This window comes from Mycobacterium sp. NPDC006124, assembly GCF_040614235.1.
Lineage (GTDB): Bacteria > Actinomycetota > Actinomycetes > Mycobacteriales > Mycobacteriaceae > Mycobacterium.
In genome coordinates, this window is record NZ_JBEXUA010000002.1 from 167,917 (window position 1) to 224,205 (window position 56,289).

General features: G+C 67.7%; 55 protein-coding genes and 1 pseudogene (2 of these 56 cut by a window edge). 30 read left to right on the top strand and 26 right to left on the bottom strand.

The window, feature by feature from the left end:
- A protein-coding gene (gene sfnG, locus ABZ195_RS04460) for a dimethylsulfone monooxygenase SfnG (protein WP_355215266.1) crosses the window boundary here: on the bottom strand, positions 1–689 show its 5' portion. Its footprint begins 442 nt before the window's first position; 689 of the gene's 1,131 nt are visible here — the first part of the coding sequence; it begins with the start codon at positions 687–689; its stop codon lies off the left edge, out of view.
- Positions 690–803: 114 nt separating this feature from the next.
- Here sfnG and ABZ195_RS04465 point away from each other — a divergent pair, with 114 nt between their 5' ends.
- Entirely contained in the window at positions 804–1,652 is an 849-nt protein-coding gene (locus tag ABZ195_RS04465; RefSeq protein ID WP_355215268.1) for an LLM class F420-dependent oxidoreductase, read from the top strand.
- Between the two features lie 38 nt (positions 1,653–1,690).
- Positions 1,691–2,467, top strand: coding sequence for a class I SAM-dependent methyltransferase (locus ABZ195_RS04470; protein ID WP_355215270.1), 777 nt, complete (start codon positions 1,691–1,693; stop codon positions 2,465–2,467).
- Here the strand turns inward: ABZ195_RS04470 and ABZ195_RS04475 are convergent.
- A complete protein-coding gene (locus ABZ195_RS04475) occupies positions 2,445–3,983 on the bottom strand; it encodes an acetyl-CoA acetyltransferase (protein ID WP_355215271.1) in 1,539 nt (512 codons plus the stop codon). The two genes, ABZ195_RS04470 and ABZ195_RS04475, sit on opposite strands and share 23 nt — an antisense overlap.
- A gap of 172 nt (positions 3,984–4,155) precedes the next feature.
- Between ABZ195_RS04475 and ABZ195_RS04480 the strand changes: the two genes are divergently transcribed.
- Both ABZ195_RS04480 and ABZ195_RS04485 read left to right on the top strand, forming a co-directional pair.
- Entirely contained in the window at positions 4,156–5,286 is a 1,131-nt protein-coding gene (locus ABZ195_RS04480) for an AAA family ATPase (protein WP_355216054.1), read from the top strand.
- Positions 5,283–6,455: a MarR family transcriptional regulator gene (locus ABZ195_RS04485; protein WP_355215273.1), complete on the top strand. Its 1,173-nt coding sequence runs from the start codon at positions 5,283–5,285 to the stop codon at positions 6,453–6,455. The genes ABZ195_RS04480 and ABZ195_RS04485 overlap by 4 nt, the downstream gene beginning before the upstream one ends.
- Positions 6,456–6,516: 61 nt before the next feature.
- On the opposite strand, the gene sucD is transcribed toward ABZ195_RS04485, so the two are convergent.
- Both sucD and sucC read right to left on the bottom strand, forming a co-directional pair.
- Positions 6,517–7,419 carry a succinate--CoA ligase subunit alpha gene (sucD, locus tag ABZ195_RS04490; protein ID WP_355215275.1) on the bottom strand — a complete coding sequence of 301 codons (903 nt, stop codon included), beginning with the start codon at positions 7,417–7,419 and terminating at the stop codon, positions 6,517–6,519.
- A gap of 12 nt (positions 7,420–7,431) precedes the next feature.
- Entirely contained in the window at positions 7,432–8,595 is a 1,164-nt protein-coding gene (gene sucC, locus ABZ195_RS04495) for an ADP-forming succinate--CoA ligase subunit beta (RefSeq protein ID WP_355215277.1), read from the bottom strand.
- 344 nt (positions 8,596–8,939) lie between these two features.
- On the opposite strand from sucC, the gene ABZ195_RS04500 reads away from it, so the two are divergent.
- The 7 genes from ABZ195_RS04500 to ABZ195_RS04530 all read left to right on the top strand — a co-directional run bounded on the left by ABZ195_RS04500 (position 8,940) and on the right by ABZ195_RS04530 (position 15,206).
- On the top strand, positions 8,940–9,914 hold the full coding sequence (locus tag ABZ195_RS04500) for a M23 family metallopeptidase (RefSeq protein WP_355216056.1): 975 nt from the start codon (positions 8,940–8,942) through the stop codon (positions 9,912–9,914).
- Positions 9,915–9,953: 39 nt separating this feature from the next.
- A complete protein-coding gene (locus tag ABZ195_RS04505) occupies positions 9,954–10,544 on the top strand; it encodes a hypothetical protein (protein ID WP_355216058.1) in 591 nt (196 codons plus the stop codon).
- 125 nt (positions 10,545–10,669) lie between these two features.
- Entirely contained in the window at positions 10,670–11,629 is a 960-nt protein-coding gene (locus tag ABZ195_RS04510; protein ID WP_355215279.1) for an ABC transporter substrate-binding protein, read from the top strand.
- The gene (locus tag ABZ195_RS04515) at positions 11,626–12,486 is read left to right on the top strand and encodes an ABC transporter permease (RefSeq protein WP_355215281.1); all 861 of its coding nucleotides are present in this window, start codon (positions 11,626–11,628) and stop codon (positions 12,484–12,486) included. The genes ABZ195_RS04510 and ABZ195_RS04515 overlap by 4 nt, the downstream gene beginning before the upstream one ends.
- Positions 12,483–13,220, top strand: a complete 738-nt coding sequence (locus ABZ195_RS04520) for an ABC transporter ATP-binding protein (RefSeq protein ID WP_355215283.1) — start codon at positions 12,483–12,485, stop codon at positions 13,218–13,220. Before ABZ195_RS04515 ends, ABZ195_RS04520 begins: the two co-directional genes overlap by 4 nt.
- A complete protein-coding gene (locus ABZ195_RS04525) occupies positions 13,204–14,805 on the top strand; it encodes an FAD-binding protein (protein ID WP_355215285.1) in 1,602 nt (533 codons plus the stop codon). Before ABZ195_RS04520 ends, ABZ195_RS04525 begins: the two co-directional genes overlap by 17 nt.
- The gene (locus ABZ195_RS04530; RefSeq protein WP_355215287.1) at positions 14,802–15,206 is read left to right on the top strand and encodes a ferredoxin family protein; all 405 of its coding nucleotides are present in this window, start codon (positions 14,802–14,804) and stop codon (positions 15,204–15,206) included. Before ABZ195_RS04525 ends, ABZ195_RS04530 begins: the two co-directional genes overlap by 4 nt.
- Here ABZ195_RS04530 and pcrA read toward each other — a convergent pair.
- Positions 15,203–17,521: a DNA helicase PcrA gene (pcrA, locus tag ABZ195_RS04535; protein WP_355215289.1), complete on the bottom strand. Its 2,319-nt coding sequence runs from the start codon at positions 17,519–17,521 to the stop codon at positions 15,203–15,205. The genes ABZ195_RS04530 and pcrA overlap by 4 nt on opposite strands.
- A 227-nt stretch (positions 17,522–17,748) precedes the next feature.
- Here pcrA and ABZ195_RS04540 point away from each other — a divergent pair, with 227 nt between their 5' ends.
- On the top strand, positions 17,749–18,054 hold the full coding sequence (locus ABZ195_RS04540) for a chorismate mutase (RefSeq protein ID WP_355215291.1): 306 nt from the start codon (positions 17,749–17,751) through the stop codon (positions 18,052–18,054).
- 123 nt (positions 18,055–18,177) lie between these two features.
- On the opposite strand, the gene ABZ195_RS04545 is transcribed toward ABZ195_RS04540, so the two are convergent.
- Positions 18,178–19,626 carry an NAD-dependent succinate-semialdehyde dehydrogenase gene (locus ABZ195_RS04545; RefSeq protein WP_355215293.1) on the bottom strand — a complete coding sequence of 483 codons (1,449 nt, stop codon included), beginning with the start codon at positions 19,624–19,626 and terminating at the stop codon, positions 18,178–18,180.
- Positions 19,627–19,675: 49 nt separating this feature from the next.
- Between ABZ195_RS04545 and pgi the strand changes: the two genes are divergently transcribed.
- A complete protein-coding gene (gene pgi, locus ABZ195_RS04550) occupies positions 19,676–21,343 on the top strand; it encodes a glucose-6-phosphate isomerase (RefSeq protein WP_355215294.1) in 1,668 nt (555 codons plus the stop codon).
- A 67-nt stretch (positions 21,344–21,410) separates the two neighbouring features.
- On the opposite strand, the gene ABZ195_RS04555 is transcribed toward pgi, so the two are convergent.
- The 7 genes and pseudogenes from ABZ195_RS04555 to ABZ195_RS04585 all read right to left on the bottom strand — a co-directional run bounded on the left by ABZ195_RS04555 (position 21,411) and on the right by ABZ195_RS04585 (position 27,219).
- Positions 21,411–22,160, bottom strand: a complete 750-nt coding sequence (locus tag ABZ195_RS04555) for an SDR family oxidoreductase (RefSeq protein WP_355215296.1) — start codon at positions 22,158–22,160, stop codon at positions 21,411–21,413.
- A 31-nt stretch (positions 22,161–22,191) separates the two neighbouring features.
- The gene (locus ABZ195_RS04560) at positions 22,192–22,665 is read right to left on the bottom strand and encodes a zinc finger domain-containing protein (protein ID WP_355216060.1); all 474 of its coding nucleotides are present in this window, start codon (positions 22,663–22,665) and stop codon (positions 22,192–22,194) included.
- 141 nt (positions 22,666–22,806) lie between these two features.
- A pseudogene (locus ABZ195_RS04565) lies at positions 22,807–23,049 on the bottom strand (DNA-formamidopyrimidine glycosylase family protein); the annotation flags it as partial.
- 9 nt (positions 23,050–23,058) lie between these two features.
- Complete coding sequence (locus ABZ195_RS04570; RefSeq protein WP_355215298.1) at positions 23,059–25,209, bottom strand: xanthine dehydrogenase family protein molybdopterin-binding subunit; 2,151 nt, start codon at positions 25,207–25,209, stop codon at positions 23,059–23,061.
- Between the two features lie 14 nt (positions 25,210–25,223).
- Positions 25,224–26,201 (bottom strand): xanthine dehydrogenase family protein subunit M, encoded by a 978-nt coding sequence (locus ABZ195_RS04575; RefSeq protein ID WP_355216062.1) that lies wholly within the window; start codon positions 26,199–26,201, stop codon positions 25,224–25,226.
- Between the two features lie 5 nt (positions 26,202–26,206).
- Positions 26,207–26,791 (bottom strand): (2Fe-2S)-binding protein, encoded by a 585-nt coding sequence (locus tag ABZ195_RS04580; protein ID WP_355215300.1) that lies wholly within the window; start codon positions 26,789–26,791, stop codon positions 26,207–26,209.
- Positions 26,792–26,838: 47 nt separating this feature from the next.
- Positions 26,839–27,219, bottom strand: a complete 381-nt coding sequence (locus tag ABZ195_RS04585; protein ID WP_355215301.1) for a phage holin family protein — start codon at positions 27,217–27,219, stop codon at positions 26,839–26,841.
- 94 nt (positions 27,220–27,313) lie between these two features.
- Between ABZ195_RS04585 and ABZ195_RS04590 the strand changes: the two genes are divergently transcribed.
- Together ABZ195_RS04590 and ABZ195_RS04595 are read left to right on the top strand one after the other, a co-directional pair.
- Positions 27,314–28,528: a cytochrome P450 gene (locus ABZ195_RS04590; protein WP_355215303.1), complete on the top strand. Its 1,215-nt coding sequence runs from the start codon at positions 27,314–27,316 to the stop codon at positions 28,526–28,528.
- Positions 28,513–29,151: a TetR/AcrR family transcriptional regulator gene (locus ABZ195_RS04595; protein WP_355215305.1), complete on the top strand. Its 639-nt coding sequence runs from the start codon at positions 28,513–28,515 to the stop codon at positions 29,149–29,151. Before ABZ195_RS04590 ends, ABZ195_RS04595 begins: the two co-directional genes overlap by 16 nt.
- On the opposite strand, the gene cobF is transcribed toward ABZ195_RS04595, so the two are convergent.
- Positions 29,120–29,872 carry a precorrin-6A synthase (deacetylating) gene (cobF, locus tag ABZ195_RS04600; RefSeq protein ID WP_355216063.1) on the bottom strand — a complete coding sequence of 251 codons (753 nt, stop codon included), beginning with the start codon at positions 29,870–29,872 and terminating at the stop codon, positions 29,120–29,122. The genes ABZ195_RS04595 and cobF overlap by 32 nt on opposite strands.
- A gap of 114 nt (positions 29,873–29,986) precedes the next feature.
- On the opposite strand from cobF, the gene ABZ195_RS04605 reads away from it, so the two are divergent.
- The gene (locus ABZ195_RS04605) at positions 29,987–31,210 is read left to right on the top strand and encodes a diiron oxygenase (RefSeq protein WP_355215307.1); all 1,224 of its coding nucleotides are present in this window, start codon (positions 29,987–29,989) and stop codon (positions 31,208–31,210) included.
- A gap of 61 nt (positions 31,211–31,271) precedes the next feature.
- Complete coding sequence (locus ABZ195_RS04610; protein WP_355215309.1) at positions 31,272–32,150, top strand: LLM class flavin-dependent oxidoreductase; 879 nt, start codon at positions 31,272–31,274, stop codon at positions 32,148–32,150.
- Here the strand turns inward: ABZ195_RS04610 and ABZ195_RS04615 are convergent.
- Complete coding sequence (locus tag ABZ195_RS04615) at positions 32,147–33,304, bottom strand: ROK family transcriptional regulator (RefSeq protein ID WP_355215311.1); 1,158 nt, start codon at positions 33,302–33,304, stop codon at positions 32,147–32,149. The two genes, ABZ195_RS04610 and ABZ195_RS04615, sit on opposite strands and share 4 nt — an antisense overlap.
- A gap of 100 nt (positions 33,305–33,404) precedes the next feature.
- On the opposite strand from ABZ195_RS04615, the gene ABZ195_RS04620 reads away from it, so the two are divergent.
- The 6 genes from ABZ195_RS04620 to ABZ195_RS04645 all read left to right on the top strand — a co-directional run bounded on the left by ABZ195_RS04620 (position 33,405) and on the right by ABZ195_RS04645 (position 37,244).
- A complete protein-coding gene (locus ABZ195_RS04620; RefSeq protein ID WP_355215313.1) occupies positions 33,405–34,631 on the top strand; it encodes an MFS transporter in 1,227 nt (408 codons plus the stop codon).
- Positions 34,621–34,746 carry a hypothetical protein gene (locus tag ABZ195_RS04625; protein ID WP_355215315.1) on the top strand — a complete coding sequence of 42 codons (126 nt, stop codon included), beginning with the start codon at positions 34,621–34,623 and terminating at the stop codon, positions 34,744–34,746. The genes ABZ195_RS04620 and ABZ195_RS04625 overlap by 11 nt, the downstream gene beginning before the upstream one ends.
- A gap of 40 nt (positions 34,747–34,786) precedes the next feature.
- Complete coding sequence (locus ABZ195_RS04630; protein ID WP_355215316.1) at positions 34,787–35,458, top strand: cutinase family protein; 672 nt, start codon at positions 34,787–34,789, stop codon at positions 35,456–35,458.
- Between the two features lie 187 nt (positions 35,459–35,645).
- A complete protein-coding gene (locus tag ABZ195_RS04635; RefSeq protein WP_355215318.1) occupies positions 35,646–36,296 on the top strand; it encodes a glyoxalase in 651 nt (216 codons plus the stop codon).
- Positions 36,293–36,751 (top strand): ribonuclease HI, encoded by a 459-nt coding sequence (gene rnhA, locus ABZ195_RS04640; protein WP_355215320.1) that lies wholly within the window; start codon positions 36,293–36,295, stop codon positions 36,749–36,751. Before ABZ195_RS04635 ends, rnhA begins: the two co-directional genes overlap by 4 nt.
- Positions 36,752–36,812: 61 nt before the next feature.
- A complete protein-coding gene (locus ABZ195_RS04645; protein WP_355215322.1) occupies positions 36,813–37,244 on the top strand; it encodes a VOC family protein in 432 nt (143 codons plus the stop codon).
- Positions 37,245–37,249: 5 nt separating this feature from the next.
- Here ABZ195_RS04645 and ABZ195_RS04650 read toward each other — a convergent pair whose 3' ends face one another.
- From ABZ195_RS04650 to ABZ195_RS04700, 11 genes are all read right to left on the bottom strand, one after another.
- Positions 37,250–37,630: a DUF202 domain-containing protein gene (locus ABZ195_RS04650; protein ID WP_355215324.1), complete on the bottom strand. Its 381-nt coding sequence runs from the start codon at positions 37,628–37,630 to the stop codon at positions 37,250–37,252.
- A 31-nt stretch (positions 37,631–37,661) separates the two neighbouring features.
- Complete coding sequence (locus ABZ195_RS04655) at positions 37,662–37,961, bottom strand: hypothetical protein (protein ID WP_355215326.1); 300 nt, start codon at positions 37,959–37,961, stop codon at positions 37,662–37,664.
- Positions 37,962–37,963: 2 nt separating this feature from the next.
- Entirely contained in the window at positions 37,964–38,332 is a 369-nt protein-coding gene (locus ABZ195_RS04660) for a heme-binding protein (protein ID WP_355215327.1), read from the bottom strand.
- A 231-nt stretch (positions 38,333–38,563) separates the two neighbouring features.
- Entirely contained in the window at positions 38,564–40,831 is a 2,268-nt protein-coding gene (locus ABZ195_RS04665) for an ATP-dependent DNA ligase (RefSeq protein WP_355215329.1), read from the bottom strand.
- A 44-nt stretch (positions 40,832–40,875) separates the two neighbouring features.
- Positions 40,876–42,318, bottom strand: coding sequence for a DUF222 domain-containing protein (locus ABZ195_RS04670; RefSeq protein WP_355215331.1), 1,443 nt, complete (start codon positions 42,316–42,318; stop codon positions 40,876–40,878).
- 63 nt (positions 42,319–42,381) lie between these two features.
- On the bottom strand, positions 42,382–43,647 hold the full coding sequence (locus ABZ195_RS04675; RefSeq protein WP_355215333.1) for a DUF4032 domain-containing protein: 1,266 nt from the start codon (positions 43,645–43,647) through the stop codon (positions 42,382–42,384).
- A 2-nt stretch (positions 43,648–43,649) separates the two neighbouring features.
- Complete coding sequence (locus tag ABZ195_RS04680; RefSeq protein ID WP_355215334.1) at positions 43,650–44,738, bottom strand: ABC transporter ATP-binding protein; 1,089 nt, start codon at positions 44,736–44,738, stop codon at positions 43,650–43,652.
- A 13-nt stretch (positions 44,739–44,751) separates the two neighbouring features.
- Positions 44,752–45,621 carry a carbohydrate ABC transporter permease gene (locus tag ABZ195_RS04685; protein WP_355215336.1) on the bottom strand — a complete coding sequence of 290 codons (870 nt, stop codon included), beginning with the start codon at positions 45,619–45,621 and terminating at the stop codon, positions 44,752–44,754.
- Positions 45,622–45,623: 2 nt separating this feature from the next.
- Entirely contained in the window at positions 45,624–46,598 is a 975-nt protein-coding gene (locus ABZ195_RS04690) for a sugar ABC transporter permease (protein ID WP_355215338.1), read from the bottom strand.
- On the bottom strand, positions 46,598–47,971 hold the full coding sequence (locus ABZ195_RS04695) for a sugar ABC transporter substrate-binding protein (RefSeq protein WP_355215340.1): 1,374 nt from the start codon (positions 47,969–47,971) through the stop codon (positions 46,598–46,600). Before ABZ195_RS04695 ends, ABZ195_RS04690 begins: the two co-directional genes overlap by 1 nt.
- A 51-nt stretch (positions 47,972–48,022) precedes the next feature.
- Complete coding sequence (locus tag ABZ195_RS04700) at positions 48,023–48,973, bottom strand: sugar-binding domain-containing protein (protein ID WP_355215341.1); 951 nt, start codon at positions 48,971–48,973, stop codon at positions 48,023–48,025.
- A 286-nt stretch (positions 48,974–49,259) separates the two neighbouring features.
- Here ABZ195_RS04700 and ABZ195_RS04705 point away from each other — a divergent pair, with 286 nt between their 5' ends.
- The 7 genes from ABZ195_RS04705 to ABZ195_RS04735 form a co-directional block, all read left to right on the top strand.
- A complete protein-coding gene (locus ABZ195_RS04705) occupies positions 49,260–50,678 on the top strand; it encodes a mannitol dehydrogenase family protein (RefSeq protein WP_355215342.1) in 1,419 nt (472 codons plus the stop codon).
- Positions 50,675–51,589 (top strand): carbohydrate kinase, encoded by a 915-nt coding sequence (locus tag ABZ195_RS04710; RefSeq protein ID WP_355215344.1) that lies wholly within the window; start codon positions 50,675–50,677, stop codon positions 51,587–51,589. The genes ABZ195_RS04705 and ABZ195_RS04710 overlap by 4 nt, the downstream gene beginning before the upstream one ends.
- 21 nt (positions 51,590–51,610) lie before the next feature.
- Positions 51,611–52,549 carry a Ku protein gene (locus ABZ195_RS04715; RefSeq protein ID WP_355215346.1) on the top strand — a complete coding sequence of 313 codons (939 nt, stop codon included), beginning with the start codon at positions 51,611–51,613 and terminating at the stop codon, positions 52,547–52,549.
- 106 nt (positions 52,550–52,655) lie between these two features.
- Entirely contained in the window at positions 52,656–53,744 is a 1,089-nt protein-coding gene (locus tag ABZ195_RS04720) for a LacI family DNA-binding transcriptional regulator (RefSeq protein WP_355215347.1), read from the top strand.
- A 22-nt stretch (positions 53,745–53,766) separates the two neighbouring features.
- A complete protein-coding gene (locus ABZ195_RS04725) occupies positions 53,767–54,801 on the top strand; it encodes a substrate-binding domain-containing protein (protein WP_355215349.1) in 1,035 nt (344 codons plus the stop codon).
- The gene (locus ABZ195_RS04730) at positions 54,801–55,772 is read left to right on the top strand and encodes an ABC transporter permease (protein ID WP_355215351.1); all 972 of its coding nucleotides are present in this window, start codon (positions 54,801–54,803) and stop codon (positions 55,770–55,772) included. The genes ABZ195_RS04725 and ABZ195_RS04730 overlap by 1 nt, the downstream gene beginning before the upstream one ends.
- Before the next feature lie 11 nt (positions 55,773–55,783).
- On the top strand, positions 55,784–56,289 hold the 5' portion of the coding sequence (locus tag ABZ195_RS04735) for an ATP-binding cassette domain-containing protein (RefSeq protein ID WP_355215353.1). 265 nt of this gene lie beyond the right edge of the window; 506 of the gene's 771 nt are visible here — the first part of the coding sequence; the start codon lies at positions 55,784–55,786; the stop codon falls past the right edge of the window.

Sequence of the window (56,289 nt, forward strand, 5' to 3'; positions counted from 1 at the left end):
CGAACCTCCACGACCTGTTCGGTGATGCCGTCGAAGTCCTTTCCGTTGGAGAAGTACCAGTCCGAGTAGAGCCCGCCGTTGCGGCGGGCGGCGGTCGAGTTGCCACCCTGCAAGATCTCCGGGTTGGGACGGTCGGGCGTGTTGAGCGGCTTCGGCTTGAGGGTGAAGTCGTGGATCCGGTAGAAGTCGCCGCGGAAGTCCACGTCGTCCTCGGTCCAGATCTTGCGCAGCACCTGAAGGAACTCCGCACTTCGGCGGTACCGCTCGTCGTGTTCGAGCCACGGCTCACCGAGGTGGGTGAATTCGTCCTTGAACCAGCCGGAGACGACGTTGACGGCGAAGCGGCCGTTGCTGAGGTGATCGGCGGTCGCGCCCAGCTTGGCGAGCACCGCGGGCTGCCACAACCCGGGGTGGACGGCGGCGATGACCTTCAGCCGTTCGGTGGCCAGCAGCAGCGCCAGGCTGAAGCTGGTGGACTCGTGCTGGTACTCGGCGCCGTAGCTGGCCTCGTAGCGGACCTGGCTCAGCGCGTACTCGAAGCCGTTGTTCTCGGCGGTCTGCGCCAGCTTCTTGTTGTACTCGTAGTTCCAGTCGGTGCGTTGCTCGATGTCGCTGGTCACGAGGCCGCCGCTGACGTTGGGCACCCAGTAGGCGAACTTGACGTGGTCGGCGATGCGTTCGGTCGTCATGGGTGTCATCCCAGCCCGGTAGTCGATCCTGGTCACGGGTATCGATCCGTCAGATTTCAACACCGGCCGCGTCCGCCTTGCGCTCGAGGACTAGAACACGTTCTAATTCTGCTCATGGACTACGGGCTCGTTCTCTTCACCAGCGATCGTGGGATAGCTCCGGCGCCCGCCGCCAAGCTCGCCGACGACCACGGCTTCCAGACGTTCTACGTGCCCGAGCACACCCACATCCCGATCAAGCGAGAAGCCGCGCACCCGACCACCGGTGACGAGTCGCTGCCCGACGACCGCTACATGCGCACGCTGGATCCGTGGGTCAGTCTGGGCACCGCGGCCGCAGTGACGACGAAGGTGCGGCTGTCGACGGCCGTCGCGCTGCCCGTCGAGCACGACTGCATCACGCTTGCCAAGTCCATCGCCACCCTCGACCACCTCTCGGGCGGCCGCGTCAGCCTCGGCGTCGGATTCGGCTGGAACACCGACGAGCTCACCGATCACAACGTGCCACCGGGCCGCCGTCGCACCATGCTCCGCGAATATCTGGAGGCCATGCGCGCCCTGTGGACGCAGGAAGAGGCCGAATACGACGGCGAGTTCGTGAAGTTCGGCCCGTCGTGGGCGTGGCCCAAGCCGGTCCAGTCCCACATCCCGATCCTCGTCGGCGCCGCGGGCACCGAGAAGAACTTCAAGTGGATCGCCAAGTCGGCCGACGGCTGGATCACCACGCCGCGCGACTTCGACATCGACGCACCCGTGAAACTGCTGCAGGACACCTGGGCCGCCGCCGACCGCGACGGGGCTCCGCAGATCGTCGCGCTGGACTTCAAGCCCGACCCCGACAAGCTGGCTCGCTGGGCCGATCTCGGCGTCACCGAAGTGCTGTTCGGGTTGCCGGACAAGTCCGAGGCCGAGGTCGCCGGCTACGTGGAGCGGTTGGCCGGCAAGCTCGCCGCCCTGGTCTGACTCAGAGGCTTCTCAGCCGCGGAGCGCATCCTGGTGTCATGGCCGAGCCAACCCCCGTCTTCACCGACCGACGTCGCGCCGAGTCGTTCGGCTCGGTCGCCGACGACTACGACCGCTACCGTCCGCGGTACCCGGCTGCGCTGATCGAGCGGCTCGTGCGCTCACCCGGCCTCACCGTTCTCGACGTGGGGGCGGGTACCGGCATCGCCTCGGTTCAGCTCGCAGCCGCCGGAGCCGACGTGCTGGCCGTCGAGCCCGACGAGCAGATGGCGGCGCTGTGCGCCGCGAAGGGAATCCCCGCCGAGCGCAGCACGTTCGAGGGGTGGCAAACCGGTGGCCGGACGTTCGACCTCGTCACCTTCGGGCAGTCGTTTCACTGGGTGGATCCCGACGTCGCCTTACCGAAGCTGGCGTCGCTGCTGACCCCCGGTGGCCGGCTGGCGTTGATGTGGAATCGCATCACGGCAAGCGATTCGATGAGACGGGGCATCGAACGCATCTCCGCGGAATACGGCGTCACCACACCCGCCTCGACGTCGGGCAACAACGCCGAGACCGCCTTGCAGTCCCTGCTGCGGCGCACGGAGTTGTCCGCCGAGCGCGTAGAGGTTCGCGAAGAGTTGCACTACTCCACCGAGGACTGGCTCAGTCTGGTGTTCACCCATTCCAACCACGTCGTCCTGGAGCCAACCGCCAAGGCCCAGTTGCGTACCCGCCTGCGGGACCTCATCGGTGACGACGGGGTCAGCGCGGTCAACGACGCGCTGGCGCTGATTTGTACGCGGTCGGCGGTCAGGCCAGCGTCGCGCGGTTGACTCCGTCCTCGGTCGCCTTCACGACGATCGCGGCGCCGAGCGGGTCTCCCCCGGTCATCAGCGCCACCAGGTCGTCGTCCTCGGTCAGCGCCATGAAGCGGGTGTCGTCGGCGTCGAGCCGCCCGATGATGACGCCCGTGGTGACCGGCCAGTCGTAGCGCACCGAGTACGTCTCGATCGTCCCCGGCCCGTCGGCGTGACGGGTGACCGCAACCGTGGGCAGTGCCGCGATGTCGGCCTGCAGCGCCGCGCTGCGGTCGGCTGCCCATTCGGCGGGCTCGGTGGAGTAGACGCCCACGGAGTACTTGCTCATGACGCCGCCGTTGGCGCCGACGAGGCCGAATGCTCCTGGGCGATCCTGCATCTGGGCCACGGTCTCGGCGATGCCGTGCAACGAATAGCTGTTGCCGGGGCCGCCGAAGTACGGCAGCCCGCCGGTGAGTGTGAGCCCCCGGGGGTCGTCGGCTCGAAGTCCGAAGTCGTCGCACACCGCGAACACCGGGAACGGGAAGCAGCTGTAGAGATCGAAGGTCGCCACGTCGTCGATGCCGATGCCCGCGCCGCGAAGCGCTTCAGCCACTGCCTGTTTCGCGGCAACGCTGATGCTCGGGTCGACGCGGTCCAGCAGGTCCTGCTCGACCTGGTCGGCATGCCCGCGCAGGTATACCCACTTGTCCTCCGACACGCCGAGGCGCCGGGCGGCGGCCACCGACATCACCAGTGCCGCAGCGCCCTGGTTGACGGTGTCGCGGGCCACCATCAGCCGCGGATAGGGGTCGCAGATCATCCGGTTCTCGGCGGTGACGGTCTCGATCTCGTCGACTGACCGCTCCACCGGCGATGACGAGAACGGGTTCTTCGCAGCGACTTTGGAGAAGGGCGCGAACAGCTCGGCCATCTGATGCCGATAGTCCTCGACGTCGAGACCGAGTCGGCCGCGGCGCGCGTTGTCGAGCAGCCCGTACTGCACGGGCGCACCCGTCAGTCCGTGCGTGGCGGTGTACTCGGACATGTATTGCTCGAAGCCGTAGCCGCGGTCCTCGAGTTGGCCCCCGACGTTCTCGCCGTGATCGGGTCGGTCGACTTCTCGCCCCGCGAAGGTCTTCAACGTCGAACCGTTCTCCGACCCGAGGATCAACACCACGTCGTGCTCGCCGGCGGCGATGGCGCCGGCGAACTCGGTCATCAGGTGCTGCGGGCCGTTGCCGCCGATCGGTTCGAGGATCGCGCGCACCGGGTCGGCGCCGACGCGACGGGCCACCGATCGCACGTAGTTGTCCGAGGCGCCCAGCGCCGGGTCGTCGAACGGCGTGCAGATCTCGAACTGCCGCAGCCCGGCGAACACCTCGACGGCGCCGGCGACGGTGGACACCTCGGCGCCGGTGTCGGCCAGCGCGGCACGTACCGCCTCGGTGGCGAGGTCGACCGACGACATGCCCCGGTAGTCGGGATCGTCGATGCGTTCGGTGAACTGTCCGACGCCGACGACGACGGGCGTGCGTGGGTCGACCGGCATGCGAACCTCCTGGCGAGTACTGATTCGTCAGGCTAATCGAATCTGTAACGTGTTCCAATTCCGGGACTCGGCACTTTCGCCTGCGTGACGTACATCGGAATTGACGTACATCATCGTTGACGTACGACAGGCGCGGCGTAAGAATGGTGCGATGTCCTATCCCGCCCGCCCGATGTCCCTCGTCGTCGGCGGAATCGTCCGTCCCGAGGACGTCGTGGGACGCTTCCGCGACGCCGAGGCCGTGGCCGCGTCACTCCCGCACAGCGGCGCCGTGCTCGTCGGCGACCGCAGGCACGGCAAGACGTCGTTGGCGCGGGTGGTCCAGCAGAACGTCGCCGCAGCTGGCGCCGTCGTCGTCGCCACCAGCGCCGAACGTGAGACCTACGCCGACTTCGTGGCCGCCCTGGCCGCCGAGCTCGCCCGGCTCGAGCCCACCTGGGCCTCCGAACTGGCCAAGCTGCGCCTCACCCTGTCCGCCGGCCCCGTGAAGATCGAGCGCGACGCCCGTGCGGCGGCCGCCCTGGACGACCTGCTGAGCCGGGCCGTCGACCGCGCCGACGGGCGCCAAGTCGTGCTGTTCATCGACGAGGTGACGGTTCTCGCCCGCAACCTGGAGCGCCGCGAGCCGGGAGCCGGCGACAACTTCCTGCACACGCTGCGCCGGTTTCGCCGAGAACACGGCGGACGGGTCGCCACGATCCTGTCGGGCTCGATCGGCTTCCACCACGTCTCGGCCGACGCACCGAGCACCGTCAACGACATCAGGAAGATCACCGTCGGGCCCATCCGCGACGATCACGCCACCTATCTCGCCGAGTGCCTCCTGCTGGGCGTCCGGGTGAACGCGGCCGACGCCCACCTCATCGCGCCAGCCATCGCGGCGGCCGCCGAGAACGTCCCCTATTACATCCAGCATCTGGTGGCCGCCTCCGTAGCCGCGGCACGCGACACCCGCGTGCTTCCGCGGCCCGACCAGATCGCCGGATTGGTCACCAGCGCGATCGAAGACCCCACCGACCCGTGGGATCTGCGCCATTACCGAGACCGATTGAGCCACTACTACGGGCAGGACGCCCCCTCGATCGCCAAGGTCCTCGACGTCTACGCATACGCCAACGGTCCCCTCGGCATAGACGAGGTACTGGCGTTGCTGCGTGGGGAGGGCAGCCCGATCGACGATCGCGACCAATTGGTCTCGCTCGTCGAACGTCTGGAACTTGACCACTATCTGATTCGCGAGGCCGATGCCGACAGGTTCTCCTCGACTCTCATCCAACGTGCCTGGCGAATGTTGCGCCGATGAGCGTGCACCCGAACTTCACGCCGTCGGCCTCCCGCCCCGAGGATCTGGACGCGATGACGGTGGGCCGTGAATCGCTGTTCGAGACCCTGGTGCACCGCATCTCCTCGGCTGCCCGTGACGGATCGCGGCCACACACGCTGCTCGTCGCGCCGCGCGGCGCCGGCAAGACCCATACGCAACACGTCGTGGTTCGACGCAGTCTCGTCGATCCGTCGAACACCAAGGCCTTTCTCCCGGTGCTGATTCCGGAGGACTCCCTGGCAATCGGGTCCTACCTCGACCTGCTGGTCGAGATGGCGAGGACCATCGACACGGACCTTGCAGAGACCGCCCGCGGGTTGCGTCGCGACGGTGACGCCGTCGGCATCGAACAGGCCATCGTGGCCCACGCCGACGGTCGGATGGTCTTGCTGGCCGTCGAGAACCTGGACCGGGTGTTCGACGCGTTGGGCGGGGCGGGTCAGGGCAGTCTGCGCGCGTGGGTCGAAACGTCCACCGCCGTCATGGTCTTCGGGACGGCCCCGGCTCTGTTCGGCGGCGTCTCGTCGCGCGACATGCCCTGGTACGGCTCCTTCATGGTGGAGACGCTGCCCGAGTTCGGAGTCCCCGACGGCGCTTCCATCCTGCGGCGCGCGGCCGAGAAACGCGGGGACGACGCCCTCGCGTCATTCGTCGACTCCCCCTCCGGTCGCGAGCGACTCGGGGTGATCCACCGCCTCGCAGGCGGCTTGCCGCGCACCTGGCACATCCTCTCCGACTTCGTCGACGCGACGTCGCTGGACGCGCTGGTTCCCGTGGTCGGGGCGCTGCTGGACCGAATGACGCCTCAGTATCAGAACCAATTGTGGGAGCTACCCTCCGGCGAACAGCGCCTCGTCGTGGAGTTGGCCCGGCACTGGGAGCCACGCACGGTGAGCGATCTCGCTGCCGCCGTCGGCGTGTCGAATCAGTCTGCGGCCACGGCGCTCGGACGACTGGTGTCGGCGCGATGGGTCACCTCGGCCAAGTCGCGCGACGGGGACAGGCGCGCCTCCTGGTACGACCTGACCGAGCCGCTGGTGAGGTATCAGCTCAGGTACCGCGAAGAACACACCGACGCGGTGGTTCGCGAGATCATCGCGCGGCTCTCCGACGACGGCCACGCAAACGAGTGTGCGGCCAGATCGTGAATTCCGAAGGATTCGCGATCTGACCGCACACTCGACGCTGCGTATGACAGGTTGTTGCGTGTTACAGGCTTTCGAAGATCTCGCGAGCTAGCTTGGCCGTCTCCGACGGCGTCTTGCCGACCTTGACACCGGCAGCCTCGAGGGCGACCTTCTTGCCGTCGGCCGTGCCGGCACCGTCGGACACGATCGCGCCGGCATGGCCCATCGTCTTGCCCTCCGGCGCGGTGAAGCCCGCGACGTAGCCGACCACCGGCTTGGAGACGTTGGCCTTGATGTAGTCGGCGGCCTTCTCCTCGGCGTCGCCACCGATTTCGCCGATCATCACGATGACCTTGGTCTCGGGATCCTTCTCGAACGCCTCGATCGCGTCGATGTGGGTGGTGCCGATGACGGGATCGCCGCCGATGCCGATGGCGGTCGAGAAGCCGAGATCGCGCAGCTCGTACATCATCTGGTAGGTCAGCGTGCCCGACTTGGAGACCAGGCCGATCGGACCCTTGCCGGTGATGTTGGTGGGCGTGATGCCGACCAGCGCCTCACCGGGGGTGATGATGCCGGGACAGTTGGGCCCGATGATGCGGGTCTTCTCACCCTTGTCTACGTTGTAGGCCCACGCATAGGCGCTGTCCTGCACCGGGATTCCCTCGGTGATGACCACCAGCAGCGGAATCTCGGCGTCGATGGCCTCGATGATGGCGTCCTTGGAGAACGCGGGCGGCACGAAGGCGATCGACACGTCGGCGCCGGTCTCCTTCATCGCCTCGGCGACGCTGCCGAAGACCGGCAGCTCCACGTCGTTGCCGTCCTTGTCCTGGTGCGAGACAGTGGTTCCCGCCTTGCGTGCATTCACGCCGCCGACGACCTGCGTGCCCGCCTTCAGCATCAGCGCGGTGTGCTTGGTGCCCTCGCCGCCCGTGATGCCCTGGACGATGACCTTGTTGTTCGAGTTCAGAAAGATCGACATGTGCAGCGCCCCTTACTTGTTCGCCAGCTCGGCGGCCTTGTCGGCCCCGGCGTCCATGGTGTCGGCCTGGATCACCAGGGGATGGTTCGCCTCGTCGAGGATGCGACGACCCTCTTCGACGTTGTTGCCGTCCAGCCGGACCACCAGGGGCTTGTTGGCGCTGTCGCCGAGCTTCTTCAGCGCGCCGACGATGCCGTTGGCCACCGCGTCGCACGCAGTGATCCCACCGAATACGTTGACGAAGACGCTCTTGACCTGGTCGTCGCCCAGGATCACGTCGAGACCATTGGCCATCACCTCGGCCGAGGCGCCACCACCGATGTCGAGGAAGTTGGCGGGCTTGACGCCACCGTGCTTCTCGCCGGCGTAGGCGACGACGTCCAGGGTCGACATGACCAGCCCGGCGCCGTTTCCGATGATGCCGACCGCACCGTCGAGCTTGACGTAGTTGAGGTCGTTCTCCTTGGCCTTGAGCTCGAGCGGATCCGTGGCGTCCTTGTCCTCGAACTCCTCGTGCCCGGGCTGACGGAAGTCCGCGTTCGCGTCGAGGGTGACCTTGCCGTCGAGCGCGAGGATCTGGTCGTCCGGCGTGCGCACGAGGGGGTTGACCTCGACCAGCGTGGCGTCCTCGCCGACGAAGACCTCCCACAGCTTCTGGATGGTCACCGCGGCCGCGTCGAGCACCTCGGCGGGCAGGTGACCCTGCTCGGCGATGGAACGGGCGAAGGCCAGGTCGACACCCTTGACGGCGTCGACGGGAACCTTGGCGAGCCGCTCGGGCTTCGTCGCGGCGACTTCTTCGATCTCCATGCCGCCCTCGACGGAGCACATGGCGAGGTAGGTGCGGTTGGACCGGTCGAGCAGGAAGGAGATGTAGTACTCCTCGGCGATGTCGCTGGCCTCGGCGACGAGCAACTTCTTCACGACGTGGCCCTTGATGTCCAGGCCCAGGATGTTCTGCGCGTGGGTGAAGGCGTCGTCGGGGGTGGCCGCGTACTTCACGCCGCCGGCCTTACCGCGCCCGCCGACCTTGACCTGCGCCTTCACCATCACGGGCTTGCCGATTTCCTCGGCGATGGCCTTGGCGTCCTCGGCCGAGTCGGTCACCCGGCCCGGAGTGGTGGGTACCTCGTGCTTGGCGAACAACTCCTTCGCCTGGTATTCGAATAGATCCATGCGTTTCCCCGGATCTCCCTAGTCTGTCAGCGTCGACTGATTGGTTGTTTCTCTACGTTTCGGCCAGAATGGCTCGGGAGGAACTTTATCCACACACCCCAATGTGATCCGCACCGCCCACCGTCATGTGGTACATCTCACCGGCCGCCCTGTAGTGATACAAGTCACAATATTCGGCGGAATATGGCCACGGGTTGCCACCAACATTGGATTTTGGTTAACGTGCCTCTGGTCTAAGTAACGGTACGGTCACGGCGCGAAGGACATTTCGGTTGGCTGAGCAGGGTTCATCACGGGTATCTCGTGAGACCTCGACGACCCACTTCGACGCCACCACCACCGACATCATTCCGTTCAACGAGTTCGGCGATCTCGACGAGCTGGACTTCAGCAACACCTGTGCCTTCGATCGCGAGTCACTGGTCATCCGCGCACCCGAGCTCGACGACCTGCACGACACCGACGACCTGACGCCCCTGCGGCTCGCCGTCCCCGCGCAGTTCCGGCCGGCCGGAGACGAGCTCCGCTCACGCCACGCCTACCGCGACAGTCACACCGACGTCAGCAACGGCATGGAGGACACCGACGTCATCGACATGTCGGCCCGCCGCGGCCTACATCGCAAGGTCGGCGACGGCCACGTCAAGGCTCGTCTGGTCGCCGCCGCCATGGCTGCCGGCGCCACCGCAGCCGCGGCCTACTCGATGGTCAACGCCTCCGACAAGGCGCCCGCCGACCAGATGGTCGCCGCCGGACCCAACGCCTTCGTCGACGGCGCTGCCATCTCCGGCTCCTCCGACGGCATGCAGATCGTCACGGTCGCCCCGGCGGCCAGCGAGGCCGTGCACAGCCAGGAACTCGCCAACGGCGCCGCGTTCGCCGCCGAGCGCGCCGAACGCGAGGCGCGCCTCGCGAGGCCCATGTACGTCATGCCCGCCCGTGGGGTGTGGACGTCCGGCTTCGGGTACCGCTGGGGCGTCCTGCACGCGGGCATCGACATCGCGAACTCGATCGGCACGCCGATCGTCGCCGCCGCGGACGGCGTGGTCACCGACGCCGGGCTCACCGCCGGCTACGGCGCCTGGGTCAAGATCCGGCACTCCGACGGCACCGTCACGCTGTATGGCCACGTCAACACCTGGCTCGTCACCCCCGGCGAACGCGTCATGGCGGGCGACCAGATCGCCACCATCGGCAACCGCGGCCAGTCCACCGGCCCGCACCTGCACTTCTCGGTCCTCAAGAACGGCACCGACTTCGTCGACCCCGTGCCGTGGCTCGCCGCCAAGGGCCTGAGCCCCGGCAACTACGTCGGCTGACAGGTGACGTCCGGCGGCCCTCCGTCCGAGGAGACCCGCATCATCCGGCGGCAGCCCGAGGCAGGCCCGCCACCGCCTCCCGACTTCCCGGAGCAGCAGACCGGAATCATCCGCCGCCACCCCACGGGCGCATTCCCGGCCGCACCCGAGCCGCAGACCAGCTTCATCCCGCAGGCCGCACCCGAGCTGCAGACCAGCTTCATCCCGCAGGCCGCCGCCGTCCCGTCGATGGCCCCACCGCCGGCGCCGCGGCCGACCACCAACCGTGAGAGCCCCCTCGCCGCGTCTGCCGCCGCCACCGTCAGCATCATCAGCGGCTGGGCCACCGCCGTCATCGCGACGTCGCTCATCAGCGGCTGGTGGGGTACCGACGAATTGTTTTGCATCGCAATCGGATTCCTCACCGCGGTGTCCGCCGCGGCCACCATCGGCGGCTTGATCTCACTGCTGCTGCGCCAACGCATCGGCCGGTTGCTGATCGTCGTCGGCTCCATCGTGGCGCTAATGATCTTCGCCGGGCTGTTCGTCGCGGGAGCGGACCTGCCCGAATTGGTCTACGGCATCCCGGTCTTGCCCGTGGCCGCCATCACCCTGGCGCTGCTCCCGGCCACCGGCCGCTGGTGCGACTGAGCCATACCGGGGTCCCGGGGGCGTTCCGGTCAACACGAGCGTAACGATCGACCCCCACCTGTGAATCGGCTGTAGTGAGGGTCCTGACTCTCTGTCACAGATCCGAATCCGGAGGCTCCACTCCAATGTTCAGCCGAATCCTGCGTGTCCTGACCGTCGCCGCGCTGGCCGCCACGGCGGTTGCCTGCAGCAGCGGCCCCGCCGACTCCGGCGGCTACACCCTGCGGATCGGCGCGACGTCGGTGACGGGGACACCCGCGGGATCGCTGGGATGGGGCGACCGTCAGGGCATCCTGAACGAAGAATTGAAGGCGGCCGGGGTCGACCGGATCGAATACTCGTTCTTCCAGTCCGGCGGAGACGCGGTCTCGGCGCTCATCGCGGGCGCAGTCGACGTCGCCGCGGTCGGTGACAACCCCGCCCTGCGGGCGCGAAGCCGCGACCCGAAAGTGGTTCTCCTGTCGTTTGATTCGGTCAACAGTGACATGCAGCTCGTCGGCGCGCGGGGCGGGCCCACCACCATCGAGGGGCTCGTCGGCAAGAATGTGACCGCCCCACAGGGCACCATCCGTGACCGGGCCGCCCGCCAGCTCATCGAAGCGGCCGGCCTCACCGGCAAGATCGACGTGAAGGACGTGCCCACACCCGAGTCCATCGCGGGGCTGAGCTCGGGCCAAATCGACGCCACGGTCCTCAGCGGCGCCAGTTCGGTGGATCTGCAGAACAAGGGTTATCCCGTCATCGACAGCCTCTCCCAACACGGCATGGGCAGCACCGGCACCAACGTCGCACTCACCTCCTTCACCGAGGCCCACCCCGACTTCCGCGACGCGTGGCAGCGGGCGGTCACCGCGGTCAACGCCGACATTCAGAAGAACTTCGACGACTACCTGCACTGGGTCGCCGACACCGACGGCACCAAGTTCGAGGACGTGAAGCAGTCCACCCAGGCCGACGAGTTCAACACCGAGCCGTTCCCCCAGATCGGCGTCAAGCAACTGCAGGACGCCTACGACTTCCTTCAAGCCGACGGTTCGCTCGCCAACCAATACTCCGTCACCGAGTGGATCGGCGCCACGAAGTGACCACCGCTGCGGTCCCGACGACGCCGACCCGCCCCGCACCCGAATTGGTCGAGGTCGTCACCGAACACCGCACCAGACGCGGACTTTGGGCGCGGACACCCCGGACGGTCCGCCGGATGGCGGGCCCCGGCGCACTTCTGTTCGCCTGGGCCGTCGGGGCGGCGACCGGGTGGCTCGACCCCGACCTCTTTCCGCCGCCCGCCCAGGTCGCCGCCACGGCGTGGCGGCTCCTCGACGACGGCCAATTGGCCACCCACGTCGGCGCATCGGCGATCCGCGTACTGACCGGCACGGTCCTGGGCATCTTCATCGGTGCGGCACTCGCTGTCGTCGCCGGACTCACCCGAACGGGAGAGGACCTCCTCGACTGGACCATGCAGGTCTTCAAGGCCGTGCCCAACTTCGCGCTCACCCCCTTGCTGATCATCTGGATGGGCATCGGCGAGGGACCCAAGGTCGTCCTCATCACCACCGGTGTCGCCATCGCCGTCTACATCAACACCTACGCCGGAATCCGGGGCGTGGACCGTCAACTCGTCGAAATGGCGCAGACCTTGAAGGCGCCGCGCCACACGCTCATCACACAGGTCATCCTGCCCGGGGCCATGCCGAACTTCCTGGTGGGATTGCGGCTGGGCCTCTCGAGCGCCTGGCTCAGTCTGATCTTCGCCGAGATGATCAACACCACCAAGGGCATCGGCTACCTGATGTCCCGTGCACAGACCAATCTGCAGTTCGACGTCTCGTTGCTCGTCATCGTCATCTACGCCGTCGCCGGATTGCTGTCCTATGCGCTGGTTCGGCTCCTGGAGCGATTGATGTTGTCCTGGCGCAACGGGTTCGACGGCGTCTCGTGACGCAGTCGGTCGTGACGATCCGAGCGCTGCGGCGCAACTTCGGATCCCAGCAGGTACTCGACGACTTCGAGCTCGACATCGCCGACGGCGAATTCGTGGCCATGCTAGGCCGCTCGGGTTCGGGCAAGAGCACGCTGCTGCGGGCGGTCGCCGGACTCGACGAGGAAGTCACGGGCTCGGTCGTCGCACCCCGTTCCCGCGCCGTCGTCTTTCAGAGTCCCCGGTTGCTGCCGTGGCGTCGCGCCCTGGCCAACGTCACCTTCGCCCTGCCCGACGGCGGACCCGACGCGGCCGACCGTGACGCGCGCGGCCGCGCCGCACTCGCCGAGGTAGGTCTCGCCGACAAGGCCCGGTCGTGGCCGCTGCAGCTCTCTGGCGGTGAAGCGCAACGCGTTTCGCTAGCTCGAGCCCTGGTTCGCGAACCCGACCTGCTCTTGCTAGACGAGCCGTTCGGTGCACTCGACGCCCTGACCCGACTGAAGATGTACCGCCTGTTGCACGACCTGTGGTCGCGGCGGCACATGGCGGTCCTGCACGTCACCCACGACGTCGACGAGGCAATCCTGCTCGCGGACCGCGTGGTGGTGCTCTCCGGCGGCCGGGTGTCCCTCGACCGACGGGTAGACCTGCCCTTTCCGCGCAGCCGGGGGGACGACGGATTTGACGAGTTGCGCCGCACCCTGCTCGCCGAACTTGGCGTGCACGAAGAGGTAGGCCATGAGCAGCCCTCCTGACGCCGACCAACTGACGACCGACGTCCTGGTGATCGGTGGCGGCCCCGCGGCCACGTGGGCGGCGATCTCCGCCTCCGAGGCAGGAAGCCGAGTCGCTCTGGTGGACAAGGGTTTCTGTGGTACCACCGGCGCCACGGCGTCCGGCGGCAACAACCTGTGGCTGATTCCGCCCGGACCACGCCGCGAACAGTCGATGCGCGAGTCCGAGCTCGCCGCCGGCGGACTCACCGACGCCGAGTGGATGTCGCGGGTTCTGGCCACCTCGTGGGACCGGGTCGAGCTGCTGGCCCGGTGGGGGTATCCGTTTCCGACCACACCCGACGGACAGCCGCTGCGCAGTAGCCTGCAGGGCCCGGAGTACATGCGGCGGATGCGCCGCAAGGCCCACCGCAGCGGGGTCCGCATCTTCGACCACCATCCGGCACTGGAACTCTGCACCGACCTCGACGGGGTCGTCGACGGGGCCCGGGGCGTGGCCCGACAGGACGACGGACGGCCGTGGCGAATTCGTGCCGGGGCCGTCGTACTGGCCACCGGTGGCACCGCCTTCATGTCGGGCACCTTCGGCACCAACGTCGACACCGGGGACGGGCTGCTGATGGCCGCGGAGCTTGGCGCCAGCCTGTCCGGCATGGAGTTCTCCGGCGCCTACGCCTTGGCACCGGAGTGGGGCGTTCACACTAAGGGACGGATGTTGCAGTGGGGCAGCTTCTACGACGAGCGCGGCCGACCGCTGCCCACACAGCTGGGACTGGGTGGACGACAGGACGCCCAGCGCGCCTTGGCCCGCGGGGAGCGGGTCTTCGCTCGGCTCGACCGGGCCCCCGCCGACATTCGCCAGACGATGCGCGACGCACAGCCGAACTACTTCCTACCGCTGGACAAGGCGGGCGTCGACCCGTTCACGACCGCCTATCCGATCCGCATGATCCACGAGGGATCGGTCCGCGGGACGGGCGGCCTGCGACTGACCGGACCCGATTGTGCGACGACGGTTCCCGGCCTGTTCGCCGCCGGTGACGCCGCGACGCGCGAATTGATCACCGGATCGGTCAGTGGCGGGGGCAGCCGCAACGGATCGTGGGCGATCGCCTCAGGGACGTTCGCCGGTCGCGGGGCCGCGGAGTTCAGCCGCAGACGCACGGCGCTCGTCGGACGTGACACCACCGAACATCAGGGCCTACGGGCGGGCGGCGTCGGCGCACCGACCGTCGACGAGGTCGTGCGCGCCACCCAAACCCACGTCCTGCCACCGTCACGTAGCTACCTGAAGTCGGCGTCCCGCTTGGCCGAGTCCGCCGCGGCGCTGGACGCCCTATGGCAAGAGGTCTCCGGCGGTCTGGCCCCGGTGCCGCGTCGGGCGTCCTACAAGCCCCGCGAGGCGGTCGCCATGCTCGCCGTCGCGCGATGGACGACGGCCGCGTCGCTGGCCCGCGCCGAGAGTCGCGGCCTGCACCGTCGGGAGGACGTCCCGGCCCGCGACCACCGGTTCGACCACCGGATCCTGGTGGGCGGCCTGGACTCCGTGTGGACCGCGCCAGACGCGGTGCTGCCGCGGCTCGTCTCCGCCGAGCCGGCCGCATGATCGAGATCGTCAGCACCGCGGCGTGCATCGCCTGCGACCTTTGCGTGAAGGTCTGCCCCACCGACGTGTTCGACCGGGGCGCCGACGGGGTGCCGGTCATCGCCCGGCAGTCGGATTGCCAGACGTGCTTCATGTGCGAGGCGTACTGCCCAACCGACGCCTTGTACGTCGCACCCACGTCGACCCCGGCGGGACCGGACAGCCCGCACGCCGATGAGGACGCCGTCGCCCGGTACGGCCTGCTCGGCAAATACCGCGCGATGCTCGGCTGGGGCCGAGGCCGCACCCCGGGGGCGCGCCTGGACCGGAACCCCGTTCTCAGCGCAGTGCCGCCGCTGTCCGAACCGCGGCTACCGGCACCCGCCGAGCTAGCCGACGGGCCGTGGAATCACCCCGATTAGAGCTTCTGGATGGGCGCGTGGTTGTGCATCAGCTTGACCCGGCCGGCGCTGCCGAAGTCGATGAGCGACATGGCGGATTCGCCCATGCCGGAGACCTCCTCGACCCGACCGAGACCGTACTTGTCGTGCGTGACGCGGTCGCCGGGCTCCAGGGTGATCGCCGGCCGGTTGCGCGCAGCCGTGGTGCGGGCGGGTGACGGCCGCGGCGTGCCGAAGCGGCCCGCCCCGCTGACGGGGGCGCTGAACGACGACTGCGGGGCCTCCACCCGCCGCCAGTCGATGAGCTCCTGCGGAATCTCCCGCAGGAAACGGGATTCCGGGTTCAGCATCGGTTGTCCCCACGACGAGCGCACCTTCGCTCGGCTCAGGTACAGCCGTTGCCGGGCGCGGGTGATGCCGACGTAGGCAAGGCGACGCTCCTCGGACAGTTCCAGGGGGTCGCCGAGGGCTCGCATGTGCGGGAACATGCCGTCCTCCCACCCGGTCACGAAGACCATGGGGAACTCCAGGCCCTTGGCGGTGTGCAGCGTCATCATCGTCACCACGCCCGACCCGTCGTCGGGGATGCCGTCGGCGTCGGCGACCAGCGAGACCCGCTCCAAGAACTGAGCCAGAACGCCGGTGTCCGGGACGTCCTCGTCGACCGGCTCGCCCTCCTCCTCACGCAGGGCGGCGGCGTTGGCGAGGTCGATGCTGAATTCGTGTGCGACGCTGACGAGTTCGTTGAGGTTGTCCAGCCGAGCCTGATCCTGCGGATCGTTCGACGCCTCCAGCTCGCGGCGGTAACCGGTGCGTTCCAGCACGGCCTCCACCAGGTTGCCCAGCTCGTCGTCGAGCAATCCGCGCAACTCGTCGAGCAAGGCGACGAACGCGGCGATCGCCTTCTCCGACCGAGTGTTGAGCATGGGCACCCGCCCCTCGGCGGCGGCCTGCAGGCTGTCGTTGAACGACCCACCGGTGTTCTCGGCGTGGACCGCGACGCAGGCCTCGGCACGGTCGCCGATGCCGCGGCGCGGGGTGTTGAGGATGCGTCGCATGCTGACGGCGTCACCGGGGTTGTCGAGCACGCGAAGGTAGGCGACGATGTCGCGAATCTCCTTGCGCTCGTAGAAGCGCACTCCCCCAACGACCTTGTACGGAATGCCCGCCCTGATGAAGACGTCCTCGACGGCGCGCGAGGAGTTGTTGGTGCGGTAGAAGACGGCGACGTCGGAGTAGTTCGCGTCCCCGCGGGAGGTGAGCGCGTCGATCTCCTCGGCGATGAACCGCGCCTCGTCGTGTTCGTTGTCGGCGACGTACCCGACGATCAGCTCGCCTTCCCCGGCGTCGGTCCACAGCCGCTTCTCCCGGCGCCCCGAGTTGCGGGAGATGACGGAGTTCGCGGCCGAGAGGATGTTCTGCGTCGACCGGTAGTTCTGCTCCAGCAGGATCGTCGTCGCGTTGGGGTAGTCGCGTTCGAAGTCCTCGATGTTGCGGATGGTGGCGCCGCGGAAGGCGTAGATCGACTGGTCGGCGTCACCGACGACGCACAGTTCGGCGGGCGGCACCCCGTCGGCGCCCTCTTCCAGATCGTGCCCGACCAACTCCCGCACCAACGCGTACTGGGCGTGGTTGGTGTCCTGGTACTCGTCGACCAGGATGTGCCGGAACCGCCGCCGGTAGTACTGCGCGATCTGCGGGAAGGCCTGAAGCACGGCGACCGTCTCACCGATCAGGTCGTCGAAGTCCAGGGCGTTCGCGGCCCGCAGCCGGCGCTGGTACTCGGCGTAGGCCTGGGCGACGATGCGCGCGAGGTCGTCTTCACCCTCCGCCGCCTCGAAGGCGGCCTTGTCGGGGTCGATCAACTCGTTCTTCAGGTTCGAGATCGACGTGGCCAGCAGCCGCGGCGAGTACCGCTTGGTGTCGAGGCCCATGTCCTTGGCGATCATCATGAGCAGCCGGCGCGAGTCGTCGGAGTCGTAGATCGAGAAGTTGGAGTTGAGCCCCGGCAGCAGCGACGCCTGGTTGCGCAGGATCCGCACGCAGGTGGAGTGAAACGTGGAGACCCACATCGACCGGGCGCGGGGCCCGACCAACTCCACCACCCGTTCCCGCATCTCGGCGGCGGCCTTGTTGGTGAAGGTGATGGCCAGCACCTGTCCCACCCCGACGTCACGGGCGGCCAGCAGGTAGGCGATGCGGCGCGTGAGCACAGCCGTCTTGCCCGACCCGGCGCCCGCGACGATCAGCAAGGGCGTGCCCTCGTGCAGCACCGCCTTGCGCTGCTGGGGGTTGAGCCCGTCCAGCAGTTGATCCGTCTCAGTCGCAATCGTCATGTCGGAAATCAACTTACCGCCGACGGGAGACACCCGGCGGCACCGCGCGTCGGACGGGTCCTTTGCGCGGACGTGGTCCTCGGTGGCACACTCGATGCGTGCTAGCTCGGCATGGACGATTTCTCTACGGGTACCGGCCTGCGGTGCCCGTGGTCTAGCTGTTCGTTCAGCCCCGCGGTCCGCAATTGCGATCCGGGGCTCGTCTCTCGTGTGAGGCCCGATTGCGGATGACATCAGAACCCACACGAGACGACGAGAAGACGGAGTCAGAACCGATGAGTACCGAGATCGAACCCACCATCGACGACCTGCGCTTGGAGATCGACCGGCTGGACGCCGAGATCCTGGCGGCCGTGCAGCGTCGCGCCGAGGTGTCGCAGATGATCGGCAAGGCCAGGATGGCCTCCGGCGGGACGCGCCTGGTGCACAGCCGCGAGATGAAGGTGATCGAGCGGTACAGCTCGCTGGGTCCCGAGGGCAAGGATCTCGCGATGATCCTGCTGCGCCTGGGCCGCGGCCGGCTCGGATACTAGAGACTTCGCACAGCGCAGCCGGTTGCGCCAGTCTCGCGAAAGAACCTTGCCATCAACGGGTTTCGGTCTTCGAGACATCGCTGACGCACCGACTGCGCCGGGCGGTCGGGGTCGCGCCTCCCCCTAGTTGGTCAACGCGATGTACTTCGTCTCGAGGTATTCCTCGATGCCCTCGGAGCCACCTTCGCGACCGAAGCCGGATTCCTTCACGCCGCCGAACGGCGCCGCCGGATCGGAGATGACACCGCGGTTGACGCCCACCATGCCGGCCTCGATGGCCTCGGCCGCACGCAGCGCACGGTCCAACGACTGCGTGTAGATGTAGGCCGCCAAGCCGTACTCGGTCGCGTTGGCCGCGGCGATGCCCTCCTCCTCGGTGTCGAAGCCGATCACCGGTGCGACGGGGCCGAACACCTCCTCCTTGAAGATGCGGGCCTCGGCGGGCACGCCGTCCAGCACCGTGGCCGGGTAGAAGTGGCCCGGCCCCTCGGGCTTGACCCCGCCGACGGCGACGGTGGCGCCCTTGGACACCGCGTCGGACACCAGGTCCTCGACCGTCGCGATCTGCTTGGCGCTGATCAGCGGTCCCAACGTCGACGACTCGTCGAGTCCGTTGCCGAGCTTGAACTCGCTCATCCGGGTGACGAGCTTACGGGTGAACTCCTCGCGCACCGCGTTGGCCACGTGGAATCGGTTCGACGCGGTGCAGGCCTCGCCACCGTTGCGCATCTTGGCCAGCAGGGCACCCTCGACCGCGGCGTCGACGTCGGCGTCGTCGAATACGACGAAGGGTGCGTTGCCGCCGAGTTCCATCGACAGGCGCAGCAGCTTGTCCGCGCTCTGCTTGACCAACGCCTTGCCCACGCCCGTCGACCCGGTGAAGGTCAGCTTGCGCAGCCGGCCGTCGTCGATCAGCGCCGTGGTGAGGTCACCGGGCTTGCTGGTCGGCAGGATCGACAGCACGCCCTTGGGCAAGCCCGCGTCGTCCATCAGCTTGGCCAGCAGCAGCATCGTCAGCGGCGTCTCCTGCGCGGGCTTGACGATCATCGTGCAACCCGCAGCCACTGCGGGGCCGATCTTGCGAGTGGCCATGGCCAGCGGGAAGTTCCACGGCGTGATCGCCAGACACGGACCGACGGGCGACTTGGTGACGATGATGCGGCCCGTGCCCGCCGGCGCCTTGGTGTAGCGGCCGCCGATGCGGACCGCCTCCTCGGAGAACCAGCGGAAGAACTCGCTGCCGTACTTCACCTCGCCCATGCTCTCGGAGAGGACCTTGCCCATCTCCAGGGTCATCAGCGTCGCGAACTCCTCGGCGCGGGCCGTGATCGCCTCGAACACCGCACGCAGGATCTCACCGCGCTCCCGAGGCGCCGTGGCGGCCCACTCGCCCTGGACCGCCGCAGCCGCGTCGAGCGCCGCGATGCCGTCCTGCGGGGTGGCGTCACCGATCGTGGCCAGCACCTCGTCGGTCGCGGGATTGAGCACGTCGAAGGTCGACGACGCGGCGCGTTCCTCACCACCGATCCACAGACCGGTGGGGACGGCTGACAGGAGATTCTCGATGTCCATGCATCCATCATTTACTCCCTCGAAAGCAACACCGCACTAGGGTCGAGGAATGTCCTCCGACGAGATCTCGATCCCCGACATCACCGCAACCCCGGCCTGGAATGCACTGGTCCGCCACCGTGACGAAATCGGCGGCAAGCATCTGCGGGAGTTCTTCGCCGAGGACCCCGACCGTGGTCGAGAACTGACGCTGACCCTCGGCGATCTCTACGTCGACTACAGCAAGCACCGGGTCACGCGGGAGACCTTGAAGCTGCTCGTCGACCTCGCCAAGGCCGCCGATCTCGAGGGCAAGCGCGACGCCATGTTCGCCGGCGCGCACATCAACACCTCCGAGGACCGCGCCGTGCTGCACACCGCGCTGCGGCTGCCCAAGGGCGCCGAGCTGACCGTCGACGGCCAAGACGTCGTCGCCGACGTGCACGAGGTGCTCGACGCGATGGGTGAGTTCACCGACCAGCTGCGCAGCGGCGAGTGGACCGGCGCGACGGGTGAGCGCATCACCACCGTGGTCAACATCGGCATCGGTGGCTCGGACCTGGGCCCGGTGATGGTCTACCAAGCATTGCGGCACTATGCCGACGCCGGCGTCTCGGCCCGGTTCGTGTCCAACGTCGACCCTGCCGACCTGGTCGCCAAGCTCGACGGACTGGACCCCGCGTCCACGTTGTTCATCGTTGCGTCCAAGACGTTCTCGACGCTGGAGACGCTGACCAACGCGACTGCGGCCCGGCGCTGGCTGACCGATGCACTGGGCCAGGACGCCGTGTCCAAGCACTTCGTCGCGGTCTCCACCAACGAGAAGCTGGTCGACGAGTTCGGCATCGACACGGCCAACATGTTCGGCTTCTGGGACTGGGTCGGCGGCCGCTACTCGGTGGACTCGGCCATCGGCCTGTCGGTGATGGCGGTCATCGGCAAGGAACGATTCGCCGAGTTCCTCGCCGGCTTCCACGTCGTCGACGAGCACTTCCGCACCACCCCCCTGGAGGCGAATGCGCCTGCACTGCTTGGCTTGATCGGCCTCTGGTACAACGAGTTCTTCGACGCCCAGGCTCGGGTCGTCCTGCCGTACTCCAACGACATGGCCCGCTTCGCCGCATATCTCCAGCAGCTGACCATGGAGTCCAACGGCAAGTCCGTGCGGGCCGACGGCAGCCCCGTCACCACCTCGACCGGTGAAATCTACTGGGGCGAGCCGGGAACCAACGGTCAGCACGCGTTCTACCAACTGCTGCACCAGGGCACCCGGTTGATCCCGGCCGACTTCATCGGGTTCTCCCAACCCACCGACGACCTGCCCACCCGCGACGGCACCGGCAGCATGCACGACCTGTTGATGAGCAATTTCTTCGCCCAGACAAAGGTGCTGGCATTCGGCAAGACCGCCGAGGAGATCGCCGAGGAGGGCACCAAGGCCAGCGTGGTCCCCCACAAGGTGATGCCCGGCAACCGGCCGAGCACGTCGATCCTGGCCACCAAGCTGACACCGTCGGTGGTCGGGCAGCTCGTCGCCCTCTACGAACACCAGGTGTTCACCGAGGGTGTCGTCTGGGGCATCGACTCCTTCGACCAGTGGGGCGTGGAACTCGGTAAGACGCAGGCCAATTCGCTACTGCCGGTGCTCACCGAGGACGCCTCGCCTGCAGCGCAGTCCGACAGCTCGACCGATGCACTGGTCCGGCACTACCGCGCCGAGCGCGGCCGCAGCGCCTGACGATCCCGCGATTCGTGGAGCCCTAGCGGCGGTGAGCGCCGAAAAGGCTCCACGAACCTCGAGGGAGTTAGGCAAAGAACTTGGTCAACCTCGGCGGCAACACCTTCATGACCTCGACCAGTGGCCACCACGGCCAGCCCGGGACGACGGCGCGGCCCTTCTCCTTCTCGATCGCGTCGACCATCGCCTTGACCCCGGTCTCGTTGTCGACCATCAGCGTCGTGGAGTTCGACTTCGCCGTCATCTCCGACTCGATGTAGCCGGGCTCGAGCACGGTGATCTTGATCGGTCCCGAGGCGTACTCCGCGCGCAGCGACTCGCCGAGCGAGGTCACCCCCGCCTTGCTGGCGGCGTAGGCGGCCTTGACTCCCGGTACGCCCTTGTTTCCCAGCACCGAGGACACCAGCACCAGGTGTCCCCCACCCGCCGCGGTGAACATCTCCAGCCCGGTCTCGATTTGCACCAGCGCCGCAACGAGATTCGTCTCGATGGTGGCCTTGTTGGCCCAGAGCTTGCCGCCACCGAGCGGGTATCCCTTGCCGATGCCCGCGTTGACGATGATGCAGTCCACGCCACCCAGCTCGTCGCTCAGCTCGGCGAACACCTTCGGCACGGCGTCGTGGTCGTTGACGTCGAGGGCTGCGACGGCCACGGTGATGCCGGGATGGCGCGCCGTCAGTTCGGCCCTGAGCTCCTCGAGGTTGTCGGTGCGGCGCGCACACAGGGCGAGATCGCGTCCCTTCGCGGCGAACTGGCGGGCCATTCCGGCGCCGAGCCCCGAGCTGGCACCGGTGATGAGGATCCTCTGGCGAGTCATCCGCGCAGCCTAGCCAACCGGTCGGCCGGGCCTACTTCAGTAGCTTGGACATGCGGCGGTCGGCGAGGATCTTGCCGCCGGTCTGACACGTGGGGCAGTACTGAAACGACTTGTCCGTGAACGACACCTCGCGCACGGTGTCACCGCACACGGGGCACGGCATTCCGGTCCGCGCGTGCACCCGCAGCCCAGAACGCTTCTCGCCCTTCAGCGTTGCCGCGCCCTGTCCGACCGATCGGCTCACCGCGTCGGTGAGCACCGAGATCATGGCGTCGTACAGATGACCGAGTTGGGCGTCGGTGAGCCGGCTGGAGGTGGCGAATGGCGAGATCTTGGCGACGTGCAGGATCTCGTCGCTGTAGGCGTTGCCGATGCCGGCGATGGTGCGCTGATCGGTGATGACGGTCTTGATGCGTCCGCTGGTGCCCTTGAGGATCGCGGTCAGCCCGTCGAGGCTCAGCGACAGCGCATCGGGTCCGAGGCTGGCGATCTGAGGCACCTTCATCGGGTCGTCGACGAGCCAGACGGCGAGGCGCTTCTGGGTGCCTGCCTCGGTGAGGTCGAAGCCGACCCCCTCGCCGAGGTGCACGCGCAGGGCGATGGGACTCTTGCCACCGGGCCGCAGCGGGGTCGCAGACAGCTTGTCCGACCAGCGTAGCCACCCCGCCCGCGAGAGATGCGTGATCAGGTGCAGGTCACCGGCCTGCAACCCCAGGTACTTGCCCCACCGGTTGGCGCCGGTCACGGTCTGCCCGTGCAACGCGGTCGGCGGCGGGTCGAAGGTCTTGAGCACCGAGAGGGCGGCGACGTCGATGCGTCCCACCGTCAGACCCACGGCGTGGCGGCGCAGATGGTCGGCGAGCGCTTCGACCTCGGGTAGTTCCGGCACGTTTCCAGGCTAGAGCAGATTCTCCAACCGGATGGGCAGGTCGGTGACCCGCTTGCCGGTCGCGTTGAAGACGGCGTTGGCGATGGCCGCAGGCACTCCCACGATGACGACCTCGCCAAGGCCCTTCACCCCGATGGGATTGGCGAGCGCGTCCTGCGCGGTCAAGAAGGTGGCGTCGAGCGCGGGCACGTCGGCGTTCACCGGCACCAGATAGTCCGACATGTTGGCGTTGACGACGCGACCGTCGCGATGGTCGAGTTCGGTGGCCTCCAACAGCGCCATGCCGATACCGCCGACCATGCCGCCGATCGCCTGACTGTGCGCAAGCCTGGGGTTGACCACCCGTCCGGCGTCGTAACACGCGCCGATGCGACGGACGCGGACGGTGCCCAGCGAATCGTCCACGGCCACTTCGGCGAACACCGCACCGTAGGCGTACATCGAGAAGCGCTCGTCGGCGTCATCGGGCGTCCAGGTGCCGCGGCTGTCCACGCTGGGCCAGCCGCGCCGGGCGAGCAGGTCCCGGTAACCCTCGCCGCGCGACGGGTCCGTGGTGACGAACATGCGACCGTCGGCGACCGCGACGTCCTCGGGCCGCACGCCGTTCAACGGCGAACCGGGGTCCACCACTGCGAGGCGAATGACCTTGTCTCGCAATGTGTTCGCGACTGTGAACACCGCCGACCCCACACTGGCCATGGTTCGCGAACCCGAATGCGACGGCGCGGCGGGGTAGGTGCTGTCGCCGAGCGCGAAGCGGACCCGCGCGATCGGCAGACCCAACGCGTCGGCTGCCACCTGCGACATCGAGGTGTACGTGCCCGGCCCCATGTCACTGGTCGCGGTCTGCACGTCGGCGGTGCCGTCGGCGTTGATCCGCGCCAGCGCGTCGGACTCGCTGCGGCTGGTGTGGTAGCCCGCCGCCGCCATGCCGATGCCGATGAGCTCGGAGCCCTCCCGGACCGCACGGGGCACGGGATTGCGCCGTGCCCAGCCGAATTCGTCGGCACCCCGGCGCAGGCACTCGGTCAACCGGCGGGTGGAGAACGGCAGACCGTCGGTCTGGTCGCGGTCGGGCTCGTTGCGCATCCGAAGCTCCACCGGGTCGACCCCGATGGTGTGGGCGAGGTCGTCCATCGCCGACTCCAGCGCGAAGGTTCCGGTCACGGCACCGGGTCCACGCATGTACGTCGGCTGGTTGACGTCCATCGGCACCACCCGATAGGTGGAGCGCATGTGGGGGCTGGTGTACATGAACTTCGGCGACGCGGTCAGCCCGTCCTCGTAGGAGGCGTAGCGCGCCGTCTCCGTGCGGCCCTCGTGGACGATGGCGTCGATGCGACCGGTCCTGTCCGCACCGATCGCCAGGCGCTGCCTGCTGGTCGGGCGGTAGCCGATGCCGGCGTAGGTCTGCTGCCGGGTCAGCACCAGCTTGACGGGCCTGCCGACCTGCCGGGCGGCGAACGACGCCAGCAGCTGATGCGGCCACGTCTGCCCCGCGCTGCCGAATGCGCCACCGACGAATGGCGAGATCACCCGCACGTGGTCGACGGGCACGCCGTGGGCCTTGGCGTGCGCCTCCTGGGCGCCGACGATGGACTGCACCTTGTCCCACACCGTCAGCCGGTCGCCGTCCCACTTGGCGACCGTCGCGGGCAACTCCATCGGGTTGTGGTTGTTGCGGGCAATGGCGTACTGGCGGTCGGTGACCACGGCGCTGCTGCGCAGGGCGGCGTCCGCTGCGCCGCGGGCGTAGTCGGTCTGACGCTCGCCGGGTTCCGGAATCGCCTGCGGCGCATCGATGTCGGTGTTCGACGCACCCGGCGAGTACCGGACCTTGACCAGAGCGGCCCCGTGCGTGGCGGCCTCGAGGCTGTCGGCGACGACGACGGCGACGGGCTGGCCGAAGAAGGCCACGCGCCGGATGTCGTAGGGCAGGGTGACGGGGCGGAAGTCGACGAGGACGCGCGTGACGCCGGGTGACCGCGAGGCCTCCCCCGCGTCGACGCCCTCGACCGCTCCCACCGAGACGGTGCTGCAGACCAGGACGGCGTGCAGGAAGTCCGGCACCGGGTTGTCGGCCGCATAGCGCGCCGCCCCCGTCACCTTGAGCGGACCGTCGACCCGCGTCAGGGGCGCACCGACCACCGGTTCGGGCATCCGCTGCGGGTACGTCACGGCAACCCCGCCACGGTCGCGAGCTGGCGTTCGACCACGCGGCGGACCAACTCGACCTTGAACCCGTTGTCCGACAGTGGTTTCGCGCCATCGGCGGCCCGGGCGGCGGCATCGTGCCACAGACCGGGTGAGACGGGTCGTCCGACGAGGGCCCGCTCGACCGCCGGGAGTCGCCACGGCACGGTGGCCACGCCGCCGACGGCAACCTTGGCGTCGCGCACCGTGCCGCCGGCCACGTCGAGCGCCACCGCCGCGGAGGTCACCGCGAACTCGTAGGACTGCCGGTCGCGGACCTTGAGATACCCCGAGCGCGCCGTCGCGGGGCCGGTCGGCACCTCGACGGCCACGATGAGCTCCCCGGGCCGCAGGTCGTGTTCCCGGTCCGGCGTCGTCCCCGGTTGACGAAAGAAGTCGGCGACGGGGATGCGCCGGTCCCCACTCGAATCACGGGTCACGACGACCGCGTCGAGCGCCGCCAGCGCGACGGCGAGGTCCGAGGGGTGGGTGGCGACGCACTGGTCGCTGGTGCCGAGGATGGCGTGGTTGCGGTTCAGCCCCGCCGTCGCCGCGCACCCCGCCCCGGGTGTGCGGCGATTGCAGTTCGCTGACACGTCGCGAAAGTACAGGCACCGAGGGCGTTGCATTAGGTTGCCGCCGATGGAGGCCATGTTGCGCAATTGTGCGGAGGCGCTGAGCTCCAACGCCTCGCTGATCACGGGAAATTGGCGCCGCACCCGATCGTCGGCGGCCAGGTCGGACATCCGAACCAGTGAGCCGATCCGCAGGGTGCGCTCGTCGAGGTCGACGTTGCGGTAGGGCAGGGCGTTGATGTCGACCACCGCACCGGGGCGCTCCACCGTCACCCTCATGAGGTCGACCAGGGTGGTCCCGCCGGCGATGTAGCGGGCGCCCGACCGGCCGGCGGCCAGCGCCGAGGACTCGTCGGTGGCCTTGGTGAAGGTGAAGGGGAACACCGGCGTCAGGTGTTCTTCGCGGCGGTGGCGACGGCGGCGACGATGTTCGTGTAGGCCCCGCAGCGACAGATGTTGCCGCTCATCCATTCTCGGATCTCCGCCTCCGACCCGGTGTGGCCCTCCTCGATGCAGCCCAGACCGGACATGATCTGGCCGGAGGTGCAGTAGCCGCACTGGAACGCGTCGCAGTCGACGAACGCCTGCTGCAGCGGGTGCAGCCTGCCGTCGGCGGCGACGCCCTCGATGGTCTGCACGTCGGCCCCGTCGTGCATGACGGCCAGGGTGAGGCACGAGTTGACGCGCTTGCCGTCCAGCAGTACGGTGCACGCACCGCAGGCACCCTGATCGCAGCCCTTCTTGGTGCCGGTGAGTCCAACCCGTTCACGCAGCATGTCGAGCAGCGAGGTCCGCGCGTCGACGTCGACGGCCTCGTCCGCGCCATTGACGCGCAGCGAGACCGTCATCGTCTGCTGGGCGTCGGGGGGAGCGTCGTCGGTGCCGCAACTGCTCAGCGCGGAGGCGGCCGCAGCGGCACCGCCAAGGGTGATCGAGGCACCCACGAAGGTGCGGCGGTTGATCTCGGGAGCCACCGCGCCGAGCGTACGCCGTGATCTTGACCGGTGACGGGTGACGGACGTCAGCCCGGAATGACCAGGGACAGTACCCAACTGACCACCGACAGGACGATCGACGCCCAAATGGCCGTCCACCAGAAGTGGTCGATGTAGAGCCCCCAGTGCGTCGTGCTCTCGGTGATCCGCGAGGTCAGCATCAGCATCGCGGCGTTGACCACGACGTGGAACAGTCCGAGGGTGAGGACGTAGAGGGGTAGGGAGATCAACTGCACGACGGGTTTGACGATCGCATTGACGAGTCCGAAGATCACCGCCACCACGAAGATGATGCCGACGCGCTGCAGCGTCGAGTCACCGCCGACGAACTCGACGCCCGAGACGAGCTTGGTGACGACCCACAGCGCCAAGCCGGTGAGCCCGGCGCGCATGACGAACTGAAACACCCGCCGATCCTGCCACGCTCCGCTATTGACGGTGGCCTCCGGAACACCTAGGAATGAATCTGAATTCAGTTTCAGTTCGACCGAGGGGCTGCCAATGACTACGACGGACGCGACGCCGGGCACGCTCACGCCGTTCTGGACCGGCGACGTCACCACTCGGCTGGCCCGCTTTGCCGCGATCCGCTCCCGCAGCGGCGGCGTCGAATTCCACGACGAGGGGCCGGGGCGATCCGGCTTCTGGTCCCTGACGTCACACCAGGCGGTCAGTGCCGTCAGCCGCGACCCGGCGACCTTCACCAGCACCAAGGGCTTCTCCCTCGACGACTTTCCGCCCGAGGCGTTGGAGATGATGGCGTCGATCATCGCGATGGACGACCCACGCCACCAACGACAGCGCAGGCTGGTCCAAGCCGCCTTCTCACCGCGTGCCATCGCGCGGCTGACCGACTCCGTGGCAGCGCTCGCCGATCAATTGGTGAACGACCTACGGGACACACCGCAGTTCGACTTCGTCACCGCCATCGCCGGCAACCTGCCCCTGCAGGTCATCTGCGACCTGCTGGAGATCCCACCGGCCGACCAACCGCAGCTCCGCGATTGGGTGAACACCATCCTGGGGGTCGACGACCCCGACTTCGGCGGTCAGGCCGCAAGTCTCGAGGCCCTGGTGCATCTGTACGGCTATGCCATCGACCTCGGCCAGGAGCGACTGCGCCATCCCGGTGACGACGTCACCTCGGCACTGATGCACGCCGAGATCGACGGGGTGAGGTTGACACCGGCGGAGTTCGGCTCGTTCGTCGTGTTGCTGGTGGCGGCGGGAAACGACACCACGCGAACGAGCCTGGCGTGGGGCATGAAGCTCCTCAGCGATCATCCGGAGCAGAAGGCGTTGCTATGCAACGACTTCGACGCGTTCTCCGGCAATGCCGTCGACGAGATCATCCGCTGGTGTTCCCCCGCGCTGCACATGCGACGCACCGCCACCGTCGACGCCAGAATCGGAGACCACCTCGTCGCCGCCGGTGACAAGGTGGTGCTCTGGTACCTCGCCGCGAACCACGATCCCGCCGTCTTCGACGACCCCGACACCTTCGACGTCACCCGCCCGAACGCCCGCAATCACATCGCCTTCGGTGCCGGCGGCCCGCACTTCTGCCTCGGGTCCCACCTGGCCAAGATGGAGGTGCGGGTGGTGCTCGAGAAGTTGCTCCGGGCCTATCCGGAGATTCACACGACCGCCGAACCCGACGTGCTGGTGTCGCCGTTCGTGCACGGCATCAAGTCGCTTCCATGCGCGACGGGGTGACCGCCATGCCGTCCACCCCGAGACGCCTCTCCACCGAGGCGGCATTGCACGACGCGGCCCGAGTGGTCTTCGCCGAGAAGGGCTACCTCAACGCCAAGATCTCCGACATCACCGCGAAGGCAGGCCGCTCGGTCGGTTCGTTCTACAACTACTACGACACCAAACAGCAACTGCTGGAGGCGATGCTGGAAAAATTCCCCACCCAGATCGTCGAACGCGCCCGCGACCGCCTGACCGACGACTGGACGGCCAACGTCGAGGCGGCGGTCCGTGCCTACGTCGAGACGTTTCGCGATCACCTGCCCGAGATGATCGGGGTCTTTCAGCTGTCGATGACCGACCCCTCGGCGGCCGCCTGGTGGCGGATTCAACGAAGCAAGGGCGTCGACGCGGTCCTGGAGGTGATCACCGCGGTCGAATCAGGCGGCGTGACGGTCGATCTCGATGCGCGAGTGTTCGGCTCGGCGATCGTGTCGATGCTCGAGTCGTTCTGCTGGACCTGGCTGGCCGCGGGCGGCGAGGCCGGTGGACCGGCATTCGACGAGGACACCGCCGTCCACACCCTGTCCCAGATCTGGCTGCGGGGAATGCTCAATCCGACCGCAGCAGATAGACGTCCATGATCCAGCCGTGCCGCTCCCGCGCGTCGGCGCGTGCTGCGGCGATGCGGTCACCCACGTCGGCGACGGTGCCCGCGAACAGGATCTCCTTGGGGGTGCCCAGATAAGCGCCCCACCAGATCCGCGTCTGCGGCGGGCAGTCGAGGAAGGCTTGGTCGCCGTCGAGCATGACCACCGCCGTGCCGGTGAGCCCGTCCTCGCGGAGTCGACGACCGGTGGTCACGAGCACGGGAGCGCCGACGTCGTTGAGCGGGATCCGGTGCCGGGCGGTGAGCGCCTGAATGGCGGTGATGCCGGGGATGACGTCGTAGGTGAAGTCGACGCGATCGGCGACCATGTCGAGGATGCGCAAGGTGCTGTCGTACAACGACGGGTCGCCCCAGGCCAGGAAGGCGCCGACACCGTCGTCGGTCAGTTCGTCGCGGAGCGCCTGAGCCCACAGTTCGGCGCGGGCGGCATGCCAATCGGCGACGACCCGGCGGTAGGACTGATCGTCGGGGGCGTCCTTGGATCGCGGCGGGTCGGGCAGTTCGACGAAGCGGTAACCGGGTTCGCGGATGAATCGCTCGCAGATCTCGCGCCTCAGCGACACCAGGTCGTCCTTCAGCCCGCCCTTGTCGGAGGCAAAGAAGACGTCGACGTCGTTGAGCGCGTCGACGGCCTGGGCCGTGACGTACCCCGGATCACCGGCACCGATCCCGATGACGTGGACGTGGCGCATCAGAGCACCTCGGGCGAGACCGCGAGTATCCGGTACCCGGGGTATTGACATCCTGTGCGCCACGTCATTAGGTTGCCAAGCATATCGGCGCGGATTCTCGCTGAAGGGACGTCAACGATGACTGCCTCCGTCAAGGCCAACGGTGCACCGACGCGCGAGGAATTCTCCGAGCGCCTGCTCCGCGGATCGGTGAAGAAGTACTACGAACCCGTGGTCGACATCGACTGGGATGCCCCGCTCGACCCCGACAAGTTCTTCCTGCCGCCGAGGTCGGTGTCGCTCTACGGAACTCCGTTGTGGGACTCGATGACTCGAGAACAGCAGGTCGAACTGTCCCGTCAGGAGTTCGTCAACACGCTCTCGGCGGGCATCTGGTTCGAGAACATCCTGAACCAGGCACTGCTGCGCGAGCTGATGCACGCCGACCCGACGGCGCGCTCGACCCACTACGCCCTCACCGAGATGGGTGACGAGACCCGCCACATGGTGATGTTCGGCCGGGCCATCGAGAAGGTCGGCGGCAAGCCGATGCGACCGAAGCGCTACCAGCGCATGATCATCAACGGACTGCCCCTGACGTTCCGCGGAGCGCTGCTATGGGTCGCCGCCCTCGTCGGCGAGGAGATCTTCGACAGCCTGCAGCGCAACATGATGGACGACCCCGAGTTGCAACCCATCATCCAGCGGATCATGCGGATCCACGTCACCGAAGAGGCCCGCCACATCCAGTTCGCCCGTGACGGTGCCCGCAAGCGCGTCGCCGAGATGCCCTGGCTCAGCAGGATGTGGGTGGCCAACCTCAACGGCGTCGGCGGACTCTTCTTCCGGCACCTGTTCACCAACGCCGCGCAGTACCGACGAGCCGGCCTCGACGGCAAGGAGGCTCGGCGCGTCGCCCGCAGCAGCCCCCACCACCACGCCGTCCAAGCCCTGGGCTTCGCCCCCTTGGCCACGTTCCTCACCGACGTCGGATTGATGGGGCCAATCGCGCGCCGGCTGTGGACCCGCACGCACTTCTTGCCCGCCACCTCGACGGCAGGTACCGACGTGGGCGTCGACCTCGCAGCCGCTCCCGATCGCGACCTCTACGACGGACCCGCCAATCTGCACGTGGGGGGCGTCGACCACCCCGTCCGGATCCGCCTGATGGGGCACCTCGAACCGGTCGACGGCCAATACCATTGGCAGGGAACGGTCTTCGGCGAGCTCTCCGACGGCGTGCTCAAGCAACCGAAGGCGACGCTCACCGTCGACGGCCGCGTCGCGACGGCGCGTATCACCGAACGCACCCCGCAGGGCAACTACGGGATCGTCGGCATCGGCGCCCCGCCGTTCGCATAGCGGGCCCGGCTTCGGCCCAACTCGCCCCACGCCAACTAGAACGTGTTCTAGTATGCGGATCATGCGGTTCACCTATGCGGAAGCCATGACCGATCCGAAGTACCTGATCCCGTTGGCGAAGGCGGCCGACGAGGCTGGGTATCACGCGATGACCATCCCGGACAGCGTCGCGTACCCCGAGGTGTCGGACTCGAAGTATCCGTACACCGAAGACGGCAACCGCGAATTCCTCGACGGCAAGCCGTTCGTCGAGTCCTTCGCCCTCATCGGCGCGCTCTCGGCGGTGACCACCAAGCTGCACTTCAACATCTTCGTGCTCAAGCTGCCGATCCGTCCGCCGGCGCTCGTGGCCAAGCAGGCCGGCTCACTGGCGGCGATGTTCGACAACCGCCTCGGCCTGGGCGTCGGCACCAGCCCGTGGCCCGAGGACTACGAGATCATGGGCGTGCCGTATGCCAAGCGGGGCAAGCGGATGGACGAGTGCATCGACGTCATCCGCGGCCTCACCTCGGGTGAGTACTTCGAATATCACGGCGAGTTCTACGACTTCCCCGCGTTCAAGATGACGCCCGCGCCGACCAAGCCGGTGCCGATCCTGATCGGCGGCCACGCCGACGCCGCCCTTCGTCGGGCCGCCCGCAACGACGGCTGGATGCACGGCGGCGGCGACCCCGAGGAACTCGACCCGCTGCTGGCCAAGCTGCAGAAGTACCGCGACGAGGAGGAGCGGATCGGCCTGGCCGACGAGTTCGCCATCCACGTCATCTCCATCGACGGGTTCACCCTCGACGGCGTGAAGCGGTTGGAGGACAAGGGCGTCACCGACGTCATCGTCGGCTTCCGCATCCCCTACATCATGGGCCCCGACACCGAACCGCTCGAGGACAAGATCCGCAACCTGGAGTGGTTTGCGGAGAACGTCATCGCCAAGGCCGGTTAGGCCCCACCCACTCCCGCGGCCAACGCGTCGACGGCCCGGGCACTGAGCACCTCGTCGAGCACCATCACCGCACCGCCGACCGTGCCGGACTGGTTGCCGTGGGCCGCGGGCACCACCTCGAGGGTGCGGGTCGCCTGCGCGGTGGCGTTGCCGTACAACGTCTCCCGCAGACCGGCGACGAAGATCTCGTAGGCGCCGACCATGTCGCCCGCCACGACGACGACCGCCGGGTTCAACAGGTTCACCGCAGCGGCGAGCACCTCACCGACGTAACGACCGCTGTCGCGGATCATCCGCCGCGCCTCCGCGTCACCACCGTGGGCGATCTCGACAACGTCGCGGAGATTGCGCACGGAGCGGCCCTGCTGCTGCAGAGCATGGACCAGCGCCCAGCCACCGGCGACGGCCTCGACGCACCCGGTGTCGCCGCAGCGGCACGGAAGATCATGTGCGGCAGCGATCTTCGTGTGCCCCAACTCACCCGCCGCCTGCGCGGCACCACGCTGCAGCACCCCGCCCGCGACGATGCCCGCACCGAGGCCACTCGAGGCCTTGACGACGAGAACGTCGTCGTGGCCGCGACCCTCGACGACCGCGATCGCGTTCGAGTCGTTGTCGAGGATCACGGGAACACCGGCAATCCGAGGCAATTCGGCGAAGTACGGCCGCAGTTCGACGCCGTCCCACCCACGCAGGATGGGCGAGTCGCGGCTGCACCCGCGGACCCGGTCGACGGTGCCCGGCAGGCTCAGCCCCACGCCGTAGACGGCGGCGCCCGGGTAGTCCTGCAGCATCACGTCGAGCCGCTTGACCACGTCGGGCATCAGGTCGTCGGGACCCAGTGCGACTTCCTGGTCGATGTCGGTGATCGACTGCACCTCGCCGGCCAGGTTCGTCACCGCAAGCCGGGTCCGGCTGATGCCGATGGCCGCCGACAGCACGATGCCCGCGTCGGCGTCGAAGGACAGCAGTGTCGGCGGTCGGCCGCCGGTCGAGGGCGCCTGTTCGCGCTCACGCACCAGACCAAGAGCACTCAGGGCCGCGATCCGTGCGGCAACCGCTGAGCGCGAGAGCCCGGTGACCTGGCCGATCTCGGTGCGGGTGATGTCTCGACGATCCCTGATCAGTGCGAAGACATCGCCCACGGTGGCCATGCTTCGATTCAACCCGAGAAACGTAAGGTACGCCACTTTTGTGTTCTGAAAGACATAAGTCGGTTTGCCGAAAGGCATAAGTGCGCCTACCGTTGGACGGGTGACACGCTCTCTGCAAAGACCGTCCGTACCCCTGTCCGTGGTGTCACCGCCTCCGTCGGTGCGCTGGCTGGCAGTCATGGCACTGGCCATCGGCAGCTTCGCCATCGGCACCACCGAGTTCGTGGCCATGGGCCTGCTGCCCGACATCGCCTCCAGCCTCGACATCACCGAGCCCATCGCGGGCCACGTCATCTCCGCCTACGCCCTCGGCGTGGTCGTCGGTGCCCCGGTCATCGCGTCGCTGACCGCGCACCTGCCCCGCAAGGCCCTGCTCCTGGGCCTGATCGCACTGTTCACCCTCGGCAACCTGGCCAGCGTGCTGGCGCCGAGCTACGAAACTCTGATGGCTGCCCGCTTCGTCTCCGGCATCCCGCACGGTGCCTTCTTCGGCATCGCCGCCCTGGTCGCCGCCCACCTGATGGGCCCGAAGAACCGTGCCAAGGCCGTCGCCCACGTGATGAGCGGCCTGACCGTGGCGACGGTGCTCGGCGTCCCGCTCGCGTCCTTCCTCGGCCAGCACTTCGGCTGGCGCAGCGCCTTCGGCCTGGTCGTCATGATCGGTCTGGGCACCCTCGTCGCCATCTGGCACTGGCTGCCCGACCTGAAGTCGATGCACGTCACCAGCGCCCTGACCGAGCTCAGCGCCCTGCGCCGCCCCCAGGTGTGGCTCTCACTGGTCCTCGGGATGGTCGGCTTCGGCGGCATGTTCGCCGTCTACACCTACGTGGCCACGACCCTCACCGACGTCTCCGGCCTGTCCCGCGGGCTCGTCCCGCTGGGGCTGATGATGTTCGGCATCGGCATGGTCGTCGGCAACCTGGTCGGCGGCAAGATGGCCGACGTCTCCGTGGTGAAGGCGCTCTACGCCTCGCTCATCTCCCTCGGCGCGATGCTGGCCCTGTTCGTCTGGCTCGTCCACAACCCGTGGACGGCACTGCTCGGACTGTTCCTCATCGGAGCATCCGGCTCGGCGATCGGCCCGGCGCTGCAGACCCGCCTGATGGACGTCGCCCACGGCGCCCAAACCCTTGCGGCCGCGCTGAACCACTCGGCACTCAACATCGCCAACGCCGCCGGCGCCTGGATCGGTGGACTGGTGATCGCGGCGGGATACGGCTACACCGCGCCCGCGGGCGCCGGCGCCCTGCTGGCCGTCGCCGGCCTCGTCGTCCTGACCATCTCGGTGTTGCTGCAACGGTGGACGGAGCGTTCCCATGTCGGATAGTCGCGGACTGCGCATCGACGTTCACGTGCTCGGCCTTCGCCTGGCCTTCACCGTGCGGCCGTGGCGCACGGTGTCGGCGCTGGGCCGCCGGCGCCGGGCCCTCGCGGCCGGTTAGGCGTTCCCGGCGACGACGGGACCTGTGTCAGTCTGGAACCATGACTGCTCGCCTCGTCCGGTTGACCGGCGCCGCCATCGCACTGGCCTCCAGCCTCCTCCTCGTCCCGACCGGCGCTCCGACGGCTTCGGCCGCGCCGTGCCCGGACGTGGAGGTGGTGTTCGCCAGGGGCACCTTCGCACCGCAGGGCCTCGGCGGCATCGGACAGGACTTCGTCGACGCCGTCCGCGCCAAGGTCGGTGCCAAGTCGGTCGGGGTATACGCCGTGGTCTACCCGGCGAGCACGAACTTCCCGACGGCCGTAGACGGGATCCGCGACGCAGCGAACCACGTCGAGACCATGGCGACCACGTGCCCCGACACCAAGATGGTGCTCGGCGGCTACTCGCAGGGTGCGGCCGTGATCGGCTTCACGACCGCGAACGTCGTCCCCGGCGGCGTCGACCCGGCCGAGGTGCCCAAGCCCATGCCCGCCAGCGTCGCCGACCACGTGGCCGCGGTGGCACTGCTCGGCACTCCCGACACCACGTTCATGGACATGATCGGCCAACCGCCGGTGACCATCGGTCCGCTCTACGTGGGCAAGACCATCCAGCTGTGCGCGCCCGGCGACCCGATCTGCTCCGACGGCAACGACGGCGCCGCCCACACCAGCTACACCCGCATCGGCATGACCGACCAGGCCGCAACCTTCGCGGCGAGCAAGGTCTGAACGCCCGGAAGAAGGGCCGACCCGTCTCCGATGCAGGACTAGTCGTCGAACGTGGCGGAGTCCGGCCGGGCGGTCTTCACCGTCCTCACGGGGTTGATTCGCGCGATGGAGACCGTGCCCGACGGACCCGTCGGGGCGCTACCTTCGAGCACATGCTCGGTCTGCTGGTCGACGGCCCGAGGTCGTCGTGACTGCGGCCCCGTCGGCGGTGACCGTCGCCGAACTCCAGGTAGCGGATCCGCCCGAGGCCTGGATCCGCGCCGGTTTCACCGTCGACGCCGACGCCGTGTGCCGGATCGGCGGCGTCGGTCTCCGACTGGTCGGACGCGAACGGGGCACGGGCATCGTGGGCTGGTCGTTACGCGAAGTGCCAGCCGGCCTCCACGACGTCGACGGCATCGCCACGACGGCATCGCACTCGCGCCCGGTGAGTCCCGCGACGCACCCGAACGGGGTCACCTCCGTCGACCACGTCGTGCTGTTCTCCCCCGACCTGAGCCGGACGATCGCGGCCTTGGCCGGTCTCGGCACCAGCCCCCGTCGGGAGCGCGACGGCGGACTCGGCGGGCGGCCGATCCGCCAGGTCTTCTTCCGCCTCGGTGAGGTCATCGTCGAGGTCGTGGGCGCACCGGATGCCGCCAGTGACGGCCCGGCCACGCTGTGGGGCGTGACCTACGTCGTCGACGACGTCGAGGCGACGGCGGCGGCGTTCGGCGACCGGACCTCCCCGGTCAAGGACGCCGTCCAACCGGGACGCCGGATCACCACACTTCGCCACCGCGAATTCGGAATGTCGGTCAGGACCGCGCTGATCTCACCGCCTATTCTCGGCTCGTGACCGAGTCCGCGGAGCCCGTCGTGATCCACACCGACGGTGGGTGCCGCCCCAATCCCGGGCCGGGTGGATGGGGGGCGGTGCTGCGTCACCGGGGCCACGTGCGGGAGATGTTCGGCGGCGAACCAGGCGACACCAGCAACAACCGGATGGAGCTGACCGCGCCCATCATGGCGCTCGAGGCACTCACCAGGCCCGTGACGGTGCACCTGTTCACCGACAGCACCTACGTGCGCAGCGGCATCACCAAGTGGGTCCTCGGCTGGGAGCGCAACGGCTGGCTGACCTCGGCGAAGCAGCCCGTGAAGAACGTCGACCTGTGGAAGCGGTTGCAGGCGGCATGTTCGGTTCACCACGTCGAATGGTTCTGGGTCAAGGGACACTCCGGGGTCGCCGACAACGAGCTGGCCGACGTGCTGGCCACCCGCGGCATGGAGCAGGCCATCGCCCGGATGTGACCGAAGCCTTACCGGTGCGGCACCGCCGGGTGGCCCGACGACACGCGGGTAACCTCTCGCCATGGCCCTCATCGACAGCTCCGGCTTCGCTCACGTCCGACTCACCGTCACCGACATCGACCGCTCCAAGAAGTTCTACGACCAGGTGTTCGGTTGGCCGGCAGCGATCGACGCGTCGGAGTCCGCGGGCGAACCCGGCGTAGCCGACTCCCCCGAGAAGTTCTATGGCGGCGTGGTCTACCAGACCCCGCAGGGCACCCTCTTCGGACTGCGGCCGGTCGGCAGCGACCGATTCGACTCCACGCGAACGGGTCTCGACCACGTGAGCTTCACCGTCTCCGACCGTGCCGCGCTCGATTCGGCCAAGGAAGCCCTGGAGAAGGCCGGCATCCCACATGGCGACATCGTCGAGTTGGGCGACGCCGGCATCGCCATCCTGTCCATTCAGGATCCCGACGACATCAACGTGGAGCTAACCGCGCCGCTGTCATAGGCGCGTCACCATCGGAACGCCACGGCGGTGAGGGCGAGGGCGCCGAGAATCGCGATGAACCCCGCCATGATCCCGGCGATCGAGTACGGCATGCTCCCGGCTTCGGCTTCCAGCGCCTTCATCTGCTGACGGTTCTGGATCCATGCCAGCGCCAGGCCCGTGAGGCCGACGACGATCATGACCATTCCGATCACCCAGGGGCTCAGGACCGGCCCGCGACGGTGCTCCTCGGTTGCCAAGTACTCGAAGAACTTGTAGATGGAGAAACCAAACGTGATGAGCGACATGCACGTTCGGATCCACGCCATCAGTGTTCGCTCCTGCGCCATCCGCGTGCGTTGGGCGGCGAGTCGCGTGGAGGCGTCGAGCGGCGGCTGTTCTGTCATCTGATCCGTTCGAGCGGTGACCGAGGGTCGGCTAGTTGCACCCGGAGGCGTTGACCCATCTGCCGTTGTAGCTCACGCACCCGGTGACGTTCGGGGGTGGTGGCGGGTCGTAGGGCATCGGTGCGTAATAGGCGGGCGGCGGCACGTAGGGCGCCACGGCATCGGCGACGTTGGCGCAGCCGCTCACCTGGATCCGTCGGCCCGCGCTGGCGCAGACGTCGGCGTTGGCGATGTCGATCGGCTCGATGACGAGGATCGCGCCGGGAATGGCAACGATGGCCAATGCCGCTGCCGCCACGGTGGTCAAAGATCTCTTCCACGTGTTGGGCATCGCTACGAACCCATCATTGGCGCGGGCAGGTCACACCGGGTACGAAGATCGGTCAGTGGCTGACGAATGCCGTTGATCTCGGCCTCGGTCTGCGGGTGGGCATCCATGTAGGTCTGGACGCGGTCGTGGACCTCCTCGTTGGGTTGGCCCCTCAGGCTGGTGAAGAAGTCGTTGACGTCCGGATGGCTGAACAGGTAGTCGCCCATCGCGGTCCCGACGGTTCCCGACGCGACAGCGAGGTCGCCGGCGGTGCAGTTGGGCGGTGGCACGGCGGGCTCGGCCGTCGCGATCGCGGCCCCGCCGAGCATCACCGCACCGGCACCGAGCACGGCGACCGCCGCATTTCGCACAGTTCCTCGTGACACCAACATGAACGGCCTCCTCATTCGACGGCCGTACGACCTTCGTGCCCGAAGCCAACCACACCGGGGGCGAAAAACCACGGGGAGTGACATCTTGGCCGCCGGCCCGCTCCAGACGGCTCGGCGGCGTACCGTCGCCCCACACGCGAAGACAGCACCAACGTTCCCGTCGTGACCAACTTGCGCCAAGACCCGTGGGAGCGCTACCAAACCGAGAGCAGGCTCTACGGCGATCGCGGCTCACTCCCAGACGACCTCGTCGGGACTCTTGTCCGGCCGCAGGCCACGCCAGCTCGGCTGGCGCAGCCGCCCGTCGGACGTGCGCTCGCTGAAGCGCACTTCACCGACCAACGTCGGTTCGACGAACGTGACGCCCTTGGCGTCGAGTCCGGAAAGTCTCGTCGTGAACGGTGATTCGTCGGTGTGAAGCGGTGCCAGCGTCTTCTTCAGCGCAGCCAGATCCTTCTCGGTGAACCCGGTGCCCACCCGGCCGGCGAACTGCAGGCCGTCCTGGCCGGGCACTCCGATCAGCAGCGCACCGATCCCGCTGGAGCGCCCACCCTCGCCTGCTCGCCAGCCCCCAATCACCACTTCCTGCGTCAGCCACAGTTTGTCCTTGATCCAGGACTGCGACCGCCGGCCCGGCTGATAGGTGGAATCGCGCTTCTTGGCGACGACGCCCTCCCACCGCTGGGCCCGTGCGAGTTCGAGAGCCTCGGCTCCGTTGCCGTCCAGCTGCGCCGGCACGATCAGTCCGCCGCCTGCGGCCAGCGTCTCGAGCAGCTTGCGGCGATCGGAGTACTTGGCGCGCAACAGTGATCGGCCGTCGAGTTGAAGAATGTCGAAGGCCCAGAACTCGATTCGGGTGGACGTGGCGCGGTTCTGCATGAGGCCGAAGTTCGGCACACCCGCCTCGTCGAGCGCCACGACCTCGCCGTCCAGCGTGACGTGGTGCTCGGCGAGATCGGCTGCCAATGCCTTGAGTTGGGGGTACTCGCCGGTGACGTCACGGCCACTGCGCGAATGCAGCTTCAGAGCACCGTGGTCGGCGTCCACCAGCAGCCGGTAGCCGTCCCACTTGCCCTCGAATGCCCACACCACCCTTGACAGCCGCGAGACCGAACCATGCGTCGCGAGCATTGGTTTGACGTCCTCGGGGGTGGGCTGGGGCTGTTCCTTCATCCGGTGGGCCAGCCAGTTCTTGCCGCCGGTCTGAATCAACGCGTACCGTCCGGAGACCTTGGCACCGTGCAGCGTGACGATGACCTCACCACCCTTCTCGGGCCCGTCGGGTGCGTTGTCGTTGAACTTCTCGGCCTCGTAGGTACCGGAGTCCCACACGATGACGTCGCCACCGCCATACTCGCCCTCGGGAATCGAGCCCTCGAAGGTGGCGTACTCCAGCGGATGGTCCTCGGTGTGCACCGCGAGGTGGTTCACCGAGGTCGTCTCCGGCAAATTCTTGGGCACGGCCCACGACACCAGTACGCCGTTGCGTTCGAGCCGGAAGTCGTAGTGCAACCGGCGCGCGTGGTGCTCCTGAATCACGAAGGTGTCGTCGTTGCCAGCCTTGGGCGCGGCCCGCGGTACCGGCTCCTTCGTCTTGGTGCCATCACGCATGCTGCGATAGGTGGTGAGTTTGTCTGCCAGCGGCACGATTTCGTCGAGCGGCGCCAGCAGGTCGCCATCGCGGGACACCCGGTCGAGCACCTCGTCGAAGCGCAGGTGCCGCAACTCGGGGTCCTCGATCTCCTCCCAGGTGCGGGGTGCGGCGACCGTCGGCTCGTCACGGCCGCGCATCGAATACGGCGCGATGGTCGTCTTCGCGGAGCTGTTCTGGCTCCAGTCGACGAAGACCTTCCCCGCCCGCAGACTCTTCGTCATCGTCGCGGTGACGTGTTTGGGCATGGACTTCTCGAGCTGCACCGCGATTCGCTTGGCCAGCACGGAGGCGCCCTGCGAGCTGACCGGCTCGGCGAGCGGAACGTAGAGGTGCAATCCCTTGCTGCCGCTGGTCAACGGAAACGTCGTCAGGCCGATGTCGGTGATGAAATCGCGCACCTCGTGCGCCACTTCGCACAGCTGGCGGAAGGTCACGTCCTCTCCCGGGTCCAAGTCGAAGACGACGCGGGTCGCCGGCCCGGGCGTGGTCTCGTCGAGGAAGCGCCACTGCGGTACGTGCACCTCCAGCGATGCCTGCTGGGCGAGCCAGGCCAGCCCTTCGCGGGTGTCGACGATCGGGTAGGTGGTGGTGCCCGACCTGTGTGTCACCGAGCCTCGGTCCAGCCAGTCCGGCGCAGACGACGCCAGCTGCTTCTCGAAGAAGTCCGACTCCCCCACACCGTTTGGCCAGCGCTTGCGGGTGACGGGTCGACCGGCGATGTGCGGCACCATCGCGTCCGCGATGGCCACGTAGTACTCGAACACCTCGGCCTTGGTCGTGCCCGTGGCCGGGTACAGCACCTTGTCGGGGTTGGTCAGCTTCACGCGACCGCAACGGTCCACCACGTGACCGTATTACCCGCGGCTTCCCGCGCGCGAACTTCGGTCGGCTAGGCCGCGTTGGGCTCCGGGCCGCTCGGTCGGCGTTCGCCGGGAGCGTCTGGGGCGTCCAACGCGCCCGGGTAGTCGAGGGCGTCCCCGGGTGGCCGATGTAGCCGCTCGGGCCGGTGGTAGTCGTTGACCCGGGCCTGGCCGGTGTCGAGCGCTGGCGGCGGTATCCACTCGACGTCATGGTCGTCGTTGACGCGCGTGGTCCAGCCGCCCGGGCCGACCATCCGGTTGTCGGGACCGCACGCCAGGCCGAGTTCGTCGACGTTGGTCTGACCGCCGTCGGCCCAATCCGCCGCGGCGTGATGGACCTGGCTGCCGTAGGCCGGGACGGTGCAGCCCGGCTTGGTGCAGCCGCCGTCGCGGGCGATCAGCATCAGCCGCTGGGCCAGCGACGCGGTGCGACGCGCCCGGAACAGGTTCAACGCCGCCCCCGTCGCCCCGTCGAACACCGCCAGAAACAGGTGCGCGCGGGCGGCCAGGCCGATCACGTCCCGGATCGGCATCACCGTGCCGCCACCGGTGACTCCGACCCCGGCCCGACTCTCCAGGTCCTGCAGGGTGGTCCGAATGATGATCGTCGTCGGCAACCCGTTGTGCTGACCGAGTTCGCCGCTCTCCAACACTCTGCGTCCCGCCGTCAGCAGTGCGTCGTGCTGACGCTGCGCGAGGGTGCGGTGGTCGCCGTCGATCTGAGCCTGGGTGGGCGCCCCCGTGGTGCAGGGCACCTCGTCCTCCGGGTTGCACATTCCGGGCGCGGCCCATTTGGCGTAGACCGCCTCGAGGACGGCCCAGGCCTCCGGCGTGAGGTTGCCCTTGACCGGAACCATGCCATCGGGCCGTTGGGGCGCCTTGGTCAGGCCCCGACGCCGCGCGCGTTCGGTGTCGTCGGGTTCCGGGCCGTCCTGGTCGAGCAGGAAGATCGTGCGGTCGGCGTTGTCCTTGAGTTCCTTGGGCCCCACGCCCATCGCGGTCTTGACCAGGTCGGCTTCGATCTGGCTGCGGGTCGAAGGGTCGACGGCGGGCGGGATCCGGCTCATCGTGTCTCGCAGGATGCGCACGTGGTCGCGGTTGATCACGCCGTGCGACTGGGCGATCGCGGTGCACGGCAGCACCGGATCCAGTGGCGCCCCGATGAGCGTATGCCGCGCCGCGAGCTGAGCGGCCTCGTCGAGTCGGCGGCCGGCGTCTCCGGCTGAGATCCGCCATCTGATGGCCAGCGCGTCGCGCCAGCATTTGGCGCCCAACGCCTTTGGTGTCGTCTCGGCTTGCAGCCGGGTCAGTAGGCGGTGGCTCTGCACCGGGAGTTGGCAGGAGAGCGTCTCCAGGTCGTCGAGCACGTCGAGTACTTCGGCGGCAGTCAACTGGTCGACGGGCAGGGCCGCCAACGCGGCGTAGGACGCACGCAACGTCTCCATCGCCGTCCGCACCGCCTCCGCTTGCATGAATCGAACATACGTGCGAATCTTGAAGACTTCTTGACGTGTTTCTTGAAGGAACTCTAAGAGCTAGTCGTCCATCTCCAGCACCGCGAACGGCGCCGTAGGCACCTCGGCCACGGACATCTTCGCCGCGGAGTCCGTGGGGATGACGCCGCGGGCCAACGCCGCGAGCGCCTTGTTGGTCCCGACGTCGCGACCTGCCTTCTCGCTCAACAGCCACCGCACCTCGAGCAGGTCGCAGTAGGCCTGGATCGCGGTGCCCCGGTGGCCGACGACCTCGTGCGCCAACTGCTGGTAAGGGGTCAGGATCTCGATCACCCACAAGCGCGCGGCCGTCGTCTCGTCCACGTCGTGGCCCGCCTCCCTGGCCAACTGCGCTTGATACGCGTGCAAGTCGCCAAGCAGGATGGCCGCCTGTCCCTCTCCAACGTCGAGACCGGTGAGCTCCCGAAGGTGCTGCGCGTGGTACCTGCGATCACCGACCGCCACCCGAACCCGCATGCGGCTCGGATCCGATTCGTCTGGCTGCAAGGACAATTCGTCGACGGCGAAGCCCAGCTCGTTGAGGCGGCGGATCGTGCCCTCGACGCGGTACCGGTCGGCGAAGCCGAAGACGGGCTCGGCGTGCAGCAGGTCCCACAGCGTGTCGTAGCGCACCTGAACCTGCTCGGCCTCGGCGATCAGCGTCTGATGCATCTCCTCGGGAAGGCCGAGCCGCTCGGCCAGGTCGACGAGACCCTCCGCCACGTTCTCCACCAAGATCTCGAGATCGTGCCGACGCTGGCCACGGCTCAACCGAGGATGCACCTCGGAGGTCTCGGCGTCGACCAACCAGGCCTGGAGGAGCTGCCCGTCGCGTGAGAACAGCGTGTTCGCCAACGAGCAGTCACCCCAGAACACCCCGTGGCGGTGCAACTCCACCAGCAAGCCCGCCATCGCATCCAGCAACCGGGCCCGGTGCCTTGGCTGATCCGGCGGCAGCCGCATGAACAGCCGTCGGTACTGCCAGGACCCCTCCAGGTACCGGGTCACCAGGATTGCGGTCTCGAACTCCGGCTGCAGCACCAGGCCTGCCGGATGTACTGCGGGCAGGCCCATCTCCTCGAGACGCCGCAGAACGTCGTACTCCTTGATCGCGATCCGCGGCGGCATGTCCTTGACCGCCCAGAGATGACCGTCGGCGTCGACGAACTTCACCAGGTGGCGACTCATGCCAACCGCGATGTCGCGCAGCGGCACCTCAGGAACCACCCACTCCGAAAGTGGCTTGTCCCATGGCAGCCCGAGGAGATCCGGGGTTGGTGCGCGGAGCCGCAACTCCGGCGGGCGCATGATTAGTTGAGGCGCTCGCCCGAGGTCGGGTGGAACAGGTGCACTGCCCCCTCCGGATGCCTCCGCAGGCGCACCGTGTCAGCCAACCGCGGAGCCGTGCGCGGATTGCACCGGGCCACCAACTCCGTTCCGTCACTGCCCGATCCGGCATGCGCGTAGACGTAGGCCTCGGCACCAAGATCCTCGACCAGGTCGACGACCACCTCGACGCCACCACTGTCGGTGATCTCCAGTTGTTCGGGCCGCACGCCGACGGTGACCTCCGAGAGGCCTGCCGCACTGATCTTCGACAGGTCGTCGCGCTCCAGCTCGAAGGTCGAGTCTCCGAGCTTGACCCCGTCGGAGCTGACCGAAGCGGTGAACAGGTTCATCGCGGGCGATCCGATGAAGCCGGCGACGAAGGCGTTCGCCGGGCGATCGTAGAGCTCGTTGGGAGAGGCGAATTGCTGCAGCTTGCCGAAACGCAACACCGCCACACGGTCACCCATCGTCATGGCCTCGACCTGATCGTGGGTGACGTAGACGGTGGTGGTGCCCAGCCGACGCTGCAACGCGGCGATCTGGGTGCGGGTCTGCACGCGCAGCTTGGCGTCGAGGTTGGACAACGGCTCGTCCATGCAGAACACCTGGGGCTCACGCACGATGGCCCGGCCCATTGCGACGCGCTGACGCTGACCACCGGAGAGCTTGGCCGGCTTGCGATCCAGATGCTCGGTCAGGTCGAGGACCTTGGCGGCTTCCTCGACCTTCTTGCGCCGCTCCTCGGCCGACACCCCACGGAGCTTGAGGGCGAAGCCCATGTTCTCCGCGACGGTCTTGTTGGGGTACAGCGCGTAGTTCTGGAACACCATCGCGATGTCGCGGTCCTTGGACGGCACACCCGTCATGTCCTTGCCGCCGATCTCGATGCTGCCCTCGTCGATGTCCTCGAGCCCGGCGAGCATGCGCAGCGCGGTGCTCTTGCCCGAGCCCGACGGCCCGACCAGAACGACGAACTCGCCGTCCTGGATGTCGAGGTTGAGGTTGTCGACGGCGAGCTTGTCGGAGCCCTCGTAGATGCAGGACGCGTTCTTGTAAGTGATTGCAGCCATTGTGTTTACTCCTCTACTTGATGGCGCCGAAGGAAAGACCACGAACGAGCTTGTTTTGCGCGAACCAGCCGCACAGGATCACCGGTAGGGCGGCCATCGTCGCCGCCGCCGACAGCACGGCCCAGTACTGACCCTCACCGGCGATGAAGCCGACCAGGTACACGGGCATCGTCTGTGCGTTCACCGCGGTCAGGTTCACCGCGAGGAAGAACTCGTTCCAGGCGAAGATGACGCAGATGAGTGCGGTGGCCGCGATGCCAGGTGAGACCAGCGGCAGGATCACCTCACGCACCGAACGCCACAGGCTGGCGCCGTCCAGGCTGGCGGCCTCGAGCAGTTCGCCGGGCACCTCGAGGAAGAACGACCGCATCATCCAGATCGCGATCGGCAGGTTCATCGACGTGTAGAGGACGACGAGCGCCCAGATGTTGTCCAGCAAGCCGAGATTGGACACGATCACGTACAGCGGCAGGATCGCCGCGACGACCGGCAGCATCTTCGTGCTCATGAAGAAGAACAGCGCGTCGGAGGTCTTGCGGACCGGGCGCAGCGACAGCGCGAACGCGGCCGGCACCCCCAGCAGCAGGACCAGGATCGTCGACATCGCCGTGGCGAACACCGAATTCAACATGGCCGGACCAATGCCCTGGTCGAAGACGGCCGAGTACTGATCCAATGTCGGCACGAAGAACAGCTTCGGTGGGTTGGTCGCGGCGTCGCTCTCCTGCTTGAACGACGTCAGCACCATCCAGAAGACGGGGAAGAAGAAGCCGAGCCCGACGAGCCAGGCCACCATGCCCCACGGACTGAACTTCTTGGACTTCTTCTTGCGCACCGGGGCGGCATCCTCTGTCGCCGTTGTGCGTTCGGCTGTGGTCGTCATGTCTAGGCCGCCTCTTCCTTGCCGGAGAATGATTTGAAGATCAGTCGAAGCGCGAAGCTGGCGATGATCATCGTGAAGATGACGACCACCACGCCCATCGCCGCCGCCTGGCCCATGTCGAAGCCGAGGAAGGCCCGCTGGTAGATGTAGAACGGCAGGTTGGCGCTGGCGACGCCCGGGCCACCCTGGGTCATCATGAAGATGGCGTCGAACGTGTTGACCAGATAGATGGCGCCGAGGACGACGCCCAATTCGATGAACCGGCGAAGGTGCGGCAGCGTCAACTCGCGGAAGAGCTGGATCGCCGTGGCACCGTCGACCCGGCCCGCTTCGAGCTGGTCCCGCGGCATCGACGTCAGGCCGGCCAAGATCAGCAGCATCATGAATGGCGTCCACTGCCAGATCAATTCGACCATCACCATCGCCAGCGGGAACTGACCGATCCAGTCCACCGGCCCGACACCCACCAGCGAGAGCACCCAGTTGAGGATGCCGTTGTTGGGGTCGAGGATCGTCGTCTTCCAGATCAGGGCCCCGGCGACGGGGGTGATCAGGAAGGGCGTGATCAAGAGGGTGCGGACGACGCCGCGACCCAGGAACGCGCGATCGAGCAGCAACGCGATTCCCAATCCGAGCAGCGCCGAGATCAGCACCACGCCGACGATGAGGAGGACGGTGTTGCCCGCCACCGACCAGAACTGCCGGTCCTGGACCACGGCGATGTAGTTGTTGAATCCGACGAATTGCCGTGAGCCGGGCCGGACCAGGTTCCAGGACAGCGTCGAGTAGTACAGGGTGAACAGGAACGGCACCTGCGTCACGGCGATCATGAAGATCAGCGCGGGCAACAGTGGTCCGCGCCTGCGCCACCCCTCGGCTCGGCTCACCCCGGTGTCCTGGGCCTCCCGGATCTTGCGGACCCGTTCGGCCACTGCCCCCTGACCGGCGTCCGACTCGGTTTCAGCGGTAAGAGTCATCACTTCTCCTGGTAGCTCTTGCCGACGACCTCGGCGTATTTCTGTGATTGCTCCATCGCTTCGTCGACGGATATCTGGCCGGCGATGGCCGCACTGATCTGCTGGCTCACCCGGGTGCCCAGGTCCTGGAACTCGGGAATGCCGACGAACTGCACGCCGGTGTACGGAACCGGTTGCACCGTGGGCTTGTTCGGCGTGGCGTTGGTGATGGACTGCAGCGTCAACGGGCCGTACGACTTCGAGATCGCCTCATACTCCGGGAGCTGCGTGTACGTCGAGGTTCGACTGCCGGGTGGGACGCGGGCCCAACCGAGCTTCTCCCCGACCAGCTTCATGTAGTCCTTGCTCGTCATCCAGGAGATGAACTTCCAGGCGCCGTCGGGATTCTTGGCCGCCTTGGGGATGCCGAGCGCCCAGGTGTAGAGCCAGCCCGAGTTGGGCTTCTCCACGATCGGTGCGGGCAGGTAGCCGATCTTGCCGACGAGGTCCGGGTAGGTCTTGGGGTCCTCGATGGTCGAGACCGCCGACGTGGCGTCGTACCACATCGCCGTCTGGCCCTGGCCGAAGAGATTGGCGCACTCTTGGAATCCCGTTGAGGAGGCACCCAATTCGCCGGAGTCCTTGATGGTCTGGACGTAGAAGTTGACGGCCTTCTTCACCTCGGGGCTGTTGAGCTGCGCGTTCCACTTGTCGTCGAACCAGCGGCCGCCAAAGGTGTTGATGACGGTGTCCAGCGGCGCCAGCACCTCACCCCAGCCGGGCTTGCCGCGCAGGCAGATACCCGCATCCGAGATCTGCTTGGCCTTGATGGTCTTGGCCCAGTCGGCGACCTCCTGCCACGTGGGCTGGTAGCTCGGATCCGGGTTGACCGTGATGCCGGCCTGCTCGAACATGTCCTTGCGGTACATCAGGAACGACGACTCGCCGTAGAACGGGACCGAGTACATGCTGCCCTCATAGGACAGCGAATCGCGCAGCGACGGTATGAAGTCGGCCTCGTCGTACCCCGGCGTGTTCTTCGCGTAGTCCGAGAGTGGTAGCAGCCAGCCGTCCTTCGCCCACTGCGGGGTCTCGAAGTTGCTGATCATCGCCACGTCGAACTGACTGCCGCCCATCGCGGTCGACATGGTGATCTTCGCGCGCGCCTGGTTCTCCGAGAGCGAGATGAACTTCAGCTTGATGCCGGGGTTCGCCTTCTCGAACTCCGGCGACAATTTCTGCGCATCGGTCATCTGCGAGTTGGACACCAGGGCGATGGTCACCTCGTTGTCCGACGCTCCCAGGCTTCCTGCGCCGGAACAGCCCGCGGTCAGCGTCAGCCCCATGGCCGCCGCGCAGACCGAGAGCTTTCGCAATGCTCGTGTCACCTTCATCTTCACCTCACTCCTCGTCGAGTACTGCTGCGTGTGTTCATGCCCGTCCTACTAATCCAAGAGCCAACGTGCGCAATCGATGTCGCATACCAGCAGCTTCCCCAATCCGCCGCGTAGCGCGGCCCGCGTGGCTTCGTGCTTGGGCGGACCGCTGCACACCAAGATCGTCTTGGCGCAGGTGCGGATGTCCTCGAGCGGGACCGACACCGCGCGGTGAGCGAGTTCGGTGAGCACGGGCGCGCCGTCGGCGTCGAAGAAGCGGCCGCCGATCTCACCGACGGCTCCAAGTGACACCAGTTCGTCGAGCATGCGGGTGTCCAGGAAGCTGCCCTCGAACAACGTGGTCGACGTGCTCACCGAGCCCACGCCGAACAGCATGGTGTCGGCGCGCCGGCCGGTCTCCAGGGTGCGGGAGATCACCGAGTCGTTGCGCATCGACATGACCGTCGATGCGTCGGCGTACAGGGGGGCTGGAAGGCGCATTGCACTGGCGCGCAACATGTCCGCACCGCGGCTGAGGATGAACTCCATGCCGGTCTGATAGGCCGCGGTGGACATCGCGCCGTCGAGTTGCACCACCACGCGGCAACTCGCCACGCCGGGGGCCAAGGCGGTGACGGCGGCCACCTGCTCGGGGCCCCAGGTGAAGCCCAGCACGTCGTTCTCGGAGAGGCGCCGCATGAGGAGCGCACCTGCCGCGCGGCCAAGATGCCCGGTGACCACGGCCTCGGTCAGTCCGTAACGCTCTTCGAGCATTCGTTCCTCGTCGGCGTGAAGATCGTCCTTCATCGTCGGCGGGACGACGACCTCGATGCGCACCAGCCCCCTGGCCTTAGCCCGCGCGATCAATCTGCCTGCGGTGGGCCGCGATACGCCGAGCTTGGCGGCGATCTCCGCCTGCGTGAGTCCGTCGAGGTAGTAGAGCGTGGCGGCTCGAAGCGCGAGACGCAGATCTTCGGGCGTCGCGCCGCCGTTGGACATGGCCTCGGAGGGCTGCTGCATCGACTCCCCGGGTCGCTCCGCTGGAGCCGCGCTTGCGTGGACTGCGCGCTGAGCCACGCGGGCGTTCGACGTCGGTGTCGCCACGTTCTCCGGTTCCCTTCCACCAGATCGGTGAGCATATGCTCGGGGTCGCGTGTATATGCTCATCACGTTAACATGTGGATGTGACCTACACAACACTTTCAGTGCAGCGGCCGTCTAGTGGCGAAATGGCGGCCGCGACCGACCGAATTCACACCGACCCCCAACCGGTACGGGGTAGCGTCCAGAAAGTGGTGACCGAGTCATGAAGCTCAACAACGCGTCCCTGCCCGATGTCTCGATCGCGAAGCCGTCCTATGACCGCAGCGAAATCGGCGTCGGCATAGTCCATTTCGGGGTGGGCGGCTTCCATCGTGCACACCAGGCGATGTACCTCGACCGATTGCTCTCCGAGGGCAAGGCCAAGGAGTGGGGCATCTGCGGGGTCGGCGTGCTGCCTGGCGACCGCAAGATGGCGACGGTCATGGACGACCAGGACGGCCTCTACACCTTGATCTTGATGAACCCCGACGGCAGCCGGGACGCTCGCGTCATCGGCTCGATCGTCGACTACAAGTTCGCACCCGACGATCCCGAAGCGGTCGTCGAATTGATCGCAGCGCCTACCACGCGCATCGTCGAGTTGACCATCACCGAGGGCGGCTACGTCACCGACGACGCCGGCCCCGACAGCGTGTTCGGCCTGGTGACCACCGCCCTGGCCCGCCGCAAGGAACGCGGCCTTCCGTCGCCGACGATCGTGTCCTGCGACAACATCGAGGGCAACGGAGACGTGGCCCGCAAGGCCTTCACCTCCTTCGCCGAGCGGTCCCAGCCCGAGCTGGTCGAATGGATGACGGCCAATACGCGGTTTCCCAACTCTATGGTCGACCGGATCACCCCGGTCACCACACCGGACGTCATCGAGAACCTCTCCGCCGACTACGGCATCGACGACGAATGGCCCGTGGCCGCTGAGCCGTTCACCGCGTGGGTGCTCGACGACGACTTCTCCGACGGTCGCCCGCCCTACGAGGACGTGGGCGTGCTCCTCGTCGACGACGTGACACCCTATGAATTGATGAAGTTGCGGCTCCTCAACGCCGGCCATCAAGCGCTCTGTTACTTCGCGTACCTGGCCGGCTATCGACTGGTGGCCGATGCCGCCGGTGACCCGTTGTTCGCCAAGTTCCTGCTCGAGTACATGGACACCGAGGCAACGCCGACGCTGCGGCCCGTGCCCGGCATCGACCTGCCCAAGTTCAAGCAGACCGCGATCGACCGCTTCGCCAATCCCAGTGTGCGCGACACCATCGTCCGGCTGTGCTTCGGCTCCTCGGATCGCATTCCGCAATGGCTGGTGCCGGTCATCAAGGAGAATCTGCGTTCGGGTGAACCGGTGCGGCTGTCCGCGGCGACCGTGGCGAGCTGGGCCCGTTACGCCGAGGGCGTCGACGAGCAGGGCGAACCCATCGACGTCCAGGACAACCTCGCGGATTCGCTGGTGCCCCTGGCCAAGTCGCAGCTGGACAATCCCACGGCCTTCGTCGAGAACACGGCGCTGTTCGGCGATCTGGCCCAGCAGCCCCGGTTCGTCGAGGCCTACCTCTGGGCACTGGACTCCCTGCACCGAGACGGCGCCCGGGCAACGCTGGAGGCGCTGATGAACGCCGACGATCGATGAGCCGGGCGCTCGTCATCGGTGAGGCGTTGATCGACATCGTCCAGCGTGACGGCAAGGTGCTGGGTGAGCACGTCGGCGGCAGCCCCCTCAACGTCGCGATCGGGCTGGGCCGCCTCGGCCGCGACGTCGACTTCCTCACCCACATCGCCGACGACGAGCGTGGCCGGCGCATCGTCGAACACGTCGAGGCCTCTGGCGTGCGACTCGTACCCGGCAGCATCAGTGCCGAGCACACGCCGACCGCCGCCGCCCGACTCGACGACACCGGCGCCGCACAGTACACCTTCGACATCGACTGGCGGCTGTCGGGCACCCCCGAGGTGGCTCCTCCGCTGATCGCCCATACCGGTTCCATCGCAGGGTTTCTCGATCCGGGTTGCCTGGCTACAGCCGCACTGCTCGACGCGTACCGGGTGTCGGCGACCATCACCTACGACCCGAACGTCCGGCCCGCCCTGATCGAGGACCACGACCAAGCGGTGAACCGCATCGAACGGCTCGTCGAGAAGGCCGACGTCGTCAAGGCCAGCGACGAGGACCTGCACTGGATCGACCCGACCCGTACGCCCGAACAGGTTGCGGCCGCTTGGCAATCGCTCGGCCCGTCGATCGTGGCGGTGACGATGGGCGGGGACGGCGCATTCGCGGTCTGCGCGGCGGGCACCGTGCGCGTGGCCGCTCGCGACGTCAACGTCGTCGACACCGTCGGCGCCGGCGACTCGTTCATGACCGGGCTCATCGACGCCCTGTGGTCGCTCGACCTGCTGGGCGGCGACGAGCGGACCCGCCTCCAGCTGATCGACGCCGACGCATTGGACGGCGTTCTACGCCATGCCGCCCTCGCGTCGGCGCTGACGGTCTCCAAGGCCGGGGCCGACCTGCCCGACCGCGCGGCTCTTCAAATGGGGTAACCCCGTGGGCCATACTGGGTCATGCGTTCCATCTGGAAGGGATCGATAGCCTTCGGGCTGGTCAACGTGCCGGTCAAGGTCTACAGCGCCACCGAAGACCACGACATCAAGTTCCACCAGGTGCACGCCAAGGACAACGGGCGCATCCGCTACAAGCGGGTGTGCGAGGTGTGCGGTGAGGTCGTCGAGTACCGCGACATCGCAAAGGCCTACGACTCCGACGACGGTCAGACGGTGATCATCACCGACGAGGACATCGCCACGCTGCCCGAGGAACGCAGCCGCGAGATCGAGGTCGTCGAGTTCGTGCCCGCCGATCAACTCGACCCGCTGATGTACGACAAGAGCTACTTCCTGGAACCGGATTCCAAATCGTCGAAGTCCTATGTGCTGCTTGCCAAGACACTCGCCGAGACCGATCGGGTGGCGATCGTCCACTTCGCGCTGCGCAACAAGACCCGGTTGGCGGCGTTGCGGGTCAAGGACTTCAGCAAGCGCGACGTCATGGTGATCCACACGTTGCTGTGGCCCGACGAGATTCGCGATCCCGACTTTCCCGTGCTGGACAAGGAAGTCGAGATCAAACCGGCGGAGCTGAAGATGGCCGGCCAGGTGGTCGAGTCGATGACCGACGACTTCCACCCCGATCAGTTCCGCGACGACTACCAGGAGCAGCTTCGCGAGATGGTTCAGGCGAAACTCGAAGGCGGCGAGGCGTTCACGGTCGAGGACCAGCCCGCGGAGAACCTCGACGAGACCGACGACGTATCCGATCTGCTGGCCAAGCTCGAGGCCAGCGTCCAGGCGCGCGCGGGAGCCAAGAAGGCCGGTGCGAAGACCTCCGACGAGAAGTCCGGGGACGACACACCCGCGAAGAAGGCACCGGCCAAGAAGACCGCCGCGAAGAAGACTCCCGCCAAGAAGACTGCGGCGAAGAAGGCTCCGGCCAAGAAGGCCTGATCACACCGGCGCATCGCCGCCGAGACGCCTGCAGACGGTTGACCCCTGCTGAGATGTGTGTCACAGTCAGGTCTAGTTAATCGATTAAACAGTGAGGGTCGGGGTGATGGTTCGGATGCAGGACGTGGCGCAGCGGGTCGGCGTCTCAGCCGCCACGGTGTCGCTGGCGCTGGCCGGAAGCGACCGCATCTCGCCGGCCACCCGCACCCGGGTCGAAGAGGCCGCCAGGGCCATGGGCTACCGGCCGCACGTGGGCGCCCGTGCCCTGCGCACCGACTCCACCCGCACCATCGGCCTGGTCGTCAGCGACGTCGCCAACCCGTTCTTCGCCGAACTGGCCGGGGAGATCCAGCGCGCCGCGGCCAGGCAGTCGTACTCGATCGTGCTCTGCAACAGCGACGAAGACGCCCAGCGCCAGGACGACTACCTCTCGAGTCTGCTGGCGGGCCGCCAGGTGGACGGGACGATCGTCGTCCCCACTGCGGCGATGACCCCCGGCCTTCGGCAGGCCGCCGCCGGTGCGGCGAACATGGTCCTGTTGGACCGGCCGGTCGAGGTCACCGGCCGCGGGGCACCAGCCCGTCACCTCGCCACGTGCCCCATCGTCCGCAGCGACGCCCGGTCCGCTCTCGACGAGGTGGGCGAATTGCTGACCTCACTCGGGCACCGTCGCATCGGCATCATCGCGCCACCGCTGCAGACCCAGGTCGGGCAGGAACGCCGAGACCTGCTGCGCGAGGCGCTGCTGCGCCGCGGTGTGCCACCGCGCGGCATCACCGTCGTCGAAGGCGACTTCCGCCAGGACAGCGGTGTCACGGCCGTACAACGGCTGATGGCCCGTCGTCAGCCACCCACGGCCATCTTCGCCGCCGACGGGTTGATGGCCGTGGGCGCGCTGAAGGGCCTGCGCCAAGCCAACATTCGCGTGCCGCAGGACGTCTCGCTGGTCGGCTTCGACGACGCACCCTGGTTCGACCTGTTCGACCCGCCGATGACCTCGGTCGCGCAGCCGATCGCCGCCTTGGCCGTCGCCGCCGTCGACGCCATGGTCGCGCTGCTGACCGGCGAACCCGCGCACAGCGCGTACCCCCCGTGCCACCTCGTCCGCCGCGGCTCGTGCGGCGAGGCCCCCACCGACGACCCGGGAGGGGCGACCGCCGCCCCCACCCGAAAGCGGCAGTCGCCACAGCGGTGACGCCGACGAGAAAGGAAGCACCATGAGAAACCCCTTGGGCGCGGCGCAGAGTCGCGTCGCCCTGACCGCCCTGCTGTGCGGAACCCTGGCGCTGACGGCAGCGGGTTGCAACCGCACGCCCAGCGGCGGCGAAGCCAGCGGCGGCGCCCGCATCGCCATCGTGACGCGCGACTTCACCAACCCGTACTGGGCCGCGCTGCGTGACGGCGCCGTGGCCGAGGGCAAGAAGCAGGGCGTCGAGGTCACGGTGCAGGCCGGCAGCTCGGAGACCGACTCCACCGGCGAGAACACCAAGATCTCGACGCTGGCCGCGCAGGACTACGACTGCTTCGGCGTCGTCCCGGTCAACGCGACCAACGTGATCACGCCGCTGGTCCCCGTCGCCAAGAAGAACATCCCGATCCTCAACCTGGACACCCAGATCGACGCCGACGCATCGAAGGCCGCGGGAGTGTCCTACGCGTCGTTCATCGGGTCGGACAACCTCTCGGCCGGTCAGCAGGCCGGCGAGGCGCTGATGGCCGACATGGGCGGCAAGGGCGAGGTCGCCGTGCTGCAGGGCATCGCCGGTGAGCAGAACGGCATCAACCGCCTCAAGGGCTTCACCGACGCGACGCAGGGCAAGCTGCAGATCGTCGCCACGCAACCCGCGGACTACGACCAGAACCTCGCGCTGACCGTGACCGGTGACCTGCTACGCGCGCACCCCAACATCACCGGCATCTTCGCCGCGAACGACACCATGGGACTCGGCGCCGCCCAAGCGGTCAAGAACGCCGGCAAGAGTGGCGTCGTCTCCATCATCTCGGTCGACGGCATCACGGCGGCACTGCAGGCGGTCAAGGACGGCACGCTGTCCGGCACGATCAGCCAATACCCTTATGCCGAAGGTGAAATGGCCGTCCAGGCGTGTATCAACCTGGTCGCCAAGAAGTCCGTGCCCGAGCGGGTGGTCGCGCCGATCAAGCTGATCGACAAGTCGAACGTGGACAAGGCCATCGCCTCCTTCCCGCAGCCGTTCGAGCCGTACGACAACCCCATCACCGGCGGGAAGTGATGACTGCCGTCACCGAGGCGCCACCCACCGGGTCGAGCCGAAGGCCCACGGTGTCGGTCGGGGCGGCGGCACGTTACGCCGCCCCGATCGGCCTGATCGTGGTCTTCGTCGTCTTCTTCATCGCGACCCCGAACTTCCTCACCGTCGCCAACCTGACCGACCTGCTGGTGTCGGCGTCGATCCTGATGGTGCTGGCCATGGGTCAGCAGGTGGTCATCGCGATCGCCGGCATCGACCTGTCCGTGGGATCGAATCTGCCATGGGCCGCAGCGGTGTTGGGGTTCGCCTACACCAACGGCGCCAACCTCCTGGTGTCGATGCTGCTGGCACTGCTCGCCGGTGCGGTGGTGGGGTTGGTCAACGGTCTGCTGGTGGCCCGGCTGAACATGACGGACTTCATCGTCACGTTGGGCTCGCTGTCGGTGGTCAGCGGCGCCACGCTGCTGCTCACCGGAGGCAATACCGTCGCGGTGTCGTCACCCTTTCTGCAGGGGTTGGCACTCGACGGCGTCGGACCGGTGCGCTGGTTCTGGTTGGTGGCCATCGTCGCCGCGCTGCTGACGGCATTCCTGTTGTTCCGCACCAAGACCGGCACCCACCTGCTGGCCACCGGCGGCAACGTCGACGCCGCCCGAGGGACGGGCATCAACGTCGCGCGGATGAAGCTGTTGGCCTACGTCCTGTCGGGTCTGGCCTGCGGGGTGGCGGGCATCCTGCTGGTCGCCCGCACCGGTGGTGCCGACCCCAGCCTGCAGACCGACCTGCTGCTGTCGTCGATCGCCGCGGTGGTGCTGGGCGGCTCCAGCCTCTTCGGCGGTCGGGCCTCGGTGCTCGGGTCGGCGGTGGGCGCGGTGCTGCTGACCAGCCTGATCAACGGCTTCACGCTCATCGGCATCTCGCAGAACTATCAGCCGGTGGCCGTCGGCGCCGTCGTGCTCGGTGCCGCGTTCATCTCCAGGTTCCAGAAGTGAGGGCGCCCGACATGTCCACCGCCAACGGTGCTCCGCTGGTCGAATTGCGCGGCATCACCAAGTCCTTCGACGCCGTCCGCGCCCTGCAGGGAGTAGACCTGTCCATCACCGCGGGCACGGTCACCGCGCTGCTCGGTGACAACGGGGCCGGCAAGTCCACGCTGGTGCGATGCCTGACCGGGGTGCACGCCCCCGACGACGGCGAGATCCTCTTCCGCGGGGAGGCCATCAAACTGGGTTCGCCCGACGACGCCCGCCACCTCGGCATCGAGACCGTCTTTCAGGATTTGGGTCTCATCGAGGATCTCGAGGTGTGGCAGAACCTGTACCTCAACCGGGAACTGACCAAGGGCGTGGTGCCCCTGCGGGTACTCGACAAGAAGACGATGATCGCGCGCAGTGCGACGATCCTCGCCGACCTGGACGTCAACGTGCCGAACGTCCGCGCCACGGTGCGCCGGATGTCGGGCGGCCAACGCCAGAGCGTCGCGATCGCCCGCGCCGCGAACTGGGGCAC

What these genes read in the sequence shown, in the direction of transcription:
- ABZ195_RS04465 (WP_355215268.1), top strand. Translation starts at nt 804, where the DNA reads ATGGACTACGGGCTCGTTCTCTTCACCAGCGATCGTGGGATAGCTCCG.
- ABZ195_RS04470 (WP_355215270.1), top strand. Translation starts at nt 1,691, where the DNA reads ATGGCCGAGCCAACCCCCGTCTTCACCGACCGACGTCGCGCCGAGTCG.
- ABZ195_RS04475 (WP_355215271.1), bottom strand. Translation starts at nt 3,983, where the DNA reads ATGCCGGTCGACCCACGCACGCCCGTCGTCGTCGGCGTCGGACAGTTC.
- ABZ195_RS04480 (WP_355216054.1), top strand. Translation starts at nt 4,156, where the DNA reads ATGTCCCTCGTCGTCGGCGGAATCGTCCGTCCCGAGGACGTCGTGGGA.
- ABZ195_RS04485 (WP_355215273.1), top strand. Translation starts at nt 5,283, where the DNA reads ATGAGCGTGCACCCGAACTTCACGCCGTCGGCCTCCCGCCCCGAGGAT.
- sucD (WP_355215275.1), bottom strand. Translation starts at nt 7,419, where the DNA reads ATGTCGATCTTTCTGAACTCGAACAACAAGGTCATCGTCCAGGGCATC.
- sucC (WP_355215277.1), bottom strand. Translation starts at nt 8,595, where the DNA reads ATGGATCTATTCGAATACCAGGCGAAGGAGTTGTTCGCCAAGCACGAG.
- ABZ195_RS04510 (WP_355215279.1), top strand. Translation starts at nt 10,670, where the DNA reads ATGTTCAGCCGAATCCTGCGTGTCCTGACCGTCGCCGCGCTGGCCGCC.
- ABZ195_RS04525 (WP_355215285.1), top strand. Translation starts at nt 13,204, where the DNA reads ATGAGCAGCCCTCCTGACGCCGACCAACTGACGACCGACGTCCTGGTG.
- ABZ195_RS04530 (WP_355215287.1), top strand. Translation starts at nt 14,802, where the DNA reads ATGATCGAGATCGTCAGCACCGCGGCGTGCATCGCCTGCGACCTTTGC.
- pcrA (WP_355215289.1), bottom strand. Translation starts at nt 17,521, where the DNA reads ATGACGATTGCGACTGAGACGGATCAACTGCTGGACGGGCTCAACCCC.
- ABZ195_RS04540 (WP_355215291.1), top strand. Translation starts at nt 17,749, where the DNA reads ATGACATCAGAACCCACACGAGACGACGAGAAGACGGAGTCAGAACCG.
- ABZ195_RS04545 (WP_355215293.1), bottom strand. Translation starts at nt 19,626, where the DNA reads ATGGACATCGAGAATCTCCTGTCAGCCGTCCCCACCGGTCTGTGGATC.
- pgi (WP_355215294.1), top strand. Translation starts at nt 19,676, where the DNA reads ATGTCCTCCGACGAGATCTCGATCCCCGACATCACCGCAACCCCGGCC.
- ABZ195_RS04555 (WP_355215296.1), bottom strand. Translation starts at nt 22,160, where the DNA reads ATGACTCGCCAGAGGATCCTCATCACCGGTGCCAGCTCGGGGCTCGGC.
- ABZ195_RS04560 (WP_355216060.1), bottom strand. Translation starts at nt 22,665, where the DNA reads ATGAAGGTGCCTCAGATCGCCAGCCTCGGACCCGATGCGCTGTCGCTG.
- ABZ195_RS04570 (WP_355215298.1), bottom strand. Translation starts at nt 25,209, where the DNA reads ATGCCCGAACCGGTGGTCGGTGCGCCCCTGACGCGGGTCGACGGTCCG.
- ABZ195_RS04590 (WP_355215303.1), top strand. Translation starts at nt 27,314, where the DNA reads ATGACTACGACGGACGCGACGCCGGGCACGCTCACGCCGTTCTGGACC.
- ABZ195_RS04595 (WP_355215305.1), top strand. Translation starts at nt 28,513, where the DNA reads ATGCGCGACGGGGTGACCGCCATGCCGTCCACCCCGAGACGCCTCTCC.
- ABZ195_RS04605 (WP_355215307.1), top strand. Translation starts at nt 29,987, where the DNA reads ATGACTGCCTCCGTCAAGGCCAACGGTGCACCGACGCGCGAGGAATTC.
- ABZ195_RS04610 (WP_355215309.1), top strand. Translation starts at nt 31,272, where the DNA reads ATGCGGTTCACCTATGCGGAAGCCATGACCGATCCGAAGTACCTGATC.
- ABZ195_RS04615 (WP_355215311.1), bottom strand. Translation starts at nt 33,304, where the DNA reads ATGGCCACCGTGGGCGATGTCTTCGCACTGATCAGGGATCGTCGAGAC.
- ABZ195_RS04625 (WP_355215315.1), top strand. Translation starts at nt 34,621, where the DNA reads ATGTCGGATAGTCGCGGACTGCGCATCGACGTTCACGTGCTCGGCCTT.
- ABZ195_RS04630 (WP_355215316.1), top strand. Translation starts at nt 34,787, where the DNA reads ATGACTGCTCGCCTCGTCCGGTTGACCGGCGCCGCCATCGCACTGGCC.
- ABZ195_RS04645 (WP_355215322.1), top strand. Translation starts at nt 36,813, where the DNA reads ATGGCCCTCATCGACAGCTCCGGCTTCGCTCACGTCCGACTCACCGTC.
- ABZ195_RS04650 (WP_355215324.1), bottom strand. Translation starts at nt 37,630, where the DNA reads ATGACAGAACAGCCGCCGCTCGACGCCTCCACGCGACTCGCCGCCCAA.
- ABZ195_RS04655 (WP_355215326.1), bottom strand. Translation starts at nt 37,961, where the DNA reads ATGCCCAACACGTGGAAGAGATCTTTGACCACCGTGGCGGCAGCGGCA.
- ABZ195_RS04660 (WP_355215327.1), bottom strand. Translation starts at nt 38,332, where the DNA reads ATGTTGGTGTCACGAGGAACTGTGCGAAATGCGGCGGTCGCCGTGCTC.
- ABZ195_RS04670 (WP_355215331.1), bottom strand. Translation starts at nt 42,318, where the DNA reads ATGCAAGCGGAGGCGGTGCGGACGGCGATGGAGACGTTGCGTGCGTCC.
- ABZ195_RS04675 (WP_355215333.1), bottom strand. Translation starts at nt 43,647, where the DNA reads ATGCGCCCGCCGGAGTTGCGGCTCCGCGCACCAACCCCGGATCTCCTC.
- ABZ195_RS04680 (WP_355215334.1), bottom strand. Translation starts at nt 44,738, where the DNA reads ATGGCTGCAATCACTTACAAGAACGCGTCCTGCATCTACGAGGGCTCC.
- ABZ195_RS04685 (WP_355215336.1), bottom strand. Translation starts at nt 45,621, where the DNA reads ATGACGACCACAGCCGAACGCACAACGGCGACAGAGGATGCCGCCCCG.
- ABZ195_RS04690 (WP_355215338.1), bottom strand. Translation starts at nt 46,598, where the DNA reads ATGACTCTTACCGCTGAAACCGAGTCGGACGCCGGTCAGGGGGCAGTG.
- ABZ195_RS04695 (WP_355215340.1), bottom strand. Translation starts at nt 47,971, where the DNA reads ATGAAGGTGACACGAGCATTGCGAAAGCTCTCGGTCTGCGCGGCGGCC.
- ABZ195_RS04700 (WP_355215341.1), bottom strand. Translation starts at nt 48,973, where the DNA reads ATGCAGCAGCCCTCCGAGGCCATGTCCAACGGCGGCGCGACGCCCGAA.
- ABZ195_RS04705 (WP_355215342.1), top strand. Translation starts at nt 49,260, where the DNA reads ATGAAGCTCAACAACGCGTCCCTGCCCGATGTCTCGATCGCGAAGCCG.
- ABZ195_RS04710 (WP_355215344.1), top strand. Translation starts at nt 50,675, where the DNA reads ATGAGCCGGGCGCTCGTCATCGGTGAGGCGTTGATCGACATCGTCCAG.
- ABZ195_RS04715 (WP_355215346.1), top strand. Translation starts at nt 51,611, where the DNA reads ATGCGTTCCATCTGGAAGGGATCGATAGCCTTCGGGCTGGTCAACGTG.
- ABZ195_RS04720 (WP_355215347.1), top strand. Translation starts at nt 52,656, where the DNA reads ATGGTTCGGATGCAGGACGTGGCGCAGCGGGTCGGCGTCTCAGCCGCC.
- ABZ195_RS04725 (WP_355215349.1), top strand. Translation starts at nt 53,767, where the DNA reads ATGAGAAACCCCTTGGGCGCGGCGCAGAGTCGCGTCGCCCTGACCGCC.
- ABZ195_RS04730 (WP_355215351.1), top strand. Translation starts at nt 54,801, where the DNA reads ATGACTGCCGTCACCGAGGCGCCACCCACCGGGTCGAGCCGAAGGCCC.